At 66.6% G+C, this 57,280-nt stretch carries 54 protein-coding genes (2 of these 54 only partly in view); 22 read left to right on the plus strand and 32 right to left on the minus strand.

The features are described from left to right. The 5 genes in view from mutM to gdhA are tightly spaced (at most 26 nt apart) and all read right to left on the minus strand, a layout consistent with a single transcriptional unit that may run on beyond the window. Positions 1-363, minus strand: partial view of a bifunctional DNA-formamidopyrimidine glycosylase/DNA-(apurinic or apyrimidinic site) lyase gene (mutM, locus tag H0193_RS04100; RefSeq protein ID WP_181888677.1) — the start only. It extends 459 nt beyond the left edge of the window; the window shows 363 of its 822 coding nt (coding positions 1-363); its start codon is at positions 361-363; its stop codon lies beyond the left edge, outside the window. After that, positions 356-1,123: a ribonuclease III gene (gene rnc / locus H0193_RS04105; RefSeq protein ID WP_181888678.1), complete on the minus strand. Its 768-nt coding sequence runs from the start codon at positions 1,121-1,123 to the stop codon at positions 356-358. The genes mutM and rnc overlap by 8 nt, the downstream gene beginning before the upstream one ends. Further along, on the minus strand, positions 1,120-1,656 hold the full coding sequence (locus H0193_RS04110; protein WP_181888679.1) for a YceD family protein: 537 nt from the start codon (positions 1,654-1,656) through the stop codon (positions 1,120-1,122). Before H0193_RS04110 ends, rnc begins: the two co-directional genes overlap by 4 nt. Before the next feature lie 19 nt (positions 1,657-1,675). Further along, on the minus strand, positions 1,676-2,398 hold the full coding sequence (locus H0193_RS04115; RefSeq protein WP_181888680.1) for a DivIVA domain-containing protein: 723 nt from the start codon (positions 2,396-2,398) through the stop codon (positions 1,676-1,678). A 26-nt stretch (positions 2,399-2,424) separates the two neighbouring features. Beyond that, a complete protein-coding gene (gene gdhA / locus H0193_RS04120; RefSeq protein WP_181888681.1) occupies positions 2,425-3,771 on the minus strand; it encodes an NADP-specific glutamate dehydrogenase in 1,347 nt (448 codons plus the stop codon). Positions 3,772-3,871: 100 nt separating this feature from the next. Here gdhA and H0193_RS04125 point away from each other — a divergent pair, with 100 nt between their 5' ends. Next, the gene (locus tag H0193_RS04125) at positions 3,872-4,999 is read left to right on the plus strand and encodes a glycerate kinase family protein (RefSeq protein WP_181888682.1); all 1,128 of its coding nucleotides are present in this window, start codon (positions 3,872-3,874) and stop codon (positions 4,997-4,999) included. On the opposite strand, the gene H0193_RS04130 is transcribed toward H0193_RS04125, so the two are convergent. After that, a complete protein-coding gene (locus tag H0193_RS04130) occupies positions 4,969-5,358 on the minus strand; it encodes a hypothetical protein (protein WP_181888683.1) in 390 nt (129 codons plus the stop codon). The two genes, H0193_RS04125 and H0193_RS04130, sit on opposite strands and share 31 nt — an antisense overlap. Positions 5,359-5,389: 31 nt before the next feature. On the opposite strand from H0193_RS04130, the gene H0193_RS04135 reads away from it, so the two are divergent. The 3 genes from H0193_RS04135 to H0193_RS04145 all read left to right on the plus strand — a co-directional run bounded on the left by H0193_RS04135 (position 5,390) and on the right by H0193_RS04145 (position 10,589). Beyond that, on the plus strand, positions 5,390-6,730 hold the full coding sequence (locus tag H0193_RS04135; protein WP_236883408.1) for a DUF4921 family protein: 1,341 nt from the start codon (positions 5,390-5,392) through the stop codon (positions 6,728-6,730). A gap of 4 nt (positions 6,731-6,734) precedes the next feature. Beyond that, positions 6,735-7,988 (plus strand): amidohydrolase, encoded by a 1,254-nt coding sequence (locus tag H0193_RS04140; protein ID WP_181888684.1) that lies wholly within the window; start codon positions 6,735-6,737, stop codon positions 7,986-7,988. A gap of 216 nt (positions 7,989-8,204) precedes the next feature. Beyond that, positions 8,205-10,589, plus strand: coding sequence for a glycogen/starch/alpha-glucan phosphorylase (locus H0193_RS04145; protein ID WP_181888685.1), 2,385 nt, complete (start codon positions 8,205-8,207; stop codon positions 10,587-10,589). Here H0193_RS04145 and H0193_RS04150 read toward each other — a convergent pair whose 3' ends face one another. Further along, the gene (locus H0193_RS04150) at positions 10,590-11,048 is read right to left on the minus strand and encodes a GNAT family N-acetyltransferase (RefSeq protein WP_181888686.1); all 459 of its coding nucleotides are present in this window, start codon (positions 11,046-11,048) and stop codon (positions 10,590-10,592) included. A gap of 29 nt (positions 11,049-11,077) precedes the next feature. Between H0193_RS04150 and H0193_RS04155 the strand changes: the two genes are divergently transcribed. From H0193_RS04155 to H0193_RS04180, 6 genes are read left to right on the plus strand one after another with little or no spacing between them, the layout of a single operon-like run. Further along, on the plus strand, positions 11,078-12,919 hold the full coding sequence (locus H0193_RS04155; RefSeq protein ID WP_181888687.1) for a chorismate-binding protein: 1,842 nt from the start codon (positions 11,078-11,080) through the stop codon (positions 12,917-12,919). Further along, positions 12,907-13,659 (plus strand): aminotransferase class IV, encoded by a 753-nt coding sequence (locus H0193_RS12510; RefSeq protein WP_338026588.1) that lies wholly within the window; start codon positions 12,907-12,909, stop codon positions 13,657-13,659. The genes H0193_RS04155 and H0193_RS12510 overlap by 13 nt, the downstream gene beginning before the upstream one ends. A 47-nt stretch (positions 13,660-13,706) precedes the next feature. Beyond that, positions 13,707-14,345: a suppressor of fused domain protein gene (locus tag H0193_RS04165; protein WP_181888688.1), complete on the plus strand. Its 639-nt coding sequence runs from the start codon at positions 13,707-13,709 to the stop codon at positions 14,343-14,345. Positions 14,346-14,379: 34 nt separating this feature from the next. Beyond that, complete coding sequence (locus H0193_RS04170; RefSeq protein ID WP_181888689.1) at positions 14,380-14,886, plus strand: hypothetical protein; 507 nt, start codon at positions 14,380-14,382, stop codon at positions 14,884-14,886. Between the two features lie 11 nt (positions 14,887-14,897). Then, positions 14,898-15,542: a hypothetical protein gene (locus tag H0193_RS04175; RefSeq protein WP_181888690.1), complete on the plus strand. Its 645-nt coding sequence runs from the start codon at positions 14,898-14,900 to the stop codon at positions 15,540-15,542. 17 nt (positions 15,543-15,559) lie between these two features. Further along, entirely contained in the window at positions 15,560-16,390 is an 831-nt protein-coding gene (locus tag H0193_RS04180) for a hypothetical protein (protein WP_181888691.1), read from the plus strand. A gap of 853 nt (positions 16,391-17,243) precedes the next feature. On the opposite strand, the gene H0193_RS04185 is transcribed toward H0193_RS04180, so the two are convergent. The 9 genes from H0193_RS04185 to H0193_RS04225 are packed head-to-tail and all read right to left on the minus strand — an operon-like array spanning position 17,244 to position 26,586. Continuing rightward, a complete protein-coding gene (locus H0193_RS04185) occupies positions 17,244-19,670 on the minus strand; it encodes an excinuclease ABC subunit UvrA (RefSeq protein ID WP_181888692.1) in 2,427 nt (808 codons plus the stop codon). Positions 19,671-19,688: 18 nt separating this feature from the next. After that, the gene (gene pyk, locus H0193_RS04190) at positions 19,689-21,113 is read right to left on the minus strand and encodes a pyruvate kinase (protein WP_181888693.1); all 1,425 of its coding nucleotides are present in this window, start codon (positions 21,111-21,113) and stop codon (positions 19,689-19,691) included. Further along, a complete protein-coding gene (gene lgt, locus H0193_RS04195) occupies positions 21,106-22,065 on the minus strand; it encodes a prolipoprotein diacylglyceryl transferase (protein WP_181888694.1) in 960 nt (319 codons plus the stop codon). Before lgt ends, pyk begins: the two co-directional genes overlap by 8 nt. Positions 22,066-22,082: 17 nt before the next feature. After that, positions 22,083-22,901: an indole-3-glycerol phosphate synthase TrpC gene (locus tag H0193_RS04200; RefSeq protein ID WP_181888695.1), complete on the minus strand. Its 819-nt coding sequence runs from the start codon at positions 22,899-22,901 to the stop codon at positions 22,083-22,085. 44 nt (positions 22,902-22,945) lie between these two features. Then, positions 22,946-23,638, minus strand: coding sequence for a TIGR02234 family membrane protein (locus H0193_RS04205; RefSeq protein WP_181888696.1), 693 nt, complete (start codon positions 23,636-23,638; stop codon positions 22,946-22,948). 3 nt (positions 23,639-23,641) lie between these two features. Next, positions 23,642-24,445 carry an inositol monophosphatase family protein gene (locus tag H0193_RS04210; RefSeq protein ID WP_181888697.1) on the minus strand — a complete coding sequence of 268 codons (804 nt, stop codon included), beginning with the start codon at positions 24,443-24,445 and terminating at the stop codon, positions 23,642-23,644. Positions 24,446-24,449: 4 nt separating this feature from the next. After that, a complete protein-coding gene (locus H0193_RS04215) occupies positions 24,450-25,079 on the minus strand; it encodes a type 1 glutamine amidotransferase family protein (protein WP_181888698.1) in 630 nt (209 codons plus the stop codon). A 27-nt stretch (positions 25,080-25,106) separates the two neighbouring features. Then, positions 25,107-26,405: an MFS transporter gene (locus H0193_RS04220; protein ID WP_181888699.1), complete on the minus strand. Its 1,299-nt coding sequence runs from the start codon at positions 26,403-26,405 to the stop codon at positions 25,107-25,109. A gap of 1 nt (position 26,406) precedes the next feature. Then, positions 26,407-26,586, minus strand: coding sequence for a hypothetical protein (locus H0193_RS04225; protein WP_051106355.1), 180 nt, complete (start codon positions 26,584-26,586; stop codon positions 26,407-26,409). 101 nt (positions 26,587-26,687) lie between these two features. Between H0193_RS04225 and H0193_RS04230 the strand changes: the two genes are divergently transcribed. Continuing rightward, entirely contained in the window at positions 26,688-27,734 is a 1,047-nt protein-coding gene (locus H0193_RS04230; RefSeq protein ID WP_181888700.1) for a YbjN domain-containing protein, read from the plus strand. Here the strand turns inward: H0193_RS04230 and H0193_RS04235 are convergent, their stop codons facing one another. Then, positions 27,735-28,253 (minus strand): hypothetical protein, encoded by a 519-nt coding sequence (locus H0193_RS04235; protein ID WP_181888701.1) that lies wholly within the window; start codon positions 28,251-28,253, stop codon positions 27,735-27,737. Further along, complete coding sequence (locus H0193_RS04240; protein WP_181888702.1) at positions 28,244-28,951, minus strand: nuclear transport factor 2 family protein; 708 nt, start codon at positions 28,949-28,951, stop codon at positions 28,244-28,246. The genes H0193_RS04235 and H0193_RS04240 overlap by 10 nt, the downstream gene beginning before the upstream one ends. 268 nt (positions 28,952-29,219) lie before the next feature. On the opposite strand from H0193_RS04240, the gene H0193_RS04245 reads away from it, so the two are divergent. The 6 genes from H0193_RS04245 to H0193_RS04270 are packed head-to-tail and all read left to right on the plus strand — an operon-like array spanning position 29,220 to position 37,405. Continuing rightward, the gene (locus tag H0193_RS04245) at positions 29,220-29,798 is read left to right on the plus strand and encodes a TetR family transcriptional regulator (protein ID WP_181888703.1); all 579 of its coding nucleotides are present in this window, start codon (positions 29,220-29,222) and stop codon (positions 29,796-29,798) included. After that, entirely contained in the window at positions 29,791-31,959 is a 2,169-nt protein-coding gene (gene glgX, locus H0193_RS04250; protein WP_181888704.1) for a glycogen debranching protein GlgX, read from the plus strand. Before H0193_RS04245 ends, glgX begins: the two co-directional genes overlap by 8 nt. Then, positions 31,959-33,347: an exonuclease domain-containing protein gene (locus H0193_RS04255; protein WP_181888705.1), complete on the plus strand. Its 1,389-nt coding sequence runs from the start codon at positions 31,959-31,961 to the stop codon at positions 33,345-33,347. Before glgX ends, H0193_RS04255 begins: the two co-directional genes overlap by 1 nt. A gap of 53 nt (positions 33,348-33,400) precedes the next feature. Next, on the plus strand, positions 33,401-33,982 hold the full coding sequence (locus tag H0193_RS04260) for a hypothetical protein (RefSeq protein WP_181888706.1): 582 nt from the start codon (positions 33,401-33,403) through the stop codon (positions 33,980-33,982). A 10-nt stretch (positions 33,983-33,992) separates the two neighbouring features. Continuing rightward, positions 33,993-36,350: a malto-oligosyltrehalose synthase gene (gene treY, locus H0193_RS04265; RefSeq protein WP_181888707.1), complete on the plus strand. Its 2,358-nt coding sequence runs from the start codon at positions 33,993-33,995 to the stop codon at positions 36,348-36,350. Positions 36,351-36,364: 14 nt separating this feature from the next. Then, positions 36,365-37,405 (plus strand): GTP pyrophosphokinase, encoded by a 1,041-nt coding sequence (locus tag H0193_RS04270; RefSeq protein ID WP_236883409.1) that lies wholly within the window; start codon positions 36,365-36,367, stop codon positions 37,403-37,405. 1 nt (position 37,406) lies between these two features. On the opposite strand, the gene H0193_RS04275 is transcribed toward H0193_RS04270, so the two are convergent. Genes H0193_RS04275 through ilvA form a run of 4 tightly spaced genes read right to left on the minus strand, consistent with a single transcriptional unit; the run spans position 37,407 to position 39,988 of the window. Further along, on the minus strand, positions 37,407-37,775 hold the full coding sequence (locus H0193_RS04275) for an RNA-binding S4 domain-containing protein (RefSeq protein ID WP_181889609.1): 369 nt from the start codon (positions 37,773-37,775) through the stop codon (positions 37,407-37,409). A gap of 16 nt (positions 37,776-37,791) precedes the next feature. Continuing rightward, entirely contained in the window at positions 37,792-38,025 is a 234-nt protein-coding gene (locus H0193_RS04280) for a hypothetical protein (RefSeq protein ID WP_181888708.1), read from the minus strand. 19 nt (positions 38,026-38,044) lie between these two features. Beyond that, entirely contained in the window at positions 38,045-38,686 is a 642-nt protein-coding gene (locus tag H0193_RS04285) for a YigZ family protein (RefSeq protein WP_181888709.1), read from the minus strand. Then, positions 38,687-39,988 (minus strand): threonine ammonia-lyase IlvA, encoded by a 1,302-nt coding sequence (gene ilvA, locus H0193_RS04290; protein ID WP_181888710.1) that lies wholly within the window; start codon positions 39,986-39,988, stop codon positions 38,687-38,689. Positions 39,989-40,124: 136 nt separating this feature from the next. Between ilvA and H0193_RS04295 the strand changes: the two genes are divergently transcribed. From H0193_RS04295 to H0193_RS04305, 3 genes are all read left to right on the plus strand, one after another. After that, positions 40,125-41,984, plus strand: a complete 1,860-nt coding sequence (locus H0193_RS04295) for a choice-of-anchor I family protein (protein WP_181888711.1) — start codon at positions 40,125-40,127, stop codon at positions 41,982-41,984. Between the two features lie 153 nt (positions 41,985-42,137). Next, on the plus strand, positions 42,138-42,683 hold the full coding sequence (locus H0193_RS04300; protein ID WP_181888712.1) for a hypothetical protein: 546 nt from the start codon (positions 42,138-42,140) through the stop codon (positions 42,681-42,683). A 36-nt stretch (positions 42,684-42,719) separates the two neighbouring features. Continuing rightward, positions 42,720-43,226, plus strand: a complete 507-nt coding sequence (locus H0193_RS04305; protein ID WP_181888713.1) for a hypothetical protein — start codon at positions 42,720-42,722, stop codon at positions 43,224-43,226. 73 nt (positions 43,227-43,299) lie between these two features. Here H0193_RS04305 and dnaE read toward each other — a convergent pair whose 3' ends face one another. The 7 genes from dnaE to lspA are packed head-to-tail and all read right to left on the minus strand — an operon-like array spanning position 43,300 to position 52,604. Beyond that, on the minus strand, positions 43,300-46,860 hold the full coding sequence (dnaE, locus tag H0193_RS04310; protein WP_181888714.1) for a DNA polymerase III subunit alpha: 3,561 nt from the start codon (positions 46,858-46,860) through the stop codon (positions 43,300-43,302). A gap of 57 nt (positions 46,861-46,917) precedes the next feature. After that, positions 46,918-48,186, minus strand: coding sequence for an ABC transporter permease (locus H0193_RS04315; RefSeq protein WP_181888715.1), 1,269 nt, complete (start codon positions 48,184-48,186; stop codon positions 46,918-46,920). After that, positions 48,187-48,924: an ABC transporter ATP-binding protein gene (locus H0193_RS04320; protein WP_370645825.1), complete on the minus strand. Its 738-nt coding sequence runs from the start codon at positions 48,922-48,924 to the stop codon at positions 48,187-48,189. Continuing rightward, positions 48,925-50,628 (minus strand): efflux RND transporter periplasmic adaptor subunit, encoded by a 1,704-nt coding sequence (locus H0193_RS04325; protein ID WP_181888716.1) that lies wholly within the window; start codon positions 50,626-50,628, stop codon positions 48,925-48,927. It lies immediately after the preceding gene. Positions 50,629-50,641: 13 nt separating this feature from the next. After that, positions 50,642-51,175, minus strand: coding sequence for a hypothetical protein (locus H0193_RS04330; protein ID WP_181888717.1), 534 nt, complete (start codon positions 51,173-51,175; stop codon positions 50,642-50,644). Beyond that, positions 51,176-52,057: an RluA family pseudouridine synthase gene (locus H0193_RS04335; RefSeq protein ID WP_181889611.1), complete on the minus strand. Its 882-nt coding sequence runs from the start codon at positions 52,055-52,057 to the stop codon at positions 51,176-51,178. It lies immediately after the preceding gene. 37 nt (positions 52,058-52,094) lie between these two features. Further along, positions 52,095-52,604: a signal peptidase II gene (lspA, locus tag H0193_RS04340; protein WP_181888718.1), complete on the minus strand. Its 510-nt coding sequence runs from the start codon at positions 52,602-52,604 to the stop codon at positions 52,095-52,097. Between the two features lie 72 nt (positions 52,605-52,676). On the opposite strand from lspA, the gene H0193_RS04345 reads away from it, so the two are divergent. Continuing rightward, on the plus strand, positions 52,677-53,615 hold the full coding sequence (locus H0193_RS04345; RefSeq protein ID WP_181888719.1) for a DUF6263 family protein: 939 nt from the start codon (positions 52,677-52,679) through the stop codon (positions 53,613-53,615). Here the strand turns inward: H0193_RS04345 and H0193_RS04350 are convergent. Next, positions 53,612-54,217 (minus strand): WKL family lipoprotein, encoded by a 606-nt coding sequence (locus H0193_RS04350; protein ID WP_181888720.1) that lies wholly within the window; start codon positions 54,215-54,217, stop codon positions 53,612-53,614. The two genes, H0193_RS04345 and H0193_RS04350, sit on opposite strands and share 4 nt — an antisense overlap. 74 nt (positions 54,218-54,291) lie before the next feature. Between H0193_RS04350 and H0193_RS04355 the strand changes: the two genes are divergently transcribed. Continuing rightward, positions 54,292-55,182: an asparaginase gene (locus H0193_RS04355; RefSeq protein ID WP_181888721.1), complete on the plus strand. Its 891-nt coding sequence runs from the start codon at positions 54,292-54,294 to the stop codon at positions 55,180-55,182. Here the strand turns inward: H0193_RS04355 and H0193_RS04360 are convergent. Together H0193_RS04360 and H0193_RS04365 are read right to left on the minus strand one after the other, a co-directional pair. Next, a complete protein-coding gene (locus H0193_RS04360) occupies positions 55,171-56,553 on the minus strand; it encodes a DNA polymerase IV (RefSeq protein WP_181888722.1) in 1,383 nt (460 codons plus the stop codon). The genes H0193_RS04355 and H0193_RS04360 overlap by 12 nt on opposite strands. Positions 56,554-56,596: 43 nt before the next feature. Continuing rightward, a protein-coding gene (locus tag H0193_RS04365; protein WP_181888723.1) for an HNH endonuclease signature motif containing protein crosses the window boundary here: on the minus strand, positions 56,597-57,280 show its 3' portion. The gene runs 615 nt beyond the window's last position; 684 of the gene's 1,299 nt are visible here — the last part of the coding sequence; the start codon falls outside the window, past its right edge — the gene reads right to left on this strand; its stop codon occupies positions 56,597-56,599.

Here is a 57,280-nt window from a genome sequence, read left to right on the forward strand (position 1 = left end):
GATAAGCTGCGTGTACTGCCAGAATCCGAAGGTGCGCTGGTCCACGAAATCTAGCTCCACCTCCCCCATGTCCGCGCGAATACGCAGGTGCGGCGATGTTACGGTGCCATGCTTTGCGACGAGCATCTGCCCGCTCATGCGCAAATGCACGAGGAGTGCTGCGCCGTCGCTGAGCGTGAACCACATGTATTTGCCGCGGCGGCCGGTGCCGGTGATGGTCAGACCCGGCAGGGTTTGCTCCAAGTCCACGGTGTTGCCGCGGGCGGCGCGGGGGTGCAGCACCTCCACGCGCTGGAATGTGCGGCCGACCACGTGCTGGTCCAGCCCGCGGCGCACCACCTCAACCTCGGGCAGCTCAGGCATTGCCGCGCACGGCCTCCGCTGCGTGGTCGCGCAGATACAGCACCGCCTGGTGGGCCGCCTCCTGCTCCGCCAGCTTCTTGTTCGGGCCGGTGCCGGTGCCGCGGGAAACGCCGCCCACCAGCGCCTGCGCGGTGAACGTCTGGTTGTGCTCGGGGCCGGACGCTTCGGAGACGTACTCGGCCACCGGCAGCTTCAGCTCGGCAAGGCGCACCTGCAGGTCGGTCTTCCAGTCGTGGTGCTTCTTGTTCACGGTGGCGGTGCGGAGCTTCTCGTCGAAAAGCTTGAGTATCACATCGCGCGCCGGCTCAAAGCCATGCTGCAGGTAGATCGCACCGAAGATGGCCTCGGTGGTGTCCGCGAGGATCGACTCTTTCTCGCGGCCGCCGGTGAGTTCCTCGCCCTTGCCGATGAGCACGTGCTTGCCCAGGTCGATCTCCCGGGCGATGTCGGCCAGGCCGTAGCGCGAGACGATGGCCGCGCGCATCGGCGACAGGTCGGACTCCGGGCGCGACGGGTACAGCTCGAACAGCTTGGTGGCCACGGACAAACCCAGCACGGCGTCGCCGACGAACTCTAAGCGCTCGTTGTTGGGCAGGTGCCCGTGCTCGTTGGCGAACGAGCGGTGCGTCAGCGCAAGCTTCAGGCTGTCGCGCTCGATGTCCACGCCGAGGTGCGCAATAAGCGGGGCGTGGTCGACGGCGTCAAACGCCTGCTCCCACAGCTCGTCCGCGTTGCCCTTGTTCTTCTTCGAGCGGCTCACAGGAACTTCTCCAGGTCGGCCCAGCGCGGGTCGACCAGGTTGTTCTCCTCGCCCTCGACCGCGTCCGGGGCGGGCACGTCAGTGTCGCCCTCACACTCCGGCTGGCAGGTGGGGTTGAACGGCCAGTTCATGCCGGCCTCGTCCACGAACGCCTGCTCCAGATCCACGGCGCCGTCGACAACCTTGCGGATCTCGTCACCGGACCCCTGGTCCTCGTCTTCCTCACTGTCGCCGGTGATGAAGTCGTCGGAGGCGGAAAACACCTCGGAGATGCGCAGCGTCTCGGTCGGGGTGAGCTCCTTTAAGCAGCGCACGCACTGGCCTTCAAGCTGCGCGGTCGCGGTGGCATCCACCATCACGCCGGAGCCCAGCGGGATCAGCGTCGCCTCAACTTCAACCTCGCGCCCTGCCGGGATGGCAATCATCTCGGGGCCGATGCGCGACGGGGACGGGCCTGTCTGTGTCACCGTCTCTGGGGTGCCGTCGCCGCCGAGGACGTCGCTGACGTCGAATACGAAAGGACTGGTAGACATAACGGCAACAGACTACCCGTTAGTAGTCGTCGCGTCGGCCGCGAACCGCAGCACCAGCGGCGCCGGCACCGCGACGCAGCGCGGAGCGGTCGGAGGAGACGGTCTGCAGCACGTTTCGCAGCCCCTCCTCAAACTCGGCGAGCTTGGAATCGACGTAGTCGTCGCACTCCGAGCGCAGGCGGTTGGACTCTGTGGTCGCCTCATCCACCAGGCGGTGCGCCTCCTCGTCGGCGCGGCGCATGACCTCGGACTCGGAGATGAGGCGCTCCTGCTCCGCCAGGCCCTTGTCCACGGTGCGCTGGTACTCCGCGTTGCCGGACTCGACGATGTTGTCGGCCTCACGCTGCGCGTTGTTCACGGTCATCTCGGCCACGTTCTGCGCCTGGGTGACCATCATGTTGGACTCTTCCTCCGCGTCGGTGACCAGGTTGGTCGCGCGCGCCTGCGCGTCGGAGAGCATCGACTCGGACTCGGAGTGCGCGTCGGAGACGATGCGGCGGGCATCCTCCTCCGCGTCGCCGACGAGCATGTCGGCGCGGTCCTGCGCCCCGCGCAGGATCTCGTCCTGCTTGTCCAGCACGTCCTGCGCGTCGTCCAAGTCGACGGGCAGGGCGTTGCGGAGGTCGTCGAGAAGCCCAAGCATCTCGTTGCGGGGAACCATGCAATTGGAGGTCATGGGCACGCCGTAGGCCTGCTCCAGGGTCTGAACTAGCTCATCCAGGGCTTCAAAAACGCGGTACATGGTGCCTAAGCGTACCCGCTGAAACGTTAAATCACGCCCTGGGCGAGCATCGCGTCGGCAACCTTTTTAAAACCGGCGATATTTGCGCCGATGACGTAGTCGCCTGCGTGGTCGTATTCCTCTGCGGTGTCCTTGGCCACCGTGAAGATGTTGGACATGATCTGGTGCAGGCGGTCGTCCGTGTAGTCGAAGGACCAGGAGTCGCGCGAGGCGTTCTGCTGCATCTCCAGCGCGGAGGTGGCCACACCGCCGGCGTTGGCGGCCTTGCCCGGGCCGAAGCAGACGCCGCGCTCGCGGAATACCTCCACCGCTTCGGCGGTGGACGGCATGTTCGCGCCCTCCGCGACGTAACGCACACCGTTGTCAACGAGGGTGCGCGCATGGTCGCCGTTGAGCTCGTTCTGCGTCGCGCACGGCAGCGCCACGTCCGCCTTCAGGTCCCAGATGGAGCCGTCGCTGTGGAAGGTCGCGCCGGTGGCCTCCTCCACGTACTCGGACACGCGCCCGCGGCGCTTCTCCTTGATCTCCTGGACGAGCTCGATGTCCACGCCGTTCGGGGTTTCCACCCAGCCGGAGGAATCGGAGAAGCCAACCACAGTTGCGCCGAGCTCCTGCGCCTTCTTCATCGCGTAGATCGCCACATTGCCGGAGCCGGAGACGATCACCTTCGCGCCGTCGATGGAGTCACCGTTCGCCTTCATCATCTCGTTGGTGAAGTAGACGCTGCCGTAACCGGTGGCCTCCTTGCGCACCAGAGAGCCGCCCCAGGTCAGCCCCTTGCCGGTGAGCACGCCGGACTCGTGCTGGTCCACCAGGCGGCGGTACTGGCCGAACAGGTAGCCGATCTCGCGGGCGCCCACGCCGATGTCGCCGGCGGGCACGTCACGGTACTCGCCGATGTGGCGCCACAGTTCCGTCATGAAGGACTGGCAAAAGCGCATGATCTCCCCGTCGGAGCGGCCCTTCGGGTCGAAGTCGGAACCGCCCTTGCCGCCGCCGATGGGCAGGCCGGTCAGGGAGTTTTTGAAGATCTGCTCGAAGCCGAGGAATTTGATGATGCCCAGGTTCACGCTCGGGTGGAAGCGCAGCCCGCCCTTGTACGGGCCGAGCGCGGAGTTGAACTGGACACGGAAGCCGCGGTTGACGCGCACATTGTTGTCGTCGTCCAGCCAGGGCACGCGGAAGATGATCTGGCGCTCCGGCTCGCAGAGGCGCTCGATCAGGCCGTAGTCCGCGTAGTGCGGGTCCTTGCCCAGCACGATCTTCAGCGAATCCAGCACTTCGGCAACCGCCTGGTGGAACTCCGGCTCGCCCGCGTTGCGCTCCAGCAGTTTCTGGTAGTAGCCGGCAACTTCTTGGTCAATCGCGCTCATTGGGCGTGGCCTCCGATATCTATAGCTATGCAGAATTGTGTACCGGACAAACTTTACAACACCATTCGGCCCCGCGTGGCCGGTAGCTAAACTCTCCCCCATGGTTTCTCCCCTCGACGCAGTTTCGTCGCCCAAAATCGTTGTCGCGCCGGACTCCTTCAAATCCACCGCAACCGCCGCCGAGGCCGCCGAATGGCTCGCCGAAGGTGTGCGTTCCGTCATCCGCGACGCGCAGATCGTGCTCACCCCCATGGCCGATGGCGGCGAAGGCACCTCGTCGTTGTTCGAGGGCGAGCGCATTTGCTTGCCGACGACTACCGCGGCCGGCCGCCTCACCGAAGCGGAGTACACCTTCCACGCCCCGAGCAAGACCGCCTACATCGACGTCGCCGCGGCCTCCGGCCTGCCCGCGGTGGACGAGCCGGTGCCGCTGACCGGCGACACGTACGGCACCGGCGTGCTCATCGCGGACGCCGAGACCCGCGGCGCCGAGCGCATCGTGCTGGGGCTCGGCGGCACCGCAACGATCGACGGCGGCACCGGCATCCTCGTCGCCCTGGGCGTCAACCCCTTGGACCAGGCCGGCTACCAGCTCAAGCCCGGCGGCGGGGCGCTGGAGCAGCTGGCAAACTTCGACACCGCGAAGGTCAATGTGCCCGCCGGCGCGGTGGAGTGGGTTCTGTTGACCGACACCACCGCGCCCGCCACCGGCCCCCAGGGCGCGGCCCACGTGTTCGGCCCGCAGAAGGGCGCAACGGAAGAAGGCATCGAGGTGCTCGACCGGGGCCTGGCGCGTTTGTGCGAGGTTGCGGACGTGGACCCGGCAACTCCGAGCCTGGGCGCTGCGGGAGGCGTGGGCATCGGTATCACGTGGCTGTCCACAATGCTCCACGGGGACGCCTCCCACGTGCACATCCTGCCCGGCGCGCGCGTGGTGGCGGATTCCAACGGGCTGGCGGAGCAGGTCGAGGGCGCGGCCCTGGTGATCACCGGCGAGGGCCGCTTCGACGGACAGACCGGCACCGGCAAGGTCGCCTCCGTCGTCGGCGAGCTAGCCCGCGGGGCCGGTGCGGCGTTCGCGGTGGCCGCAGGAAGCTTTGACGAGGAGCCGGGCGAGGGCACCATCGCGGTGACGCTGGCGGAGACTGACGACGTGCGCGAGCAGCTCACCCAGGCCGGCGCGGAGATTGCCGTAGCCTACCTCAACACTTCCACGGTCCAGGGGTAGATCGAGGGCGACTCGAAGCGGTCCTGGTCCTCCAACATCACTGGGTCGTTCGGCAGGTCCACCTTCGGGGTGAGGATGCGCGACAGGCCCATGGCCAGGCGGTTGAGGCTGTCCGCCCCTTCGGGTGTGATGCTGTAGCGGAACACCTCGGCCTCCGCGGGATCTTCGCCCCGGTCCCGCTCGTAGGTTTCGGCCAGCTGGGCGCGCACGGAGTCGTCGATTAGCACCTGCTCCATCTCCACCGTGCCCGCGGTGAGCATCTCCCGGTTCACGAGGATGTCGAGCGCGCGTTGGAAGACCTCTTTGACCTCGTCGGCGACAGTCGGCGGGACGAGGACGTCGAATTGGATCACAGACATGCGTGTAAGGCTAACCGGTATGGTTGCGTGCATGTCCAACCCCGCCGTGAACCCAGCTCACTCGTACCACGTTGCACTGCGGACCATGGCGGACGGGACGCTCAAGCAGGTCAATCCCTTCTCCGGCACGGAGGTGTGGACGGTGCCGGGGCGCGGCAACCGGCCCCTGGCCGCAGCTGGCGCCCCGCCGGAGCCGCTTGCACCCGGCGCGCACACGGACACCTGCAATTTCTGCGAAGCGCGCAAGCTGCGCACCCCGCCCGAGAAGTCGCGGCTCATCGCCGACGGCGACGGGTTTGCCATCCTGCGCGACGCCATGCCCGACGAGTTGGACAACACGGTCGCGGAATTTCGGCGGGTGCCCAACCTGTTCGAGATTGTCTCTTACGACTACTGGCAGAAGAACTACGGCTACGAGATGCCCACGGCGCGCCGCGTCCACATGGAGCGCTACCTGGCGGATCCCGCCGGGCGCGAGCATGTGCTGGCAACCGTGCGCACGCGCCTGGCTGCGGCGGGCCAGGACCCGGACAGGCCCGACGAAGAGCTGCTCGAGCTTGCCCCGGCGTACTTCGGCGGCGGGCACGACGTGATCATCGGCCGGCGCCACTTCGTGGACGGGGCGGAGAACTCAGCGCAGCTCGCCGGCTCCGGGTCACTGACCCCGGAGGAGCACTACCGCTTCATCGCGTTCACCGTGGATTCCCTGCGCGACCTGGTGGAGCAGCACACCTACGCCCGCTACGTGGTGGTGTTTCAAAACTGGCTCTCGCCCGCCGGCGCGTCGTTCGAGCACCTGCACAAGCAGCTGGTGGCCATCGACGAACGCGGCGTCAATGCCGAGACCGAAACGGCGAAACTGCGCCAGAATTTGAACCTGTACAACGACTGGGGTGTCAACCACGCGTTCTACCAAAACCTGGTGATCGCGGAGAACGACCACGCCATCCTCACCGCCGGCGTGGGCCACCGCTACCCCACCATGACGGTGTACTCGAAGTCGCGCGCCAGCGAGCCGTGGGAGCACACGGAGGAAGAGGTCCGTGCGGTGTCCGACCTGCTGCACGCGGCGCACGCCGCCACCGGCGGACAGGTGGCCACCAACGAGGAATGGCACTACCGCCCCGTGGACCTGGACGTGCCCATGCCGTGGCGCATCAACCTGAAATGGCGCATCTCCACCCTCGCCGGCTTCGAGGGCGGCACGCAGATTTACGTAAATACGCTCTCGCCGTTCGACATGCGCGACCGCGCCACCGCGGCCCTTCGCACATTGCGTAACGACGGCCACGTGGCCGCGTCCTTGCGCATCGCCGAGGAATGCACCCCGGCGCCCAACCTATTGCGATATAACCCAAATTTGGAGAGATGAAGTTTTGAGTAATATTTCCGAGATTTTGCGCTCCTACTCCGTGGACGAGGTGTGGCAGCGCCGCCTCTACGAGCTGCTGCACGCCAACCCGGAGCTGTCCATGCAGGAGGAGGAGACCTACAGCCGCCTGATGATGGAGCTGTCGCGCTTCGACTGCGAAGTCATCGCCCCGATCGGCAAGTTCGGCATCTGCGCCATTTTCGAAAACGGCGAGGGCCCGACCGTGATGCACCGCGCGGACTTCGACGGCCTGCCGGTGACCGAGCAGACCGGCGCGCCGTACGCCTCCCACAAGGTGGCCAAGACCGCGGACGGGCAGACCGTGGGCACCATGCACGCCTGCGGCCACGACATCCACACCACCGCGCTTTTGAGCATGTGCGACTTTTTGGACAACACCCGCGAGCACTGGTCCGGCACCTTCATCGCCCTGTTCCAGCCGGGCGAGGAGATCGGCGCCGGCGCCCAGGACATGGCCGATAACGGCCTGACCGAGAAGGTGCCTGCCCCGGACGTGGTCTTCGGCCAGCACGTCATGCCGGGCCGCGCCGGCGAGGTGATGTCCAAGCCTGGCCCGCAGTTCGCCGCCTGCGACTCCATCCGCATCAAGATCCCCGGCCAGGCCGCCCACGGCTCCATGCCGCACAACGCGATTGACCCCACCTACACCGCGGCAATGATCATCGCCCGCCTGCAGGCCATTGTCGGCCGCGAGGTGGATCCGGCGGACTTCGCCGTGGTCACCGTGGCCAGCATGCACGCCGGCACCACCAACAACATCATCCCGGGCGAGGCCGAGCTGGTGCTCAACTGCCGCTTCTACTCCGACCGGGTCAAGGCAAAGGTGTACTCCGCCATCAAGCGCGTGGTCCACGCCGAGGTGCTGGCGTCTGGCTCGCTGGACCAGCCCATGATCTCCTTTTTCGCCCACGGCGAGCTGCTGGACAACGACGAGGAAGTGTTCACCCGCGTGCGCGAGCAGTTCGACGGCGTCTTCGGCGATGCCTCCGTCACTGCCGACCCGAAGACCGTCTCCGAGGACTTCCCCGTCATCGGCCAGGCCTACGGCGCGCCGTACTTCTTCTGGCTCGTCGGCTGCACACCCCACGACGTGTGGGATAAGGCCGTGGAGGAAGACCGCGTCGGCGAGGACGTGCCCGTCAACCACATGTCCACCTTCCTGCCGGAGTACGAGCCCACCATCGACGCCTCCACCCGCGCGGGCCTGACCGCCGCGCTGACGTACCTGGCCAAGTAGCGAGGCCGCGCGGATCGTCTAGCAGCCCAGCGAAGCCCGCTAGACGATCCGCAATATGCGCCCACATTTCCCCTGTTCGATTGTCTCGACATTCGGTAAAAATCTCTTAATCGTCTAGCAGCCGGCACGACGTGCTAGACGATCTGTGCGCCAGAGCCAAGACGCCGCGATCCGGTCACCTGCACGCACCCCGGCGCGCCGGTACGCTCGGGAGACATGACTGCATCTCAGCCAGCATTCGAGCAGACCGTCGAGGGCCACGTCCGCAGCTTCTCCGGCCGCGCGCCGCAGGACTCCACGGTGAAGAAGTTCTGGACGGGCCTTTCGGCCGCCACCGTCGAGCAGATCGCCGACAACTGGGCGAAAACCCGCAACACCTACAAGACCACCCGCCGTGCCTCGTACTTTTCTGCGGAATTCCTGGAAGGTCGGGCGTTGCTGAATAACCTGACCAACCTTGGGCTCGTCGATAAGGCGAAGGCTATCGCCGAGGAGAACGGCTTCGAGCTTTCGGACGTTTTGGAGGCCGAGCACGACGCCGCCCTCGGCAACGGCGGCCTGGGGCGCCTGGCCGCCTGCTTCCTCGATTCCGCCGCCGAGCAGGACTTCCCGCTGACCGGCTACGGCCTGCTCTACCGCTACGGGCTGTTCCGCCAGGAGTTCGAGGACGGCTTCCAGCGCGAGCACCCGGACGCGTGGAAGGAATCGTTCTACCCCTTCATCATCCGCCGCGGCTCCGAGCAGCGCATTGTGAAGTTCGACGACATGCACGTGCGCGCCATCCCCTACGACATGCCGATCACCGGCTACGGCACCGACAACGTGGGCACGCTGCGCCTGTGGGACGCCTCCCCGATCGCCGAGTTCGACTACGACGCGTTCAATTCCCAGCGCTTCGCCGACGCGATCCTGGAGCGCGAGGCCGTCCACGACATCACGCGCGTGCTCTACCCCAACGACTCCACCTACGCCGGCAAGCTGCTGCGCGTACGCCAGCAGTACTTCTTCTGCTCCGCATCGCTGCAGGAGCTTATCGACGACTACCGCGCCGCCCACGGCGACGACCTGAGCGACTTCCACAAGTACAACTCAATCCAGCTCAACGACACCCACCCGGTGCTGGGCATCCCGGAGCTGATGCGACTGCTCATGGACGAGCACGGCCTCGGCTGGGACGAAGCCTGGGAGGTGACCACCCACACGTTCGCCTACACCAACCACACGGTGCTGCAGGAGGCGCTGGAGACGTGGGAGGAGTCCATCTTCAAGCAGCTGTTCTGGCGCATCTGGGAGATCGTGGAGGAGATCGACCGCCGCTACCGCCTGGACATGGAGTCCCGCGGCATCGACGCGGAGACCGCCCACCACTACTCCCCGGTGCACGACGGGCGTGTGCACATGGCGTGGATCGCCTGCTACGCCTCCTACTCCGTCAACGGTGTGGCGGCGCTGCACACCGAGATCATCAAACGCGACACCCTCGGTTTCTGGCACGGCCTGTACCCGGAGCGCTTCAACAACAAGACCAACGGTGTCACCCCGCGCCGATGGCTGCGCATGTGCAACCCGCGCCTGTCTGAGCTGTTGGACCGCCTCTCCGGCTCCGACGCGTGGGTTACCGACTTGGACAAGCTCAAGGAACTGCGCCCGCTTGTCGACGAACCAAAGGTGCTGCACGAACTCCGCGACATCAAGTCCGCGAACAAGCGCGACTTCGCCGAGTGGATCGCCGCGCGCCAGGGCGTGGAGATCGACCCGGACTCCATCTACGACACCCAGATCAAGCGCCTGCACGAGTACAAGCGCCAGTTGATGAACGCCCTGTACATCCTGGACCTGTACTTCCGTATCACGGTCGACGGCGAGCGCGACGTGCCGAAGCGCACCTTCATCTTCGGTGCGAAGGCCGCCCCCGGCTACGTCACCGCCAAGGGCATCATCAAGCTCATCAACACCATCGCGGAGCTGGTGAACAACGACCCGGTCGCCTCGAAGTACATCCACGTTGTGTTTGTGGAAAACTACAACGTCTCGCCTGCCGAGCAGATCATCCCGGCCACCGACGTCTCCGAGCAGATCTCCACCGCCGGCAAGGAGGCCTCGGGCACATCCAACATGAAGTTCATGATGAACGGCGCGCTCACCCTGGGCACGATGGACGGCGCGAACGTGGAGATCGTCGACGCGGTCGGCGAGGACAACGCCTACATCTTCGGCGCCCGCGAGGAGGAGCTGCCGGAGCTGAAGGCGCACTACAACCCGCGCCAGGTGGCCGAGCAGACCCCGGGGCTCATGCGTGCGCTCGACGCGCTCGTCGACGGCACCCTCGACGACCGCGGCACCGGCGTCTTCCACGACATCCGCGCCTCGCTGCTGGAAGACAACGGCTACGGCGAGCAGGACGTCTACTACGTGCTCGGCGATTTCGCCTCATACCGCGAGGCCCGCGACCGCATGGCCGCCGACTACTACGCCGACCCGGACGAGTGGGCCCGCAAGTGCTGGATCAACATCTGCGAGTCCGGCCGCTTCTCCTCCGACCGCACGATCCGCGACTACGCCGAGGACGTGTGGAAGATCGAGCCCACCCCGATCAACTAGCTAATCGCGCACCATGCGCTTCAAGGTGATGCCGTCACCCGCGTGGTGCGTTTCCTCGCCGTCGAAGGCGAAGCCCTGCTTGGTGTAGAAGGCCTGGGCGCGCTCGTTGAAGTCCGCCACCCACAAGAACGCGGGCTCGCCTGGGCGCACGACCGCGTCCAGGAGTTGCTCGGATATGCCGTTTCCGGCCGCCTCCTCGAGCAGGTAGAGGTTGCACAGCTCAGTGCGCTCGCCGGGCACGCCGTAGGCCATGCCCACAGCCTCGCCGTCCACCTCCGCAAGGAAGACGCGGCCGTCGGGGGCGTCGAAGTACTCGGCCCACTTGAGCTCCAGGGGTTCGAAGTTGTCCAGCACCTCGTCGGCGATGCGTCCGCGGAACGCTTGTGCGCGGGAGCGGTTGTGCACGGCGGCGACAGTGGCGGCGTCTTCGGCGCGAGCTGGCCGGATTGTGGCGTCCATGCAGTTAAACGCTATACGATCTCGGCACAATGATTCTGCTCGTCGACAATTACGACTCATATACATTCAACCTCGCCCACCTCATTGCTGAGGCCACCGGCCGCGAGCCCCTCGTAGTCCCCGCGGGCGAGGCGGCCGACCTTCCGCAGCGGGTGCGCGCCGGCGAGTTCAGCCACGTGGTCATCTCCCCCGGCCCCGGCACCCCGGAGCGCGAGGAGGACTTCGGCCCTGCCCGGCGCGTCATCGAGGCAGCTGCGGACGCCGGCGTCCCGCTGCTCGGCGTGTGCCTCGGCCACCAGGGTTTGGGCATGCTCGCGGGATCCAGCGTCACCCGCGCGCCCGAGCCGCGCCACGGGTTCGTCTCCACCGTCACCCATTCCGGCGAGGGCATCTTCACCGGCATCCCGCAGGGTTTCGAGGTGGTGCGCTACCACTCCCTGCACGTCGAAGAGGTCCCGGGCATCACCGTGCATGCCCGCAGCGAGGACGGCGTGATCCAGGCGCTCAAGGTCGACGGGTTGAATCACTGGGGCGTGCAATTCCACCCCGAGTCGGTGCTCACCCAGCACGGCGCGGCGATCATGCGCAACTTCCTCGGCGGCTGGCGCGTCATTCACCGCGAGGTGCCCGGCGCGCTCGACTGCCAGCGCGTCTTCAACGCGATCTCGCGAGACGGCAACGACGCGTTCTTCCTCGACTCCGCCGATGCGCGCGGGCGCTTCTCCATCCTCGGCGACACCGCGGGTGCACTCTCGCGCTCCATTCGCTATTCGCTTGGCGACGGCAACGTGCTCGACACCCTCGACACCGAGCTATCCACCCCGGTTTTCGACCCGCCCGACCTGCCGTTTACCGGCGGGTGGATCGGGTACCTGGGCTACGAGTGCGCCGAGTTGACCCTTCCGATCTCGCTGCGCCACCGTTCGCCCTACCCGGACGCGTACTTTGTGCGCCCGCAGTCGTTCATCGTCTACGACCACGATGCCGAAACCGCGCACCTGTGCGCCCTGGCCGGCGACGGCGCCGACGGTTTGCTCGACCGGCTTGCACAGGCGCTTGAGGGGGCGGGCGCCACCGAAGGTGCGTCGATAGGCGAAGGCTCCTGGAGCAACCCGGACTACCTCGCCAGCATCGAAAAGGCGCAGCAACTGCTGCGCGCGGGCGAGAGTTACGAGGTGTGCCTGACCGACACCTACACCACGCGCGCGACCGGCGATATCTATGCTGCGCTGCGCGAACATAACCCGGCGCCGTACGCCGCGCACCTGCTTTTCGACGGCGTCGAGGTCGCCAGCGCCTCACCCGAGCGCTTCCTCACCGTGCGCGGCCGTAACGTGGAGGCGAAGCCGATCAAGGGCACCATCGCCGCCGATGAGGACCCCGCGCTGCTGAGCGATGCGAAAACCCGCGCCGAGAACCTCATGATCGTGGACCTGCTGCGCAACGACCTCTCCCGCGTCTGCGAGCCCGGCACCGTGCGCGTGCCCGGGTTGATGCAGGTGGAAAGCTACGCCACCGTCCACCAGCTGGTCTCCACCATCACTGGCCGCCTGCGCGAGGGCCGCACCGCCGTCGACGCCGTGCGCGCGGCGTTCCCGCCCGGCTCCATGACCGGCGCGCCGAAGCTGCGCACCTGCGAAATCATCGACCGGCTGGAGACTTCCCCGCGCGGCGTCTATTCCGGCGCGCTGGGCTACTTCGGCTTCGACGGCCAGGCCGATCTCTCCGTGGTGATCCGCACCGCCGTGCGCGCAGGTGACACCGTGACCGTGGGCGCGGGCGGCGCGATCGTGCTGGACTCCGACCCCGAGTCCGAGCTCGCCGAGCGCAACCTCAAGGCCCAGTCCGTGCTGGGGGCGTGGGATGCGTAAGTACGCCTGGCACGGCTCGTTCGTCCCGCGCGATTTCCCCGACGGGCCCCTCGACGTCGCCGACTCCTGGCGCCACTCATCCGGCCGCACCAACGGCCTCAACCTGCACCTCGAGCGGTTTTCGCGCGCTGCTGGCCCGCTGCCTGCCGGGTTCGTCGAGAAGCTCATGCCACTGCTGTCCGAGGGCGAACTGTTCCCCCGCATCGCCCTCTCTCAAGGGCTTTTGCTTCTCGACGTCCGCTCCGCCCCCCCCGCGCCCCACCACTGCACTGACATTTGCGCAGGCCCCCGACCCGCGCACCCAGCCCGAGGTGAAGGGCCCCGACTTCGCCGCGTTCCGCGCGCACCGCTCGCGGTACCAGCTGGCAGGGACCGACGACACAGTGATCGCGGATAAGCACGGCGCAATGTTGGAGACCACCACCGGCGCGCTGGTGATGTGGGACGGCGACACCCTGTGCGTCCCCGAAGGCGTGTGGCTGCCGAGCGTGACTTTGCACCAGGTGGCTGCGCGGGCGGCTCAGCTCGGCGTGTCTGTTAAGCGGCGTCGGCTCAAACCCGAACTCGCCGCTGAGCACCCGCTGTGGTTCCTCAACTCCCTGCACGGCATCAGCCCGGTCAGCGAGTTGCACGTCGGCGACACCGTGATCACTCCGCCGGTGCACCCCTCTTTCGACGAGTGGCGCGACTGGTGGTGGGGCGGGTTCTGCCGGGAGCTTAAACACACCACAGGAAACTGACAACTCGTTATCAGTCACGCACGCGTGATTTATGTACTTTAGGTCACATGACCAACCCGCAGACTCCACAAGACATTGTGCACTACCGCCTAGCCCCGCTGTTGGGCGAGGACTATTCAGTGTTTCACGAGCTCATCTCGGACGAGCTGCACATCGACGTCTATTGCTGGGCCCCCACCGAGCAGCGTCAATTCTGGACGCTGTGCACCTCGGGCATGAACGACTACCGGATGCAGATGCCACCCGGGAAGGAAGAATTCAACCGCACGGAGCTTGTGATGACGCTTCCGGACGATTGGCCACTTGCGGAGATAGGCTCGCAAAACGGCCCCGAAGGCGACGCGATCAGCTGGCCAATAACCCTGCTCAAGTCCACCGCACGCCTGCCCAAAGACATGGATACGTGGCTGTCCTACGGAACCTCGGGCCAGGCAGGGCTCGACCCGAGCGAGACCTATCCGGGCAGCGACTTCTCCGGCTTCATCATCGGCAGCGCATTCACGGTTGACGCCGACGGAGATTTTCTGCGCACGCCTGTAGGCGACGAAGCCGTCCACTTCTTCGGCGTCTACCCCATCTACGCCGACGAACTGCAAGCATGCCTCGCCGGTGACGACATTTTAGGCAGGCTCTACGAACTTGGCGTTGCCGAAGGCGCCTACCCCGGCCGCCCATCCGCGGTTTAGCCCAGGCAGGCAAGCAAAAACCTAGGAGAGAACGGTGCTTTGCCACAAAATCGAGCACAAGATCGGCACGGCGGTCTTTGTATTCGACCCATCGATCTCAATTTTGAGCATGGAAAAAGCCCAGCATTTCGACACAATCGACGGCCAGCATTTCGATGTGCTGGAAGGCTGTTTCAACTCGGACGGCTCCCCTTACCCGCGTTTCGGCCTCACCGAATCCATCGGCATGCTTATCGCTCCGACCGATGCAGCCATCGCGATCCGACGTACCCTCAACCAGCAGGGTGCTCGAGTTGCCGAATGCACGTTCACTAGCCAGTACGGCGACTACATCGGCTTCCGCGCGTTCAACCTCCACGAAGACACACCGCAGGCACCAGTGTTCAGAATCCGGACCTCACCCGACAACCCCGACCTGTGGATGGACCAGTACTACACCTCCGAGCTTGTTAGCTGGCTCAAAGCCAACTTCGACACCCGCGGAATCCAAACCCGCACAGTCGACCAAGACCCCCACTACTACCAACCCAAGAAGAAATAGGAGCTCGACCCATGACGCCACAGATTCCGGACCCCATCACCCTGGACCAGTACCTCGCCGACACCGAGCCTGCCCCGATTCCCGACCTGACATGGGAGGAAGCCAAGGCGATCCTGTCCGAGTCTAACGACGCAGAAACGCACGTTGCCGTCATCGCGCCACTCACTCGCAATCACAGCACCTCCCGCAGCATCCCCGGCAAGGAAACCCTAGACGCGCTCGCCGACTCTCCCGTCGCTCTCTGGGCAGTGATGATGCTCAAGGCCTACGACGCAGCGCAGTATCCTCCGCTGGATCTGTACCGGTTCGTTGAGGGGGCGGAAGCGCCGTCGGAAAGCGACAATCTCCTCGCCATGCACCACTGGGCCACCGCAGTGCTGCACCACGAAGCACCACTCGAAGATCCAGATAAGGCGCTCGCAGCTTGTCGCGCTTTTCTCGAGCTCAGCGACGGGCACAATTGGGTGCGACCCGACATCGAGATTGCCGGCATCGTGCTCGACGCCGCCGTGGAGAACCCGGATGGCCCGATCGGTCCTCTTGGCACGGAGATCATGCAGCAGTGGGAGGAACGCCTCACACGCGCGATCGAGGCGGTCGACCCCGACTACGCGTACACCGAAAACCAACTGCTCAGCATCTGGCAAGAGCGGTAACGGCTGAAGATGATCCGATGACGTACTTCATGCAATTCGCCCCGTCGATGAAGGCGATCCGCCAGTCCGACAACACGCGCCTGCATATGCCGACGCGCAACGGCGACATTGAAGTTCACGTCTACGAAGCGAAACACCGAATCGGCGGGGCCTCACTGGTCGGCGTACCCCGCACCCCTGAAAATCTGGCTGTGCTCGGACTTTCTAGTGGGACCGGCGAGCACTCACCGTGGATCATTCCACCGTTTCCACTGCTCACCGACGCCTTCCGTAAAGGCGGCCCTTTCATCCGCGACGGGAAGGTTGAAACCATCCCTGGGGGATTCGACGCGTCGAAAGTCGCCGTAGGTGCGAGCTTGTACCGGCCGGGCCCTCCCGGATTCGTCCCCAAGGACCTCAACGACGAGATACCTCTTGACGTTAACTCTGTCGACCCTTCCGGTTGGAAACTCTTCGTGTGGGTGAGCGGTTCAGCCATCCGCCCCGCCACCGAAGAGGAACGCGACTATCAGCTTATTCCTTGGACGTTCTATCCACTCGGTTTCTTGGACCTCTGGCTTGAGCAGTACCGCTGCTACCACCTGGGTTTTGACATCCCGACGGATGTAAGCCCGCCAGACGAGGACATCGACCATGGCGCCGAAGAGTCGGAATCGTCGACCGGCCTGAAGATGCGCCGGGTAGAACTCGATGAGTCTGCTGGGGAGCTTGAAGGCCAACACTCGGTCTACCTCCAAGTGGCCGCCGGTTCAGAACTCGATAAAGCAATCGCCGCTAGCGGGCACGAAGCCAACGGCTACTTCCTCGAGGGCGTCGCTCGCTACCTCCAATCGAAGGGCCGGGGTTGATCCCAGCCTCCAGCTCGACCCGGAAGGCGAAGGCATCGGCATCTACGGTGATCCAGCACACATCGACAAGGCCCAGTCTTCTTTCACAGGCATCGCTGAACGACCTGCTGAAATCGCGGAGCTGGTGGAGCGGGCCAAAGCAGCTGGCATCGAAATCGATGACTAGATTCGCAGGGCCTCCGGGGCGGTTGGGGCTCAACGACTATGCAGCTGCATAGTCAACGAAGCCGAACCAACCTCCCCCGAGGCGAACCAGGCATCGCGAAAAACTATGCAGCTGCATAGCGAATCCACCCCACCAGGCTATGCCGCTGCATAGTGGACGGCAGTGTCGGGACTATGCCGTCGCATAGTGGCATCGGTGCACAAGACTATGCCGCTGCATAGTCAACGAAGCCGAACCAATCTTCCCTGAGACGGTCCGGCCATCAAGAAAAACTATGCCGCTGCATAGCGAATCCATCCCACCAGACTATGCAGCTGCATAGTCTGGTGGCAGTGTCGGGACTATGCCGCTGCATAGCGGGACCGGTCAGCAAGACTATGCCGTCGCATAGTGAACCCGACCCAAGAGACTATGCAGCTGCATAGTCAACGGAGCCGAGGCAACCGCCCCTGTGGCTGATCAGCCATCGCAAGACTATGCCGCTGCATAGCGATTCGAGCCCTTGCCCGCTCGGTTTGTACGAATTTACATGCGGCAACACTTATAAGCTTCTGACCTGCGCCGATAAATCTGGACGCCCGTCCCAATTGTCGACTTTTGCAGGTTTCGTTTAGGTGACTACCCCTACGAATCACGCGAACGGCAACCCCGAGACTATGCAGCTGCATAGTCGCCACCGACGACGACCTACGCCGAACGCTCGGCCAGCACCTTCCCGGTTGCAGTTTCAGACTTCGCCAGCTCGGCGGGGGTGCCGGTAGCCACAACCTGACCACCCTCGGCGCCGGCACCGGGGCCCATTTCGATCACGCGATCGGCTTGCGCGATGACGGACAGGTCGTGCTCGACCACGATCACGGTTTGGCCAGCGTCGACAAGACTGTTGAGCTCCTTGACCAACAGCGCCACGTCGGCGGGGTGAAGGCCGGTGGTGGGCTCGTCCAGCAGGTACACGGTGTGGCCCCGGCGCGAGTTGCGGGAGCGCTGCAGCTCGGTGGCCAGCTTGATGCGCTGCGCCTCGCCGCCGGAAAGCTCCGGCGCGCCTTGGCCCAGGCGCAGGTAGCCCAGCCCCACGGCCTGCAGGGTTTCCACGGCGCGCAGGATCTTCGGTTCGTCGGCGAATACGTCCGCGGCTTCGTCGACAGTCAGCTCCAGCACCTGCGCGATGGTGAGCCCATCCCAGGTCACCTCGAGGGTCTCGTCGTTGTAGCGCGCGCCGCCGCAGTCCGGGCAGGTGGTGTACGAGCCGGGCAGGAACACCAGCTCCACCTCGATCTTGCCGGCGCCGCCGCAGGTTGGGCACTGCCCCTGCTTCACGTTGTAGGAGAAGCGCGACACGGTCCACTTGCGCCGCTTCGCCTCGTCGGTGCTGGCGAACAGTTTGCGCACGCCGTCGAACAGCCCGGTGTAGGTCGCCAGCGTCGAGCGCGGGGTGCGCCCGATGGGCTTCTGGGTGATCTGCACAACTCGGCTCACCGCGTCGAAGCCTTCTTGCCTATCGACGGTCCATCCGGCCTCCCCCGCCCCTGCATCACCCGCAGAGTCGTCCTCTTCCTCGACAACGGTGGACGCGGCGTCGCGGAGCACACCTGCGAGCACGGTGCTGACCAAGGTGGACTTGCCGGATCCGGACACGCCGGCCACCGCGGTGAATTGTCCCAGACCAAACGACACGTCCAGCCCCTCAATCGAGCGGGCCGACACGCCGGAAAGGCGCAGTTCGCCGGTGGCGGACCGTGGGGCGTCGTTAGGCGAAAGTGTCCGGTTCGCCAGCGCCTTCGCTGTGGGCGCGTCGCCGGTGTAGTCGCTGGTGGGGCCGGAGTAGACAACCTCACCGCCGCGCTCGCCGGCGAGCGGGCCGACGTCCACGAGCCAGTCGGTTTGGGCGACGAGTTCCATGTCGTGTTCGACCAGCAGGACCGAGTTGCCGGCGTCGATGAAGCGGCGGCAGATGTCCAGCACCGCGCCGCGCTCGGCGGGGTGCAGGCCGGCGGACGGCTCGTCCAGCACATACGCCACGCCGAACAGGCCCGAGCGCAGCTGGGCGGACAGGCGGATGCGCTGCAGCTCACCGGCGGACAGCGTCGGCGCGGGGCGGTCGAGGCTTAGGTGCGCAAGGCCCAGGTCGAGCGCGGACTGCAGGGCGGGCAGGATCTGCTTCAGCAACAGGTCCTCGGCCGAACCCTCGGACGGTTCCTGCGCTGCCAGCACCTCATGGACCTGGTCCAGCGGCAGGGCGCCGAGCTCGTCGATAGGCATCCCCGCGTAGGTGACCTTGAGCGCCTCCGGGTTGAGGCGGCGGCCGTGGCAGGTCTCGCACACGCGCGACTCCATGTAGGACAGCACGCGTTTGCGCAGGGTGTCGGACTGGGTCTCGGCGAGCGTGTTGGTCAGATACGACGCCACGGAGCGCCACGTGCCCTTGTAGTTGCGCTGGATTTGGTCCTCGCCGCGAAGTGGCTTGACGGTGACCACGGGGCGCTCCTCGGTGAACAGGATCCACTCGCGGTCTTCCTTGGGCAGGTCCTGCCAGGGAGAATCCAGGTCGTAGCCCAGCGTGGCCAGGATGTCGTGGAAGTTCTTGCCGGCCCACGCGCCCGGCCAGGCTTGAATCGCGCCGTCCTCGATGGACAGCGTCGGGTCCGGCACCATCGACGCTTCGGTGGGCTCGTGCACCACGCCGGTGCCCTGGCACGTCGGGCACATGCCCTCGGGCGTGTTCGGGGAGAACGAGTCGGAGTACAGCCCCTTCGGGTTGTCGCCCGCGCGCGAGTACAACAGCCGGATGCTGTTGGACAGCGCGGAGACGGTGCCCACGGTCGAGCGCGCGCCTCCGCCGGAGGTGGACTGCTCCAGCGCCACCGTCGGCGGCAGGCCCTCCACGGAACCGACCTGCGGGTCCACCGCCGAGCCAATCAGGCGGCGGGCGAACGGCGCCACCGATTCGAGGTAGCGCCGCTGGCCCTCGCCGTGGATGGTGCCGAAGGCGAGCGAGGACTTGCCGGAGCCGGACACCCCGGTCACCGCGACGAGCGTGCCGCGCGGGATGTCCACATCCACGTTGCGGAGGTTGTGCAGGTGGGCGTCGCGAACTTCAATTCCGGTTTCAGGCATGCCCACCAGCGTAACCACTTACGGGTTGCGCGTGTCCTCGCCGAGCTGGTGCACGTGGATGGTGTTCGTCGTGCCCGCAACACCCGGCGGGGTGCCAGCGACGACGACCATGGTGTCGCCCTCGTTGTACTGCTCCATCGCCAGCAGCTGGCGGTCCACCACCTTGATCATGTCGTCGGTGCTGTGGACCTGCTCGCACAGGAACGTCTCCGCGCCCCACGTCATGGCCAGCTGCGACCGCACCTGCTGCACCGGCGTGAACACCAGCAGCGGCAGGTCCGGGTGCAGGCGCGCCACGCGGCGGGCGGTGTCGCCGGAGGTGGTGAAGGTGACAATCGCGCGCGCGTTGAGGCGGTCGGCGATGTCGTGGGCCGAGGAGGACACCACGCCGCGCTTCGTGCGCGGGATGTGGGTCAGCGGCGGCACGTTGCCCATCTGCTCCGCGGAGCGCACGATGCGGCTCATGGTGCGCACCACGTTGTGCGGGTCCACGCCCACGGACGTCTCGCCGGAGAGCATGACGCCGTCCGCGCCGTCGAGCACCGCGTTGGCCACGTCGGAGGCCTCGGCGCGGGTCGGGCGCGAGTTCTCGATCATGGAGTCGAGCATTTGCGTGGCGACGATCACTGGCTTGGCATTCTCACGCGCAATCTGGATCACACGCTTCTGCACCGCCGGGACCTGCTCGAGCGGGATCTCCACGCCCAGGTCGCCGCGCGCCACCATGACTGCGTCGAACGCGAGGATGATGGACTCCAGCGCGTCCACAGCCTCGGGCTTTTCAAGCTTTGCGACGACAGGCACACGCCGGCCGACCTCATCCATGATTTCGTGCACCAGCTCCACGTCGGCCGGGGAACGCACGAACGACAGCGCGATGATGTCCACGCCGAGCTCGAGTGCGAAGCGCAGGTCCGCCTTGTCCTTCTCGCTCAGCGCCGGCACGGAGATGTCCATGCCCGGAAGCGACACGCCCTTGTTGTTGGACACCGGGCCGCCCTCGGTGACGCGGCAGACCACGTCGTTGCCGTCGACCTCGGTGCAGACCAGGCCGACCTTGCCGTCGTCCACGAGCAGGCGGTCGCCCGGCTTCGCGTCCTGGGCGAGCTGCTTGTAGGTGGTGGACACGCGGTCGTGCGTGCCCTCGACGTCGTCCACGGTGATGCGGACGGTCTCGCCGGTCTCCCAGTAGGTCTTGCCGTCGCCCTCGAAGCGGCCGAGGCGGATCTTCGGGCCCTGCAGGTCGGCCAGGATGCCCACTGCGTGGCCGGTCTCGTCGGTGGCCTCGCGGACCCAGCGGTAGTTCTGCTCGTGGTCCGGGTAATCGCCGTGCGAGAAGTTCAGGCGCGCCACGTCCATGCCGTCGCGCACCAGCCCCAAAATCGCATCCTTGCTGGCCACAGCCGGGCCGAGGGTGCAGACGATCTTTGTCCTTCTATCCACGTGTACCAACCTCACCTTCGTAGGTGCCATTCGTGTTCTTCAGCGCCCCACGGTACTCCCGATCCTGGGAGTCTGCCGTGGACGAACGGTTGTACTCCGGGTCCACTTCCTCCGGGGTCTCCCTCCCCTTTTGCAGCATGAAGAAGATCACCACGGCGACGATGAACAAAATCGCGGAGACCCACGTGTTCACGCGCAAGCCGAGGATGAGGTTCGCCTCGTCGCGGCGCATGAACTCGATAAAGAACCGGCCCAGCGTGTAGCCGGCCACGTACAGCCAGAACACACGGCCGTGGCCGAGACGGAAGCGGCGGTCCGCCCAGATCAGCACGAAGAACACCGCCACGTTCCAGATCAGCTCGTAGAGGAACGTCGGGTGCACGCTCGCGATCACCTCGCCGGTGGAACGTCCCGTCAGCGGGGCGTACTGGCCGGCTTCGTTGACGCGGTAATAAATGTCCAGCGCCCAAGGCACGTCGGTCTCCGCGCCGTAGAGCTCCTGGTTGAAGTAGTTGCCCAGCCGGCCGATGCCCTGGGCGAGGATCACCGACGGCGCGATCGCGTCTGCAAGCGGCGCAATCGGCAGCCCCTTGCGCCGCATCATCACCCACACCGCCAACGCGCCGAGCGCCACCGCGCCGATGATGCCAAGGCCGCCGGCGGTGATGTTGAAGGCCTGCCAGGGGTTTTTGCCCTCGCCGAAATACTTCTGGTGGTCCGTGATCACGTGGTACAGGCGCCCGCCGATGATGCCGGCGGGGATGATCACAATCGCCGCGTCCCACACCGTCTCCGGGTTGCCGCCGCGCGCCTTGTAGCGGCGCAGCGAGATCGCCATCGCGACGATAATGCCGGTGATGATGCACAGCGCGTAGGCGCGGATGGGGATGGGACCCAGGTACCACACGCCCTGCGGCGGCGACGGAATGTTAGCCAAATTCAGCGTTTGCACGCCAAACAGTGTGCCATTTAGCGTCGCGACGGGCACGCGGGGTGCTGGCCCGCGGTGGCCAGCGAGCGCGTCGCGGAGAGCACATCGCCCGCCGCCATGACAGCCTCCGCCGCCAGCACAGCGTCCGCGCCGCAGGAGGCGGCGTTGATCAGATCGCGCGGGGTGGCCACGCCGCCGAGGCTGATCTTGATCACCTCGCTGGGAAGACCCGGCGCGATCTCAGCGAATGCGTTGCGGTTCAAGTTGTTGGTGTCGAAGGTCCAAGAGTTGACCGCCACCACGGACACGCCCGCGCGCAGTGCGCGGTCCGCCTCCTCCGGGGTGCGCACCTCCGCCACGGCGGCCATGCCGAGGGATTCGGCGCGGTCCAGCAGCGCCTCGAAGCGGGCCTGGTCCAGGATGCCCACCTGCAGCGGGATGGCGTCGGCGCCGTAACAGCGGGCTTCGTGGATCTGGTACGGGTCCACGATCACGTCGCGGCACACCATCGGCAGCTCTACCGCTTCCCTAGCCTGGGCCATGTCGGCCAGGGAACCGTCGAAACGCAACCGCTCCGTCTGGCACGCGATGAGGTGGGCGCCGCCCGCTTCGATATTCTGGGCGAGCGTCTCGACGCTCGAAAGCCCGGCGCCGGTGGGGCCGAAGACCGGCGAGTTGCGCTTGATCTCCACGATCACGCTGCAGCCATGACGCAAAAGCGCCGCCCGGGCATCCCGGGTCGGCGCCATATCGCGCGAACGCGCTTTGATCTCTTTGAAGGAAACGGCGGCCTCACGCTTGGCAACGTCGCGAAGCACACCAGCGACAACGTCGTCGAGTGTGCTCGGTGCCGGCATGGCTACCTCCCAGTTGCAAGGGGCCTGGCCTGTCACGGATAAGGCTAGCGGGTGGGCTTGGAGGATCGGAAATCCGGTCCATTCTGCGGATCGGTCGGGTCGATGTCCGCGCTGATCGCGTCCCACAGCACGCGGCCGGACTGGGGGTCTTCCTCCAAGTCCTCGCGCACCTTCTCCCGGCGCACGGTTTCCTTTTCGTACTTGTTCTGCCGCGGCGAGTCCTCGCCCGGCCGGGCGATCAGCAGCACCCCGCCGGCCAAACCGAGCAACGCGGCAGCGAGCGCCAACCCGGGGCCTGCCACCAGCGTCGTGGCGGAGGTGATTTCGGCCCACTGCGCGATCGCCGGGGCGGAATTGCCCTGCTGCGCTTCGTCCGCGCCTGCGGTGAGCAGGGCGTGCACGCGCTCCGGGTCCGCGCCGCCAGTGAGCAGACGCACGGCCGGCACTGCCAGGCCAACGGACGCCGCGGCGCAGATGGCGCCGATGACGCGGCGGCCGAGGCGTCGTAAAGCAAATGCCGCGACCATGCCGGCGAGTAGCAGCACCGCAATCGCGCCGGTTTCCGTGGACCAGTCCGCGCCGTTGACGGTTGCCTCGCCGCCGCCGGAGATGTCGTCGACGAACTCGGCGCGCACCCAGTCCATCCGCGAGCTGATCCAGGTCAGCGCGCCCGCGACGCCGAGTGCGATAGCCCCCTCGCGGGCGGCCTTCTTGTCCGGTTGTGCTGCTGTGGTCATGCGTTAGTCCTCCTCGCCCGCGTCAACGTGTACTTCCCGAATCGCCTCCATCACCGCGGCGTGGGCCTTGGCGGTGCCGACCACTGCCCCGACCTTGCTGGGCTCCCACGGCGTGCCGTCGCCGGCGGTGGCCACGGCCCCTGCGCTGCGGGCCAGCAGGATGCCCGCGGAGTTGTCCCACACGTGCGGCGAAAAACTCACCGCGGCCTGGTAAATGCCTTGGGCAGCGAACGCCAGGTCGATGCCCACCGAGCCGGAAATCCGCGGACGCAGGTGCGCCCGGGTCAGTTCCCCTGCCAGGTCCAGGCGCCGGTTGGACGGCATGCGCCTGCGGTCGCGGGAGAACAGGGAGCCGACGCCGACGTGCGGCGCGGACGCGGCCTCGTTCACCGGCGGCAGCGCGGCGCCGTTGAGGTGGACCGGCTGGCCGTCGATGGCCGTCATGCGCATGTCCAGCAGCGGCGCGTCCACCACCGCCACCACAGGCTGCCGCTCCACCAAAAGCGAGACCAGGATCGCGCAGTTGGGGTTGCCGGTGGAATAGTTCGACGTCCCGTCGATGGGGTCCACCACCCAGCAGGCGTGCTCGTCCAGCTCGCCGCCCTGCTCCTCGCCGAACACGCCGATGCCGGTGGCGCCGGTGAGCTTGTCGCGCAGCAGCTCCTCTACCGCCAGGTCCGCGGCGGTGGCGAAGTCGCCGGAGCCTTTGTGCAGCGCGGGCGCGGCGCCGAGCTCGTCGACGAAGATCTCGCGGGCAGCGTCGACCGCCGCCTCCGCGGCCTCGAGGTGCTCCGTCACATCCGTCATCGTGCTACCCCAGCTGCGCGATCCAGTTGCGCAGCACGCCGGCGCCAGCCTCGCCCGAGGTTTCGGGGTGGAAACGCGTCGCCCACAGCGGGCCGTTTTCCACCGCGGCCAGCACCTCGCCCGCCCAGCTCAGCTTCGGGTAGGCGATGAACTCGTCTTCTTTCAGCTCGAAATCGCGGGCGCCGGTCGCGGCGTTGAACTCAAACTCCTGCGCCCGATCCAACATCAGCGAGTCTGCCGCGGCCGCAACCTCCGCGCGCTCCACGGGGGCATCAAGCTTCTCGACGCCTCCCGGCCACTCCCCGAACCCAGCCGCGCCGTCCGCACCGCGCTCAAACAGCGCGTCCATGGCCGCGCCGACGACAAGCACCGGCCGCGAACCGGCGAGACGCTGCCCCACAACGCGGTCAACCTGGGCCTTGCGCAGCGCGCGCAGCGCCTCGGCGGCGTCGCCAGAGGCGGCAATGACCAGCCCGTCCACGGCGACGGCGTGCGCCGGGTCCGAGGTGATCTCAGCGTTCACACCTGCAGCCCGCAGCGCATCGCTCAACGCCGCCACCGCGGGGTCCGCGCCCGCGAACGGGTCGAACACCGCCACAGCGGGAGTTGTCGGGCCGGGGGTTGTCTCGCTCATAGGTGCGTAGTCTAGCTCCCGCGCCGCCTACTGGCGCTTGCGCGGGTAGGGCCGCGGCACCTGCACGGACTTCAGGCGCGCGGACAGGTTGTTCACTTCCACCACGCGGTGGCGGCCCAGCTGGCGGTCCAGCAGCGTGATAGCCAGGCCGATGGTGATCACCGCAGAGGCGATGCCGAACACCGGGGCAAACGCCATCTGCGCCACCAGCATGCCGTAGAACGTGGAGCCCAACCCGGTGCCGCCGTCGAAGCCGATGTTCCAGATTGCGGAGGCCTCCGAGGTCTTGTGCCGTGGCAGGCGGTAGAACAGCATCGTCAGCGCCTCGTTTTGCACCCCGCCGAAGCCAGCGCCGTAGAACAACGCCGCGATGAGCATGGTCCACGCGGGCAGCTCCATGGACAGGATCATCGCCATCAGCGCCACACCGATGGCGGCGATGATCTGGCACGGAATGATGACGCTGCCCGGGTAGCCGCGGCGGTCCATGATCCGGCCGGCCACGTAACGCGCCACCATGGCTGCGAAGTTGAGCACGGATAGCATCACGCCCGCCAGCGCCGCGCCGGAGACCGGGTCGAGCTCGCGCATGGACACCGGCAGGAAGTTCGTGATTGCGCCGTAGGCGGTGGTGACAAACATCAGGGCGAGCGCCGGCACGAGCGCGAGGTGCCACATGGGCACGCGCACGCTCTGCTGCGTTTCCGTGTCCGGGTCCGCCGGCGGGATGGGCGGGATGGCCATACAGGCCACCAGCGAGATCGCGCCGATGCAGGCGGCGATGATGTACACCGCGTCGTAGCCAATCTTGTCCACCAGCGCCAGGCCTGACGGCAGCGCCACCATCTGCGCCAGGCCGACGACCATGCCAAAAATGCCGGTTGCGCTGCCCAACAGGCGCAGCGGCACCAGCTCGGCGATAATCGCCGCTTCCGCTACGGACAGCGCACCGAAGCCGATGCCGCGGATCGCACTGACGGTCAGCAGCGGCACCGCGTCCATGCCGAGCATGTAGCCGAACGCCGGAATGCCCAACAGCAGCGAGGAGATGCCCAACACCCAGCCGAAGCCGAACGTTTTTAACGCTTTGGGGGTGAAGATTTGGGTGATCACGGTGGCGAGCATGAACACGCCCGTGGAAAGCCCGGCCAGGGAGGCGGGTTGGCCCGCGTCGATCACGGCGGTGGGCACCACCGGCAGCAGCAGCGCCCACGCCGCAAACGCCGCGGCCACCGCAACGAGCACGGGGATCAGGCCGCGGGCGCGCCACACGTTGGTCAGCGATTCAACCTCGCTGCGGCTTAGCGGCTTTTTAGACCATGCCATCTCACATCACCTCCATAAGCGCGAGGGCTGCGAAGAGCAGGGCCATGACAGCTAAAAGCGCAAGCACCGCGGTAAATGCACGCGGCGCTCCGCGTTGGTAGCTGGACCACACTCCGCCGACGAGAAGCCCCGCCACAAGGCTGAGCACCACCACCAAAATCGGATTCCCGACAGCGGACACCGCAAAGACCTCCTTTTCAACCGAGTCGATTCCGCCGACATTGTAGACGCTGCGGCGGAATCCACGGGCGCTGGCTTCGCACCGGGCGTTATGCTCGCTGTATGGGAAAGCACGCTGCACCTGTGGGCCGCCAGCGCCCCGGCGAGGTCACTCTCGAGCGCGTCGCTGCCGTCTTGGAGGGCCTCGGTTTCGAACCGATGGTGCGCCCGGACCGTCTGGTCATCGGCGCGCACGCCTTCACCGTGGCGCTGTGGGTGGACTACTCCCGCCCGATGTCGCTGGTCATCGACACCGCGGAGCGCATCCCCACCGACTTCGAGCACGCGGGCGCACTCGCCCGCTTCATCAACACGTGGAACCACGACCGGGTCGGACCATGGGCGAGCTACCGCCTGATGGAGTCCGGGGATGTGTGCGCGCGAATGCGCCGCGGGGTGCACGTCAAGCATGGGCTTAGCGACGATCAACTGGCCGCCGAATTGGTCGACACCCTCGAGCACGCTAACGCTTTCTACCGGCGGCTGCGTGAACGCTTCCTCGATGCCGGATTGGACCAGCCGCTGCCGCCGCAGCTCATGCGCGCCCAGGACACCGCCGTCCTGTTGGGCCGGCATCCCCGGCTGCGCCACTTGCCGCGCGGCGGCCGGCAGGAGGTAACCACCGCGCCGGAGCTCTACAAGGTAGTGGAGGGCCCGGCAGGCGAGATCGCGCCGGTGGACATCAGCGACCTGACCGACGCGTTGGAGCAGCTGGATTTCCGCTACGGCGTGGACGAGGACGGCGTGATCGCCACCGGCGTCAACGGCGTGGCGTTCGCGCTGACTATCGACGGCGAACCGGGGCCGCGCTACGCCCGCGTGACTGGCATGTGGGACACCGGCCGCGACGCGCTCGAGGCGTTCTTGCCGCTGTGGCTGGTGTGCAACGACGTCAACGAGCGCACCTGCGCCACCGCCGCCTACCTGCACGAGTTCGACGGCGCCGCCCACATGCACGCCGAGTCCACCATGCTCGTGGCTGAGGGCGCCGCACCGGAGCAGGTCGGCGAGTTTGTCATTTCGGCGATGGCGGCGTGCCTGGCGGCCATCGACCACGTCAGCCAGCAGACGGCAGGCCACTCCGTGGTGGATTGGCCCGGCAGGCGCTAGCTAGCGCTCGTCTTTGGTGTAGGCCAGAAGGTTCGCGGTCCAGTACACCAGCACCGCGGCGAACGGGCCCGCCGCCCAGGCTGCGCCAGGGCGCACGGGCGGCACGATGGTCAGCGTGTCGCCGCCCGAAAGCGCATCGGGCGACGGGAGGGGGTGGACAAGCCCCACAAACCAGCCGCCGAAGATGTAGAGCGCAACCGCGGCTATGGCGCTGACGACGCCGGCCCAGAGCAGCCAGGCCACCGACCCGCGGACTTTCCCGCGCTTGGCGGCTATCAGCGCTACCGCCGCCACCACAACACCGGCCAGGGTGGTGAGCAGAGCGAACGAGCCGAAGCCGGCGAACTCGGCGTTGACGGGGCTTTGCGCCTGGTCCACCCGCAGGCCGCCGCCTTCGACCACGCCGACGTAGGCGGGCCGCACCAGCGCCCACACCCCGCCGCCGAGGATGCCCAAAACGCAACCGAGCGCCAGGAGCCCAGCTCCGGCGCTCAGTGCGGACTTGCGGGTTAGTTGCACAGCTTCCAGCGGCCGTCTTCCTTCTGGAAGATCATGGTCGAGGTTTCCTCGCCGTGCTCGCTCCTCGCGGTCAAGCTTGCGGACGCGCGGTCGCCGTCGATGCGCACATCGTCCAGGCTGACCTCGGTCTCGGGCAGTTCGATGCCCTGGCCCTGCTCCTCAGCGAGGCGGCTGGCTTCCTGGACCTGCTCCAGGCTCATGCCCTGGCGCTCCAGCTCCTCGAGCATCGGCTCGGTCACGGCCTTGCAGGAGTTTTCCAAGATGGTCGGGGTCCAGTCCGCGAACGAGCCCGGGTTCAGCACGGCACGGGCGGTGTCCTCCATCTCCCGGCGGTCGTCCTCGCTGCCCTCCTTACCGTTGGCCAGCGGCTCGTTGGTGTTTTCCGGCATGCCGCTTTCAAACGGGTTGGCCAGTGTCGGCGGCTGCTCCTCGCCGCCCTGCGCCTGGTCGGACTTCTTCTTGTCGTCCTTGTTTTCCTTCTTCTTTTCCGTCTCGGAGCTCTTCGAGGTCTTTTCCGTCTTCTCTTCGGACTTTTCAGACTTCTCGGATTTTTCCGCAGAGGTTTCCGTGGAAGAGTTCGCGGCGGACGCCTCAGGTGCCTCGGCGGCGGTGGAAAGGCCGCCGGAGGTGCCTTCGTCGTCGGACCCGCACGCGGCGAGCGGGAGCACGAGGGCGAGCGCCGCCGTCGTTACTGCCATGCTCTTCTTCGTTTGCAACTTCACGGTATACCTGTACCTCTCGTTGTCGGACCCGCCCGGTAATTCGGCACGGGTTGGCACCAGCGACTGTTTCCTTCTTCGTTTTTCGGTATCAACAATGCAGTCGCGGTGAAGACCTGTCAGAAATAGTACCAACTACTCACTGTCGCTCCCGTTGGACATCTATACAAGCATTCTGGAGGGTTTCTGTGAGTCCGCGTAAAGCCATTTTGGTCACTCGAAGACGCCGCGCGTCTATGTTGGAGGAATGCAGTTAACCCGTGAGCGCATCACCGGCGCGGCGTTGGCCATCCTCGCCGAGTACGGGCTCGCGGACGTGTCCATGCGCCGGGTGGCCACCTCGCTTTCCGTCGCGCCCGGCGCGCTGTACTGGCACATTGCCAACAAGCAGGAACTTATCGCCTCCATGGCGGAAGAGATTGTGCAGGAGCTTTTCGACGGCCCCCTGCCGGACCCCGCACGCTTAAGCGGCGAGCTGCGCGAAGCGCTCCTTTCCACCCGCGACGGCGCGGAGGTCGTGGTCGCGGCGGTCAGCCAGCCCGGCTCGCAAGTGCAAAAAGAGTTGGAAACCAGGTTCGCGGCGTCGGTGAGGGCGTGGCTGGGCGAAGCTGCGTCGACAAGCAATGTGCGCGTCGCGGCCCGCGGGTTGCTGCGACTGACCTTAGGCGACGCGGCGGTGCAGCAAGCCGCCGCGCAGCTGGCGCAGGCGACCGGGGCGGACGAGGAGTCGGACGGCGCGGACGAGCACGCCGCGGCGGTGGCCTTCCTGCTCGACGGCCTAAAGCGAAGTGCCTCAGCGGGCACTAAGCTGTGGCCCCATGAGTGAGACCATCGTCTGGCCCGGTTCCTCCTACCCCCTGGGCTCCACGTTCGACGGCGCAGGCACGAACTTTGCGCTGTTCTCCGGTGTCGCGGAGAAGGTGGAGCTGTGCCTCATCGACGACGACGGGGCGGAGACCCGCATCCCGCTGGAGGAAGTGGACAACCACGTCTGGCACGCCTACCTGCCCGGCGTGAGCCCGGGCCAGCGTTACGGCTACCGCGTACACGGGCCGTGGGACCCGCATAACGGTAAGCGCTGCGACCCGAACAAGCTGCTGGTGGACCCGTATGCGCGCGCCTTCGACGGCGAGTTCGACCAGCACTCCTCGCTGTTTTCCTACGACGTGCACGCGGACGAGCCGGGCACGGGTCGCAACGAGGAGGACTCGCTGGGCCACACGATGCTGTCCGTGGTGATCAACCCGTTCTTCGACTGGGGCGACGACCGCGCGCCGAAGATCCCCGAGGGCGAATCCGTCATTTACGAGTGCCACGTCAAGGGCATGACGCAGACTCACCCCGGCATCCCGGAGGACCTGCGCGGAACCTATGCCGGCATGGCGCACCCGGTGATGGTGGACTACCTCAAAGACCTGGGCGTCACCGCGATTGAGCTGTTGCCGGTGCACCAGTTCCTGCAGGACGACCGCCTCAGGGACCTAGGCCTGCGCAACTACTGGGGCTACAACACGTTCGGGTTTTTCGCCCCGGAGAACAACTACGCCTCCTCCACCGCCCCGGGCGACGCGGTCGCCGAGTTCAAGCAGATGGTGCGTACGTACCACGAGGCGGGCATCGAGGTCATCCTGGACGTGGTGTACAACCACACCGCCGAGGGCAACCACATGGGGCCCACCATCGCGTTCCGCGGCATCGACAACGAGGCGTACTACCGGCTGGTGGACGAGGACAAGTTCCACTACATGGACTACACCGGCACCGGAAACTCCTTCAACGTGCGCTACCCGCACTCGCTGCAGCTGATCATGGATTCGCTGCGCTACTGGGTCACGGACATGCACGTGGACGGCTTCCGCTTCGACCTCGCCTCCACCCTGGCCCGCGAGTTTTCGGACGTGGACCGCCTGGCCACCTTCTTCGACCTGGTGCAGCAGGACCCGGTGGTCAGCCAGGTCAAGCTCATCGCCGAGCCGTGGGACGTGGGCGAAGGCGGATACCAGGTGGGCAACTTTCCCGCCCTTTGGAGCGAGTGGAACGGCAAGTACCGCGACACCATGCGCGACTTCTGGCGCGGCGAGGACTCCACACTCGGCGAGTTCGCCTCGCGCCTGACCGGTTCGTCGGACCTGTACCAGCACAACGGCCGCCGCCCCACCGCGTCGATCAACTTCATCACCGCCCACGACGGGTTCACCCTCAACGACCTGGTCAGCTACAACGACAAGCACAATGAGGCCAACGGCGAGGACAACCGCGACGGCGAAAGCCACAACCGCTCCTGGAACTGCGGCGCGGAAGGTGACACGGACGACCCGGAGGTGTTGGACCTGCGTGCTCGCCAGCGCCGCAACTTCTTGACCACCCTGCTGTTGTCCCAGGGCACCCCGATGCTCGCCCACGGCGACGAGATCGCCCGTACCCAGGGCGGCAACAATAACGTCTACTGCCAGGACAACGAGATCGCCTGGATGGACTGGTCCACGCTGGAGGAGGCGTCCGACCTGCACGACTTCACCCGGCGGCTGATCGAGCTGCGCCGCGACCATCCGGTGTTCCGCCGCCGCCGCTTCCTCGCCGGCGGCGCGCTGGGCGACGATGAGCACGACCGCGAGATCGCGTGGCTCACGCCTGAGTGCACACTGATGACGCAGGACGATTGGAATACCCCGTTCGGTCGTGCTCTGATGGTGTTCTTGGACGGCGACGCCATCGCCGAGCCGGATGCGCGCGGACAGCGCGTGGTGGACGATTCCTTCCTGCTGATGTTCAACGCCCACTACGAAGACATCGACTTCACGGTGCCGGGCGCCGAGTTCGGCGACGAGTGGGAGGTTGTCGTGGACACCACCGAACCGCTCGGAGTGCGCGAGAACGCGGAGCCGGTCCAGCCCGGCGCGGCTGTGACCGTGGGCCAGCGTTCCACCGTGGTGCTGCGCCGCACCCAACCACCCGCAGGCGAAGGAAATTCGGAGGCCAGCCACTAATGATCACCGCGCACGGCGCAACGTTGACCGTGACCAACGAGGCACTGACCCTCACCCCCACCCCGCTCGCGGCGTCGCTGCAAGGCAGTGGTAGCTCCCGCGAGGTGGCCATCGCCGACATCGCCGGCGCCACCTCCGTTAAGGGTGACGCGTGGACCCGCTCGCGCGTGGACATCGACACCGGCGGAGACGCCTTAGCCGTCTGGTTCGCCCCCGGCGACGAGGAGGGCCCGAATGAGCTTTGCAAGCTTCTCGACGACGCACGGCACGGCCACGCCCCCGCCACCGGCACCGTGACCGGCGGCGCCGGCATCCCGGGCTTTTCCTTCGTCGGCTTCGACGTGGAGACCGCGAACCGCCGCTGGGGCTCGATCTGCCAGATCGGCCTGGTGAAGATCGTCGACGGCGAGGAGGTGGACCGTGCCTCCTGGCTGTGCAAGCCGCCTGCCTCTTTGGCGCAGTTCGAAGAGGGCAACGTGGCCATCCACGGCATCACCGAGCAGGATGTCGCCGACGCGCCGGACGTGTGCGACTGCATCCCGAAGATGACCGAGTTCGTCGGCGGCCTGCCGCTAGTGGCGCACAACGCCCAGTTCGACGCGTCCGCGCTGCGCGACGCCTGCCAGGCCTCAGACGTAGAGGTGCCCCAGATGCTGTTCGCCTGCACGCTCGCCCAGGCGCGCGCCACCAAGCTGGACGTGGCCAACCATCGCCTGCCCACCCTGGCGGAGCACTTCGGCATCACGCTGGATAACCACCACGACGCGTGCGAGGACGCCGCGGCCTGCGCCGGCGTGATGGTGGGCCTAGCGCGCCAGGCCGGCCACACCGGCAGCCTGATGAGTTTTGTGCACGACTCCGGCTTCACACTCGGCTCCATCGACGCCGCGCGCGTGACCCCGGTGCTTCGCGACCGCTCCGGCGCGGGCCGCGCGATGCAGGCGGAGAAGGCGGCCCAGGGCGGCGTGTCCGCGGCCGTGGCCGCATCGGCGGCGCCGCAGGGGTCGAATCAGGCGGGACCGGCGAAGCCGTCGCCAAGCAAAAGCCCCCAGCGGCCCTGGCAGTCCGTGGCCACCCCGGACACCGTGCCGGAGCCGAACACCGACGCGGACCCGAACTCCCCGCTCTACGGCGAAAACGTCACGCTCACCGGCGAGTTCGAGCCGCACGACAAGGGCGAGTTGTGGCAGAAGATTGCCGAGCAGGGCGCGCAGGTGGGCAAGAACGTGACCAAGAAGACCACCGTGCTGGTGGTCGGCGAATGGGCGACGGTGACCTCGAAGGAAAAGCGCGCCCGCGAGCTGATGGACAAGGGCCAGGACATCCAGATCTGGCAGGCCAGCCAGCTGCTTGAGGCGCTGGGGCTAGACGAACAACCGCCGTTTTAAAACAGTTTCGGCCTCGAGGGAACCGGGGCGGGTGCGGCTGCGTCTAAGTAGCCATGCAGCTTCTTCAACCAGCACCCGTTTCCGCCACGGCGGTCACCTTGCGGCTTGCACGTTTGGACACCGCGGAAACTCGCGCGTGCATCGCCGCCGGCTTCGGCGCCTCCACCGCATTCATCAGCCTGTCACCCGGCCTGGTGTGCGTGTTCGACTCACCCACCGCCACCGGGCTGACGCACCAGGAGGTCGGCGCCGCGGGTGTGAGCGCCCACCAGCTGTGGAACGCCGCGGCCGAGCAGCTAGTCTCGCGCGCGCAGCGCGAGCACGGCGTGGAGTTTCTGGTGCGCTGCCCCAGCGCCGCGCTGGACTTTGAGACGCTCCCGCGCGGCTTCGAGGTGGACGGCCACGGCTCCCCCGCCGCCTGGTGGCTTGCCCACCCGCAGCCCTTTACCCTGCTGCACCGCCACTTCGAGGCCGTGCTGCGTCCGGAGACTGGGCTTGTCTACGCCACCCGCGACGGGCGCGAGCTGTTCGTCTTCGACGCTCACGCCGAGGATGTGGCGCGGTGCCTGCCCGGCGCGGACGTGCTGAGCTACTCCGTAGGCTTTCCCCTGCTGTACGGCGGCCAATCCCGCTAGGGTGTGGGGCGTGAAGCGCCCGATCACCTCCACGTACCGCCTGCAGCTGCGCGGCCCGCACGCCGATCCACACGGCCGCGAATTCGGCTTTGCCCAGGCCGCCGAGCTCGTGCCCTACCTGGCCGAGCTCGGGGTGTCGCACCTGTACCTCTCCCCGATCTTCGCCTCCGCGCCGGAGTCGAACCACAACTACGACGTGATCGACCCGACCGTGGTCAGCCCCGAGCTCGGCGGCATTGACGGGCTGCGCCTGCTCGCCCGCGCCGCCCACGACGCCGGGCTGGGTCTGGTGGTGGACATCGTGCCCAACCACCTCGGCGTGGAGGTGCCGCGGCGCAACCGGTGGTGGTGGGATGTGCTGAAACACGGCCGGGCCTCAGACTTCGCGCACTTCTTCGACATCGACTGGGCCACCGACAACGGCGCCGGCGGCAAGATCGCGCTGCCGGTACTCGGCACACCAGGCGACACCGACGCGCTGAAGCTGGAACACATCGACGGCGAGGACGTGCTCACCTACTACGACCACGTCTTCCCGCTCGCCCCCGGCAGCTACACCGATCTCAACGACGACCCGGCCGCCGTGCACGCGAGGCAGCACTACCGGTTGATGTTCTGGCGCGACGGCATCATCACCTACCGCCGCTTCTTCTCCATCAACGGCCTGGCAGGCGTGCGACAGGAGGACGAGGACGTCTTCAACGCCACTCACGCCTGCCTTAAGGAACTTGTGGGCGAGGGGCTTATCGACGGCGTCCGCGTCGACCACCCCGACGGCCTGACCGACCCGTTCGGCTACCTCACTCGTCTTCGCGAGCTCATCGGCCAGGACACCTGGCTGATCGTGGAGAAAATCCTCGCCGCGGACGAGCCCCTGGACCCGCGGCTGAACATCCACGGCACCACCGGCTACGACGCGCTACGCGAGTTCGACGGCGTCTTCGTCGATGCCGGCGCCACGGACAGGCTTGGCGAGCTGGCGCGTGAGTACTCGGGCTCCGCCTGGGACGCCGACGCGGTGGAGGCAGCCGAGTGGGAGCTCAAGGCCCGCATCGCCGAGGAGGAACTCGCCGCGGAGGTGCGCAGGCTCGCCCGCGCCGTACGCCGCGACAGCCGCGCAGATACCGATCTCGCCGAACTCACCGAGGTGCTAGTGGCGCTGGTGTCGCGCATGCCGGTCTACCGCGCCGACTACCGCTCCCTGTCGCGGGTCACCGCAACACTCATCGCGCAACTGGCAGAACTCGGGCACAACCCGGCCGCGCTGGACACGGTCGCCGCAGCGCTCGCCGCCCGCGGCGAGGCCGCCCACCGCTTCGCCCAGGTCTGCGGCGCGGTGATGGCCAAGGGCGTGGAGGACACCCTGTTCTACCGCGCGTGCCGCCTGGTGGCGCTGCAGGAAGTCGGCGGCGCGCCGGGCCGCGCCGGGGTGAGCCAGGCCGAGTTCCACCTGCTCCAGGAAGAGCGTGCCTCGCTGTGGCCGCGCACCATGACCGCGCTGACCACCCACGACACCAAGCGCAGCGAGGACACCCGCGCCCGCATGCTCGAGATCGCGGAGCTGCCCGACGAGTTCGCCCGACTGGTCCGCGACGTGTTCGCGCTGACCCCGCCGCTTGACACCGCCACTGGCCTGTTTCTGTTGCACAACGTGCTGGGCGCGTGGCCGCGTGACGGCCGCGCGGACGAAGCATTCACCCAGCGCCTGCAGTCGTACGCGGTCAAAGCTGTGCGTGAGGCGGACACGCTGACGAGCTGGTACGACAACGACCATGACTACGAGGCACAAGTGACCGAGTGGATTGCGCACCTCACGCATGGCCCCGCTACGCGCCTCGTCGCGGACTTCGCCCGCGACCTCGACCGCGGCGGCGTGGCGGTCTCCCTCGGCAGGAAACTGCTGCAACTAATCGGACCGGGCATCCCGGACACCTATCAGGGCACCGAGTTTTTGGACTTCTCGCTGGTGGACCCGGACAACCGCCGCTTCGTCGATTACCGGGCGCTTCGTGCTGGTGAGGGGGCACCGGAGGACGTCGATAAGCAACGCATTGTGCGCGCCGCCTTGCACCTGCGCCGCGAGCGCCCGCAGCTCTTCCTCGAAGGCGGCTACCGCGCGATCTTCGCCGCCGGCCCCGCGCGCGGGCATGTGGTGGCCATGGTGCGCACGCTTGACGACGCACCACAGGTCATCGCCGTAGCCACCCGCGCCCCGCTCGCCTTAGAGCGCGCCGGCGGCTGGCGCGGCACCACCCTCACCCTGCCCGAAGGCACCTGGACCGACCGGCTCACCGGGCGGGAATACTCCGGCACGGTGGAAATGTCGCAGCTGTGCGCCGAACTGCCCGCGGTGCTTTTGACCATGTAAGCTAACCCGCCGTTATGAGCACAGCAAAGCATCCCGCAAAGCCCCGAAACAAGGCGATGGACGACACCATCGCCCGTCTCGGGTCGACCTACTTTGCCTGGATGCGCGAACACGAGGACGCCGCGACGACGTTTCGGCACGCGCTGCACGAACTCATGCGCGACGCCGGCATCAACTTCGACCGCGTGGACGCGCGCGTGAAGTCCTGGACCTCGCTGAAGGAAAAGGCGCGCAAGACGCGCGACGACGGCGAGATGGTCTACCCCGACCCATGGCACGACATCAAAGACATCATCGGCGCGCGCATCACGGTGCTGCACTCCACCGAAATCCCGGCGGTGCAGCGACTGCTCGCGGACCAGTTCGAGGTGCTGCGAAGCGTGGACAAGGCCGAAGAAACGCGCGTGGCCGGCGGCTTCGGCTACGGCTCGCACCACATGATCGTGCGCGTCCAGGAGCAGTCCGAGGGGCTGGAAGACTACGTCGGCCAGGTCTTCGAGGTGCAGATCCGCACCGTGCTGCAGCACGCCTGGGCCGAGTTCGAGCACGACATCCGCTACAAGCGCGCCACTGAGAACTTGGACCCGCAGGTGGACCGCGCCTTCACCCTGGCGGCGGGCCTGATAGAGCTTGCGGACCAGCAGTTCGACCAGATCGCCGCGCTTGCAAACCCAGAGGATCCGGCCGACAAGGTCAACACGGAGGTCGACGCGGAGATCTCGCCGGAGACCCTGCCGGGCATCCTCACGGTGCTGTTGGGCAACCAGTTCCCGCTGTCGCGCGCCGGCGACTACCGCTTCTGCACCGAGCTTCTGCGCGCCCACGGCATGGAGCACGTCTCCGACGTCGCGGAGCTGACCAACCCCGCGGACATCGAGGCGATCTCGAACTCGCTGTCCTACCCCTTCGTGCCGGGCCAGGTACGCATTGTCGACGACCTGCTGCTCAACCGCTACGGCACCGAGCACATCGAGCGCACCTGGGACGCCGGCAACCGTCCGCAGGTGCGGCGCAAGCGCCTGACCAACCGTTTGGGGCTGCTGCGCGGCGAGTAGGTCAGCTGCGCCGGCCCATCAGCCGGTCGATCTCGCGGCGCTCCTTCTTCGTCGGCCTGCCGGTGCCGCGGTCGCGCACCGGCGGGGCGGCGAACAGTTCGCGCGGCGGGGGCGGCGGCGAGTGGTCGATGTAGCAGGAGCGGGCAACGGGCGCACCGACGCGCTTGCTCACCGTCGCGGCCACCTCGAGGATGTACTCGCGGTGGTCCTTCCACACGCGCACAGTCTCCCCCGGCACGACCTGCTGGGCGGGCTTGACGGCCTTGCCGTCGATTTTCACGTGCCCGGCGCGCACCGCGTCCGCGGCTTGGCTGCGGGTTTTGAAGATGCGCACGGCCCACAGCCAGGCGTCGATGCGCACCGCCGCCATGGTTGGCTGGGTCAAGCTAGTACTGGTCCTTGTGGTTGACGATTCGCTGCACCTTGTTCCAGTTGGTGAACCCGCCGGCGACAGCCACGACGAGGCCGAGGAACAGGAAGGTCCAGGAGCTGAAGATAAGGCCGAACGCGATGCCTCCGGCCACGCCGCCGCCGGCCCACAGGACGGCGTTGCGGGAGTACTGGCGCACGGCGGCCTTGCGCTGTGCGATCGGGTCATTGGGGCGCGGCTGCATCGTCATGAGGCCTAAGTGTAGCGCCTTACGCGCCGCGTTCGACCCAGCGGTAGCCGGCCTCTTTCATCTCGGCGCCGCCGTGGGTGACGGCGGCGAGCAGCGCGTCCACACGCTCGCGCTCCCCCGGTGCGAACGCCAGGGTGTAGGCGGCGGCGCGTCCGTATTCCACGTCCACGACGTCGATGCCCGCGGTGCGCAGCTCGGATTCGATGCGGCCGGCTTCGGCGTGCGGGAAGTCCACGGTGCCCAGCTCGCGGACCTCGCGCGTGACGCGGGTGACCTGCTCGAGCGTGTCGGCCACGGATTCTGTGTAGGCGCTGACCAGCCCGCCGGTGCCGAGCTTGATGCCGCCGAAGTACCGGATCGCAACCGCCACCACGTCTTGCATGCCGGAGCCTTTAAGCACCTCCAACATGGGTTTGCCGGCGGTGCCGGAGGGCTCGCCGTCGTCGGAGGAGCGCTCGATGGGCTGCGCGCCGTCTTGGTGCACGATGAACGCGGAGCAGTGGTGGCGCGCGTCCGGGTACTCCTCGCGCGCGGCGGCGATCACCGCACGCGCTTCTTCTTCAGTGGTCGCGCGGGCGACCCAGCCGATGAAGCGGGAGCGCTTGACCTCGAACTCGTGGGTGACCAGCTCCGCCGCGGGGCGTACGTATGCCTGCTCCATCTAGCCCGCCACGATGTAGTCGTACTCCGGCGTGCCCGGCTCCAGGCGGCGGCAACCGATCGGCGAATCCTCCATGCGCTCCAGCAGCGGGCCTAAGTCCTCGGCGTGGGCGAGCTCGATGCCCACGAGCGCGGCGCCGGTTTCTCGGTTGTTCTTTTTCAGGTACTCGAACAACACAATGTCGTCTTCCTCGCCCAGGATGTCGTTGAGGAAGTGGCGCAGCTGGCCTGCCTCCTGCGGGAAGTTGACCAAGAAGTAGTGGCGCAGCCCCCGGTGCACCATGGAGCGCTCCATCACCTCGGCGTAGCGCAGCACGTCGTTGTTGCCGCCGGAGATGATGCACACCACGGTCGAGCCGGGCGCCAGCTCCCCCAGCCCCAGGCCGGCCACGGACAGCGCGCCGGCGGGCTCGGCGATGATGCCTTCGTTTTGGTACAGCCCGAGCATCTCCGTGCACACGGCACCCTCGTCCGCGGTATAGAGCTCGGTGGCGTCGCGGTGCGGGTTGAAGACCTGCCACGGGATCTCGCCGATGCGCTTGACCGCGGCGCCGTCCACGAACGGGTCGATGGTCCCCAGGGTGACGGGCTCGCCGGCCTCGCGCGCTGCGCCTAACGACGCCGCGCCTATCGGCTCCACCCCAACCACCTTCGTCGCAGGCGACATGTCGGCGAGGTAGGACAGCACGCCGGAGAGAAGCCCGCCGCCGCCCACCGGCACCAGCACCGTGTCCAGCTCTTTGCCCAGGCTGGCCAGCTGCGCCACGATCTCGGCGGCGACGGTGCCCTGGCCGACCACGGTGTCGCGGGAGTCGAACGGCTCAATCACCGTCGCACCGCGCGCCGCGGCGTCCTCGCGGGCGGCCTGCGCTGCCTCGTCGAACGTGTTGCCCGTGACCACAAGTTCGATGGCGTCGCCGCCGTGGACGCGGATGCGGTCGCGCTTCTGCTTCGGGGTGGGTCTGGGCACGAAGATCTTTCCTCGGATGCCCATCGCGCGGCAGGCGTAGGCCACGCCTTGGGCGTGGTTGCCGGCGGACGCCGCCACGACACCGGCGGCGCGGGCCTCGTCACCCAGCCGGGAGATGCCGTAGTAGGCGCCGCGGATCTTGTAGGAGCGCACGTCCTGCAGGTCCTCGCGTTTGAGGTAGACATCCACGCTGTACTGCTCCGACAGCCGCGGGCAGTACTGCAGTGGAGTCGGCGAAATCACCGATGAGATCCGGCCTTGCGCGAACCGGATGTCGGCTGCGCGGACTTCCTCGAAGGCGGAGTCGGACGTGGTCGGTGTGGCTGTGCGCATGGTTAGCGAGTCTACAACTGCCCGTCTCGTTTACTCCCCCTTCACCTCACCGTAACTTCACGCCCACCTTCAGGCTGTACACAAGAGCACGTACTCATTTTCAGCCCGTTTTTACAGCCCCCTGAAAGGTCCACCTATGTCCGGAAACCGCATCTCCCGCACCGGCCTCGCCGCCGCGTGCGCTACCGCCCTCACCCTCGGCCTTGTCTCCCCGGCAACCGCCGCCGTCGTTGCTGAGCCGGTGAAGGATCTTGCCGACGGTGCTACCGCCGACATCTCGGTGCTGGGTTCCTACGGCGCGGGCGCGTTTGATGAGTCCGCCGCCGAGATCGTCGCCTTCCACGCCGATTCCAAGCGCATCCTCACCGTCAACGCGCTGTCCGGCAAGATCGACGTTCTCGACGCGGCAGACCCCGCCAAGCCCACCAAGGTCGGCGAGGTTTCCGGCGGCGAGAACACCACCATCAACTCCGTCGCAGTGCGTAACGACGGCCTCGCGGTCGCCACCGTCGAGCCGGAGAACAAAACCGACGCCGGCGAGCTGATCTTCTTCGACGCCGGCGCCGACACGCCCGGCACCGTGCTCGGCCGCGTGGGCGTCGGTGCCCTGCCGGACATGGTGACCATCACTCCGGAGGGCGACTACGCGCTGGTGGCGAACGAGGGCGAGCCTGCTGAGGATTACTCGGTTGATCCGGAGGGCAGCGTAGCCGTCGTCAAGCTGCCTGCTTCTGTTGAGGCCGCAACCCAGGCCGACGTGCGTACCGCGGACTTCCGCGCCTTCGAGGGCACCTTGGCGGACAAGGGCGTGCACATCTACGGCCAGGTGGGCGCCTCCACCACCGAGGCACAGAACCTCGAGCCGGAGTACATCGCAGTTTCAGGCGGCAAGGCGTACGTGACGCTGCAGGAAAACAACGCCGTCGCAGTGGTGGACATCGCCACCGCCACCGTCGAGGACGTGTGGCCTTTGGGCTACACCGACCGCCGCGAGGTGCCAATGGACATCTCCGATAAGGACGGCAAGATCGACCTCCGCACCGCCCCGGTCAAGGGCATTCTGCAGCCGGATTCCATCGCCGCCTATGAGATCGACGGCAAGACCTACCTGGTCACGGCCAACGAGGGCGACGCGCGCGACTGGGATGCCTACTCCGAGGAAGAGCGCATTAAGAAGCTGGGCGGCAAGAAGGCGGCCCCGATCTGCGAGGGCTACGCGGGCATGACCGCCGGCGAAATCGAGGATTTCCAGGCCGACGAAAACGCGGGCCGGTTGAAGATCACCACCGCGTTCGGTTTGAACGAAGATAAAGACTGCTACGAGGACCTCTACACCTACGGCGGCCGCAGCTTCTCTATCTTCACCGCCGACGGCAAGCGCGTGTTCGACTCCGGCGCCGAGTTCGAGGAACTCACCGCGAAGCTTCTGCCGGAGTACTTCAACACCAACCACACGGAAAACGAGTTCGAGTCCCGCTCCGACGACAAGGGTCCGGAGCCCGAGGGTGTCACCGTCGGCGAGATCAACGGCCGCACCTACGCATTCATCGGCTTCGAGCGACTCGGCGGCGTGATGGTCTACGACATCACCGATCCGGCGAAGCCGGCCTACACCGCCTACATCAACAACCGCGACTTCTCCATCAATATGGAAGAACTTGCCGACGAGAGCGACGACGCCGTAAAGGCCGGACTAGAGAAGGTTGGCGACCTGGGCGCCGAGGGCCTCACGTTCGTGTCTGAGAAGGACTCCCCGAACGGCGAGAACCTACTGATCGTGGGCAACGAGGTCTCCGGCACCACCACCGTGTTTAAGGTGGACTCGCTCATTGAGACACCGTCCAAGCTGGCCGAGCCCGCTCAGCCGGACCAGGACGCTGCCGGCAGCACTCTTTCCCACGGCGGTGTGATTGCGATCGCACTCGCTGCTGTGGCGCTGGTCATCGGCGCTCTGGGTGCGGTCGGCAACGTTGTGAGCTCGGTGTTTGCCAAATAAACCTGAAGCGGTGGTCAACTGTTGCCCATGAAATAAACACCACCGCTTCACTACATTTTTAACCATAAACCTGCTAGGTTCATCGGGGTGTCATGTAGGGCACAGCGCCCACATCGACAGATCTGGATCTTCTACGAGGAGAATAAGAGAACAATGAAGCGTATTTCCACCGCAGCCGTGGCTGCCGCAACCGCTCTGTCCCTGGCCACCGTCCCGGCGATGGCTCAGGAGAACACCGCAGCTGCAACCACCACCCCGGCTGCAGCCACCACCACTCCGGCTGCAACCACCACTCCGTCCCAGCCGTCTGAGACCACCACTCCGGCAACCACCCAGCCGTCTCAGCCGACGACCACCACCCCGGCTACCGAGACCACCACGCCGGCTACCACCCAGCCGTCCCAGCCGTCTGAGACCACCACCCCGGCAACCACCCAGCCGTCTCAGCCGACGACTACCACCACGAAGCCGCAGCAGAACCAGCAGAAGAGCTCCGGCTCCTCCCAGGGCACCCTGGTCGGCATCTTCTCCGGCACCCTCGGTGCCGTGCTGACCACCTCGTTGATCGTGTTCTCCGACCCGCGTGGCGCGAACAAGATCATCGACATGGTCAACGCTCAGTTCGGTCTGGGTCTGCCGCACCTGCACACCCCGAAGGTTGAGCTGCCCAACTTCCAGCTCCCGAACCTCCCCTTCTAGCCAATCCGCTCTCTTTCGCCTGAGGAAGGTCAATCAATGAAGTCCCGTTTCGTAGCCGCGTCTTTCGCGGCAACCGCAATCGCAGCCGGCTCCCTCGCGGGTGCCGCAGCCGCCGCCGAAGCTGATACTTCGACGACGACCACGTCCACCACTGCCGAGCCGTCCACCACGGCTACGCAGGATTCCAAGATGACTACCACGGCGCCCACTACGACCAACGAGCCGGCCCCCACCAAGAAGACTCCGGCAGTGGTTGAGCCGTCCGGCACTGCCACTACCCCGGCTACTACCACTACGCCGGCCACCACGACGGCTACCACCGAGCCGACCGGAACCAACGTCCTGACCAATACCACGACGCCGACCTACACCCCGCCGGCATGGCTGCAGCCGTCCTCCTACGAGGAGCAGGCGCTCGAAGTGATCGGTAAGATCTCTCTCTGGGTCACTGCACTCGCAGCGGCGATCAGCTCCCTGATGGTGGTTGTGGGCGCAGTCCCAGGCTTGAAGGAGAACCTCAAGCAGCTGACGGGCAAGAAGTAAGAGCCTGTAGCACAAACGCGAAGCCCGCCCGGTTTTACACCGGACGGGCTTTCCGTTTGCCTAGCACCAGGTGCTAGCCCAAGATCCCGGCTCCCAGTGTCGCCTTCAAATCGCCCATCAAGCTGGCAGAGCGGTTCACGCGCAGGTGGTCGCCCAGAATCATCAGTTGGCTGTGCTCGCCGTTGACCAGATTCAGGTAGACGTCGGAGTCGCCGGCGTTGTTCACCAGCACGCCCTTGAGCTTCGCGATGTTTTCCGCCGTGCACTGGTCCGTGCGCATGGTCAGGCGCAGCGGCAGGCCCGCACCGTTGCCGGGGCCGAGCTCGGGCACCTTCACGTCGTCGCCGAACAGGCTCATGCGGTCGTCGCGGATGGACACGTGCGCCTTGACCAGGATGATGTTGTCCTCCACAATCTGCGGCGCAACCAGTGCGTACACCTTGTTAAATAGCAGGACATCTACCTGGGCGCCGTGGTGGTCCTCAATGGTCACGATGGCCCACGGCGAGCCGTCCTTTTTAGAGAAGCGGCGGTCCACGGAGGAGATCAGCCCGCCGATGGTCACCTCCGCCCCGTTGCGCATTTCGCCGGAGAGGATGGTGGTCAGCTGGGTATCCGTCTGCGCGTCGATGGCCTCCTCGAAGCCGTCGAGCGGGTGGCCAGAGACGTACAGGCCGAGCATCTCGCGCTCCAGTGCGAGCTTGTGCTTTCGGTCCCATTCGTCGTCAGGCACCTCGATGGTGAACGCGGAATTGTCGGCGCCGTCTTCCCCGCCAAAACCGGCGAAGAGGTCGAACTGCCCCTTGTCCGCCGCTTTCTTCGTGGCAAGGACGGAATCGACGGCGTCTTCCTGGATCAGCATGAGCCCCTTGCGCGGGTGCTCCAACGAGTCGAACGCGCCGGCCTTGATCAGCGATTCTGTGATTCGCTTGTTGCAGGCCGCCAGCTCGATCTTGTCCAGGTAGTCGGAGAAGCTGGTGAACGCTCCTTTTTCCTTTCTGGTCTTCTTGATGGACTCCACCACTTCCACGCCGACGTTGCGCACGGCGGCAAGCCCGTAGCGGATGTCGTCGCCGACAGCCATGAAGTTCTCTTCGGACTCATTGATGTCCGGCTGCAGCACGCTAATGCCCAGGTGACGGCAATCCGACAGGTAGATCGCGGACTTGTCCTTCTTGTCGCCCACGGAGGTCAAAAGCGCAGCCATGTACTCAGCGGCGTAGTTCGCCTTCATGTAGGCCGTCCAGTAGGACACCAGCGCATAACCTGCGGCGTGGGACTTGTTGAACGCGTACGACGCGAACGGCTCGATGGTGCCCCACAGCGCGTCCACGGCCTCCTTGGAGTAGCCGTTGGAGAACATGCCGGCGGAAAACGTCTCGTACTGCTTCGCAAGCACCTCCGGCTTCTTCTTACCCATGGCCTTGCGGAAGCCGTCTGCTTGGCCGGCCGTGTAGTTCGCCACCTTCTGCGAGATGTTCATGATCTGCTCTTGGTAGACGATCAGGCCGTAGGTTTCGTCCAGGATCTCCTTGAGCGGCTCTTCCAGCTCCGGGTGGATCGGCGTGATCGGCTTGCGCCCGTTTTTGCGGTCCGCGTAATCCCAGTGGGCGTTCACACCCATCGGGCCCGGGCGGTACAACGCCAGCGACGCGACAATATCGTTGAAGCCGGTCGGCTTCATGCGCTTGAGCAGCTCCTGCATGCCGCCGGAATCCAGCTGGAACACGCCCAGGGTCTCGCCGCGTGAAAGCAGCTCGTAGACTGCCTGGTCGTCGGTGTCCAACGCCTCGAGGTCGATGGTTTCGCCGCGGTTTTTCTTCACGTTCTCCAGCGCGTCGCCGAGCACCGTGAGGTTGCGCAGCCCCAGGAAGTCCATCTTCAGCAGGCCGATGGCCTCGCACGCCGGGTAGTCCCAGCCGGTGATGATCGCCCCGTCGGCCGGGCGCTTCCACATCGGGATGTGCTCCATCAGCGGCACCGACGCCATAATCACCGCGCACGCGTGCACGCCGGCCTGGCGCACCACGCCCTCGAGACCGCGCGCAGTCTCATAAATCTTGGCCACGTCCGGATCCGTCTCAATCAGCGAGCGGACCTCCGCGGCTTCGGTGTAGCGCTCGTGCTCCGGGTCGGTGATGCCGGACAGCGGAATGTCCTTCGCCATGATCGCCGGCGGCAGCGCGCCGTTGATGCGGTCCGCCATCTGGAAGCCGGGCTGGCCGAAGTTCACCTTCGCCGAGTCCTTGATCGCCTGCTTCGTCTTCACCGTGCCGAAGGTGATCACCTGGGCGATCTTGTCCTCACCCCAGCGCTCGGCGGCGTATGTGATCATCTCGCCGCGGCGGCGGTCGTCGAAGTCGATATCGATATCCGGCGCGGACGGGCGCTCCGGGTTCAAGAATCGCTCGAAGAGCAGGCCGTGCTCCATCGGGTCAATGTTGGTGATCGTCAGCGCGTACGCAACCAGGGAACCTGCCGCGGAACCACGGCCCGGTCCGACGCGGATGCCGATCTCGCGGGCGTGTTTGATCAGCTCCGCCACGATGAGGAAGTAGGACGGGTAGCCCTTCATGTCGATGACGTCGATCTCGTAGCTCGCGCGCGTGAGGTACTCCTCCGGCACCTCTCCCCCGTCGAAGCGATCCTCCAGCCCGCGCTGGACTTCCTCGCGCAGCCACGTGGTCGGGGTGTGCCCCTCCGGCACATCGGCAATCGGCATACGGTCGTGCGGGTGCTCCTCCCACAGCTCGCCGTAGTCGCCGACGCGCTCCGCGATCCACAAGGTGTTGTCGCAGCCGTCCGGCACCGTGGAATCCCACAGCTCGCGCATCTGCTCCGCGGACTTGATGTAGTAGCCGGTGCCGTCGAACTTGAAGCGGTCCGGGTCAAGCAAGGTCTTACCGGTCTGCACACACAGCATCGCCTCGTGCGCCGGCGCCTGGGATTCGAGCACGTAGTGGCAGTCGTTGGTCACCAGCGGCGGCAGATCCAGAGCCTGGCCGATGCGCAGCAGGTCCTCGCGCACGCGCCGCTCAATGTGCAGGCCGTGGTCCATCAGCTCCAAGAAGTAGTTGTCCTTGCCGTAGATGTCCTGCCACATCGCCGCAGCCTCCAACGCGGCGTCGTATTGGCCCAGGCGCAGGCGCGTCTGCACGTCGCCCGACGGGCAGCCCGTGGTGGCGATGATGCCGTCGGCGTGCTCGGCAATCAGCTCCGCGTCCATGCGCGGCCACTTGCCCAGCTGTCCCTCGTAAGACGCCAACGACGACAGCTTGAACAGGTTGCGCAGGCCCGTCGCATTTTCCGCCAGCATGGTCTGGTGCAGGTACGCGCCGGACGCGGAAACGTCGTCACGCTTCTGGTCCGGGGTGCCCCACAGCACGCGCTTCTTGTTGAAGCGGGACTCAGGTGCCATGTACGCCTCGATGCCGATGATCGGCTTGACCCCGGCATCCACCATGCGGCGGTAAAACGCGTTCGAGCCGAACATGTTGCCGTGGTCGGTCATGCCCACCGCGGGCATGCCCTGGCGCACCACTTCGTCGGCGAGCATGTCCACCTTCGCCATGCCGTCCAGCATGGAAAATTCGGTGTGGTTATGCAGGTGCACGAAGGAGGATTTTTTGGCCATGCGGCTCATCTTAGACGGCGCGCCGACACGCGCGAATCCCCTCGAAAACCAGTGCGGTTACTCGTACCGGAGGGCGTCGATAGGCTGCATCTTCGCCGCCTTCGAGGCGGGGTACGCGCCGAAAAACACACCTGTCGCGAGCGAGAACAGCAGCGCGAAAATCACGGCGCTCAGCGGCGGCCACGTCAGGTCCAACACCGCGGAACTTGCGATCATGCCGATCGCGCCGCCGAGGATCACACCGATGATGCCGCCGATGAGGCAGACCAGCATCGCCTCGACGATGAACTGCACACGGATGTCGTTCTGCGTCGCACCCAGGGCCTTGCGCACACCGATCTCGCGGGTGCGCTCGGTGACCGTGATGAGCATGATGTTCATCACGCCGATGCCGCCGACGAGCAGCGAGATGCCGCCGATGGCGGACAGCACCGTGGACAGCGTGCGGAAGATCGTGGTCAGGCCCTCCAGGCTCGCGGAGATGTCGAAAACCTCAGCCTCGTAATCCTCGTTGCCCGCGTACTTGCGGTCCAAGTAGGACTGCAGGTCCGCGCGGAAGACCTCCGGGTCTTCCTCGGGTGAGGAGCGGACGCTAAACGACGGGGTCCAGCTGGCGTCCAGCCCAACCCGGTCCGCGGCCGTGGCCGGAATGAAGATCTCCGCGGCTGCAGACTGCCCGAACGCGGGGTCCTTCTCCGCCCGCTCCAGCACACCGACGATGGTGAACACGCTGGTGGTGCCGTCCACGTCCACGTCGAAGCGGGAGCCGAGGGCGGCGGCAGAATCGCCGTCGAAAAGCGCCTCAACAAGCTCGGGCGAGACCACCGCGACGGGGCGGCGGCCGTCGAGCATGTCCTGCGTGATGCCGCGCCCGTACTGCACCTTCAGGCTGCGCAGGTCTAGCGAGCCGGTCAGCGCGGGGTTGATGCCGACGGAGACGGAATCGTCGCCGGTGCTGGCCTCGCCCTGGCCGGAGACGTCGATGTCCACGCCGCGGATCCGGTCGCCGAATGTGGAGGACAGGTCGTTGAGGTCGTCCAAGCTCATGCCGTCGCGCTCCTCCGACGGTGGGGCCATGCCGAAGCCCGCGAACGGGTCGTCGCTGCCCTCGCCCTCCTCGGGGCGCTCGTGGATCATGACCGGGTAGGTGGTGGTTCCGGCGTCTTCGAGGCCGCCCATGACGTCGTTTTCCAGGGCGCGGCCGAGCGTCATAATGATGATCACGGCCATGATGCCGATGATGATTCCCAGGAGTGTCAGCAGCGAGCGCAGCTTGTTCGTGTTCAGGCTGGACATGGCCAGCCGCATCGATTCGCGGATGTTCATCTAGCTCGCCCCTCCCGGTTGACGCACGCCGGCGATGCGGCCGTCCATCATTTCCACCACGCGTCCGGTCTCTTCGGCGAGCTCCGGGTTGTGGGTAATGAACACGATGGCCTTGCCCAAGTCCTGGTTCAGCTCGTGGAACAGGTCCATCACCATGCGGCCGGTCTTCGAGTCCAGCGCGCCTGTGGGCTCGTCCGCGAGAAGCAGATCCGGGTCGTTGGCCAGGCTGCGCGCGATGGCCACGCGCTGCTTCTGGCCGCCGGAAAGCTCGTTCGGATTGTGGTGCAGGCGGTCGCCCATGCCCATCCGGTCCAGCAGCTCGGCGGCGCGCTCGTCGCGCTCCTTGCGCTCCACACCGGCGTACATCATGGGCATGGCCACGTTCTGCAGCGCGTCCATGCGCCCGATCAGGTTGAAGTTCTGGAAGATGAAGCCGATGTTCTTGCTGCGGTAGGACGCGAGCTCTTTGTCTTCCTTGGCGTAGACCGGCTCGCCGTTGAAGGCGTAGGCACCCTCCGTGGGCCTATCCAGCATGCCGATCAGGTTCATCAACGTGGACTTGCCGCAGCCGGACGGGCCGACGATGGAGACGAACTCGCCCTGGTCGGCGTAGAAGTCCACCCCGTGCAGCACCGTCAGTTCGCTGGGTTCGCCCTCGTTGTAGGTTTTGACCACATTGCGCATGTCGATGAGCAGGCCGGAATCGGCCATGCCGCCGTGCTTGGAAGCCTCCGTCATCTACTGCTGCCCCTCGGCGGCACGACGGGTGCTGGTGACCGTCACCGTGGCCGTGGTGCGCTCCTTCTTCTCCCGCGCCTGACGCACCTGGTCCGGGTTGAAGTTCGGGTCCGTGATCTCCACGCTCTCGCCAAGGCGGCCCTGGTACTCATCCGGCCAGTTGATCACGATGTCGCCCGGCTTGAGCTCGCCGCCGGTGACTGCGACGTCCACGTCGTTGGAGGCGCCGGTCTTCACCTTGCGCTCCTCGACGGTGCCGGATGTGGCGTCGTCGCCGTCCGTGGCCAGCACGAGCACCTTCTGGTCGTTGTCCTCGCCGTAGACGGCGTCCAGCGGCACGTTCAGCGCGTCCTTCGCCTCGGCGGTGATGATCTCCGCTCGGGCGGAACCGCCGAGCAGCAGGCCTTCCTTGTCGCCGGTGACCTCGATCTCCACGGGGAAGGTCACCTCGCTGGACTTGTTGTTGCCCTGCTGCGGCATACCTTGCATCGGGTTCTGGTTGCCGCTGGCAACGGAATCGGACGCCGGCGCGATACGGGTGACGCGGCCCTTAAACGTCTTCTTGCCGGTGGCGGTGGTGGTGAACTCCACCCGGTCGCCCTCCTTGACGTTGGGGACGTCCGACTCGCGCACGTCGGTGCGGATGACCAAGCGGGAGTCATCCGCGATGGTGAGCAGCTTGCCCTGCGGGATGTCGCCCTCGCGCACGTCCACGCTGGTAACCAGGCCCGCCATCGGGGCGTAGATGGTGGATTCGCGCACCTGGTACTCCAGGGTGCCGTCACCGTCGCCGAGCTGTGCAGTCTCTGCCTGTCGCGTGGCAGAATCCAGCTGCGCCTGCAGCTGGTTGCCTTCCTGCGCTGCCGCGGACTGCGCCGCCGCCAGGCCCGCCTTCGCGTCCTGCAACGCCGCGCTAGCCTCTTCGACGCTCATGCCCGCGCCCACGGCAGCACCGCTACCGGCGCCGCCGCCAGCGTTCTCCCCCGTCAGCTGCGCCAGCTGCTCCGGGCTCAGCTGGCCCGGCACCTGCTCCGGAGCTGGCACAGCCGGCGCCTCCGGTGCAGCAGGCGCCGCCGGCGCGGCCGGGGGCGCTGTCCTAATGCCCAGGTTCGAGGAAATGTCGCCGGCGGCGCGCTCAACAGCCGCGATGCCGCGGTTGATCATGCGGGGTCCGCCGTTGGCGGCCACGGCTGCGTCGTACGCCGCCTGCGCCTGATTGACCTGCGCCTGGGCGGCGCGGATGGCCTCGTTGGTGCCGTTGTTCACGCTTTCCTGGTGGGCGTTGAGCGCCGCGCGCGCCTGATCCACCTGCGCCTGGGCGTCGGCCTGCGCGTTGGCCTGCTGCTTCTGCTGCACCTCCAGCTGGCGCTCCAGCTGCTCGGAGTTCATGGAGGCCAAGAACTGCTGCGGCTGCACGCGGTCGCCAGCCTTGACTGCCACCTTTTCCACCTCGGACTGCACCGGGGTGGAGATGTTCACGGAGCGGATCGGCTCGATCGTGCCGTTGACCACCACACTGTCGGACACGCCCTCGTTGGTGGCCACGGTGTAGTCGCCGGGGTTCAGGCCCGCGCCCTCAGCACTGTCGTCGCCGCCTCCGCCGAAACCGCAGGCGCCGAGGAAGAGCGCGGAGGTTGTCACCAACGCAAGCCCCGCGCGGGTAAGACGCTTGTGTCCGGTCGAGTTTTCGGTAGAGGAAGTCAAGAGCTCTCCTTGCCTAACGGTGCAAAACGGGCTTGCGTACAACTCCGCAAACTATACACCCCCCACGTGTCGCAGAAGGAGTGATGGAAAACGCTCCCCACACCGCGTCCGCTGGCAGCATTTCCACAGCAAGGACCGTGTCCGTGGCGTTAATCCGCTCCAGTTGCGTGCGCGGGGCAAACACTACTGCTCCGGCGATTGGGGAGGCGGTGGCGGACCGGAGGACGTCGATACGCATTTTGCCTATCGACGCCTCCGGGACCACCACCGGAGCCACCCCCGGAACCACCAGCGCGCTCACGCGCGGGGCGGGCTCGAGTGCCGCGGCAGCATCGTCGGGGTCAAGCGGCCGGTCGAAGGTGACCAACGCGAAGGAGGCCTCATCGTGGTCGAGAGTTGCGGCGGCGCGCTGGACGTACTGCTGCGCGGTCTCCCCCTCCTCCGGGCCGAGCTGGTCTCCTTGCAGCACTGGCGGGGCGGGCGGGTTGGCCTCGCCGACGAGCCAGAACCCGGCCACGAGCGCGAGCACCAGGGCGAGTGCGCGCATCTAGCCGTTCCGCACTTTATCCAGCGCTGTGCGCAGATCCTTCGGGTACTCGGAGGAGACCTCCATGTACTCGCCGGTGCGCGGGTGGGTAAAGCCCAGCTTGGTGGCGTGCAGCCACTGGCGCTTCAGGCCCAGCTCCTTGGCCAGGTTCGGGTCGGAGCCGTACATGGGGTCGCCCACGCAGGGATGCCCCACCGAGGACATGTGCACGCGGATCTGGTGTGTGCGCCCGGTTTCGAGGTGGATGTCCAAAAGACTCGCGCGGCGGAATGCCTCGATGACGCTGTAGTGGGTCACGCTCGGGCGGCCGTCCTGGGTGACGGCGAACTTCCAGCCTGCAGACGGGTGGCGCGCAATCGGCGCGTCAATGGTGCCCTCGATCGGATCCGGCAGCCCCTGGACCAGCGCGTGGTAGGTCTTGTCCACCGTGCGCTCCTTGAAGGCGCGCTTGAGCACGGAGTAGGCGGGCACGCTCGCCGCCACGATCATCACGCCGGAGGTGCCCACGTCCAAGCGTTGCACAATGCCCTGGCGCTCCGGGGGCCCGGCGTCCGGCAGGGTAAAGCCCATCGCCTGCAAACCTCCCACCACGTCCGGGCCTTCCCAGCCCAGCGTGGGGTGCGCGGCCACGCCCACCGGTTTGTCCACGGCGATCACGTCCGCGTCCTGGTAGAGGATCTCCAGTCCCTCCACCAGCTCGGTCACCGGCTGCGGGGCGCGCTTCGGCTCAGGCAGGGTGACTTCCAGCATCGCGCCTGTGGCGACGCGGTCGGACTTTTGGGCGGCAGCTCCGTCGACAAGCACATCGCCCTCCGCCGCCATCTCGGAGGCGACGGAGCGGGAGACTCCGAAGAGCTTGGCGATCGCCGCGTCCACCCGCATGCCCTCAAGCCCCTCAGGCACGGGCAGGGCCCTGAACTCACCGCCCACGTTCGCCTCCCTTCATCTCCGCCGCGAGCGTGCCCAGGATGAACACGACAACGCCGACGGTGATCGACGCATCGGCCAAGTTGAACACCGCGAAGTTTCCTACGGAGATGTAGTCCACCACGTGGCCGAACCAGAATCCGGGGTCCCGAAACAAGCGGTCCGTGAGGTTGCCCAACGCGCCGCCCGCAACAAGTGCGAGCCCCAGCGCCTCCCACTTCGAGGTCATGCGCGGCCCGAACCACAGCGCACCCAGCACGAACGCCAGCTGGATCGCGGTGAACAACCAGGTGAGGTTCTCCCCCATGGAAAACGCCGCGCCGGAGTTGAACAGCAGGTAGAAGCGGAACCAGTCCCCGATCACCGGCTGCGGCACACCGGGCTCCAGCCAGTTCAGCATCAGCTGCTTGACCAGCTGGTCCACCGCGGCAACCGCGAGCGTGACCGCAGCCACCAAGACGAGGTAGCGCGGGGTGCGTTGTGCTGTCGTGTCCTGCTTCATCGCCGAACCACTTTAGCCGGTCGCATGCGGGCTGCCTGTATTCCGCTGCGCGGGCCAGGTAGCTTTTGAAGAATGTTCCGCACCCTCCGCAGTATCACCGCCGCCGCCACGCTCACCCTCGCGCTCACCGCCTGTTCCTCAGCAGATGACGATCCGGTGGCCGGGGTGCCGGCATTTCCTATCGACGCTCCTTCGGTCACCCTGGTCAACCCCGGCGAGAACCCGGATGAGGTGCGCTACTCGCCCGCCGCTGAGTGGGATACCTCAGTTGCGGTCTCCTCCGGCGTGGACCAGCACGTGGCAGCTCCCGGCGAAGCCGAGGATGCCAACGCACCCGCCGGTGGCGACGTGAACAAGACCACCCTGCCGCTGACGGTGACCGCCGGCGAAGCCCCGGCCCCTTCCGACGGCGAAGAGGACGCCGATTCCCGCATCGACTTCGTGGTCGGCTCCGGCAAGCATTCCGATCTCGACATCGGCCAGGATGTCGCCGCTTCCGAGGGGTTCCGTATGAGCTGGCGCGCCGAGGACACCGGCCGCGTGTCCACCTTGAAACTGCTCGCTCCAACTGATGCGCCGCAGCGCGGCCTGCAGCACGTCGAACCCACCCTGCTCGCCCTCATCAACAGCACCGTCGTCTTCCCCGACGAGCCGATCGGCCCCGGCGCGACGTGGACCGTGGAAAACCGCGTCGCAGGCGACGCCTCCATGACGCGCACCACCACCTACACGCTGGTCTCGCGCGACGGGGACACTCTGACGCTAGACACGAAGGTTGAGGAACGCCCCCAGAACAACACCGTCACCGTAGACGGCCCCGGCGAACTCGAGGGCGAAAGCGTGCAGGTGGATTCCTCCCGCACCACCTCCGAGGGCCAGATCGTGGTGGACCTGTCGCGTCCGCTGCCGGTGTCCGGCCAGACCGCCTGGACCACCCGCCTAATCTACGGCGGAGACGAGAAAGCGCGGGTGGTCCAAGACATCACCCGCGCTGTGCAGTACGGCGCTTAGAGCGCCGGCGCTTCGGCCGGTGCTTCGGCCGGCGCCTGCTCGGCCGGGGCTTCGGCCGGCGCCTGCTCGGCCGGCGCCTCAGGGGCGGCGGGGGCGCCGCTGTTGCACATGTCCGGCACCTGCTCCGGCGGCAGCGTGTTGCTGACCAGGAAGCATGCCCAGCTCTTGGAGATCTTCCAGTTTCCTTCCTCGTTGATGAACTCCACGTCCTCCGCCAGCTGGGATTCGGCGTTCGGGCGGGTGAAGTTCACGGTGGCGAGCACCGAGTTGGCGGTGTAGCCCGGCAACACCGGGTTGACCACCTGGAAGTTCGCGCCGGATTCCTGCTGCGACTGCGTCATCAGGTCGAACAGCTCCGGCGTGGTCTCGCCGCCCTGCACGGTGTTCGCTCGCTCGGCGATCGGCAGGTTCGGGTCGGCAGCGCGCTGCAGCACGGCGTTGAGCTCTTCCGCCGTCGGCATTTCCGCCACCGGCGCTGCCTCGGAGGAGGCCGACTGGGACGCGGCGGTAGTTTCAGTCGTGTCCGAATCCTCGGAGCAGGCAGTCAGGCTCAGCGCAAGCCCCGCGACAGCTGCGGCTGCGACAAGTTTCGGTGTTTTCACGTGTTCTCCTTGCGTAGCGTAAATCTCTCGCTTCACGTTACTGCACACCCGCAACTTTCTGGCACTCTGTGTGCATGAACGTGTTAGTCATCTCAACCGGCGGCACGATCGCCTCCACTGCAAACGCCCGCGGCGCGCTCGTGCCCACCCTCACTGGCGAGGAACTCGTCGACCGCTGCGGCACCACTCGCCAGGTGCGCGCGATCGACGTGGCCAGCCTGGACTCTTCGTCCATGGGCTTGGCCGAGATCGACATGTTGCGCGAAACCGTGCGCACTTCGCTTCTCGACGACTCCGCCTCCCTCGTCATCACCCACGGCACCGACTCCATGGCCGAGACCGCCCTCGCGCTTGACCTCGTCCACGCCGACCCCCGCCCTGTAGTGCTCACCGGCGCGATGCGCTCCGCCGACCACGCGCGCCCCGACGGGCCTGCCAACCTGCGCGGGGCGATCGAGGTGGCCGCCAGCCGGCGCGACACCGGCGTGCTCGTCCACTCTGCCGGCGAGACCCTCCCGGCGCGCGGGTTGATGAAGACGCAAACCACCGCCGAGCACGCCTTCACTCTCACCAGCGGCTCGCCCCTGCCCCGCCCCATGGCGGTGCCTCCCGCGCCACTGGCCGGGTTGAACATCCCCATCATCCGCGCGTGGGCCGGCGCCGACGACGCCCTCATCCGCGCGCTCGGGCCTATCGACGGGCTCGTCTTAGAAGCCCTCGGTTCCGGCAATGTGTCGGCGTGCATGGGCGGAGCCGTCGCAAAGCTGCTGCGTCGCGGGGTCCCTGTGGTTGTCGCCACGTCGGTGCCCTACGGCGAGGTGTCGTTCGCGTACGGCGGGGCCGGCGGCGGCTCCACCCTCGGCGATCTTGGCGCGCTGCCCGCCGGCTACCTCAGCGCCAGCCAGGCCCGCATCGCGCTGGCCACCGCGCTGGCCAGCGGCGTGAACCCGAGCTCACTGTTGTGAGAACCAGTCCTCCCACGCCAGCGAATCCAACGGGTCGGCCTGCTGGAGCTGCGGGTCGTCCGCGCGCAGACTCTTGATCCTGCCCGGGCCCGTCGCCCGCGTTTCAAACCGCACCGTCACCCACCCCTTGCCGGCGCCCTGGACCCAGCCGTGGCCGTAGTCCGGGTGGTAGACGTCCTGAGTCGCGCGCCACACGCCTCGCTCCGGTGCTGACTCCTGAAGCACCTCCGTATCCAACTGGGTTTCGTGGTCGCTCACCCCGGTTTCGTAGTCCACCGACACCGGCGCCGGCTTCACAATCGCCTGGTCCAGCTCCGGAAAGAGCACATCCTGCAACGTGTCCTCCAGCCCCGAGTACGACACTCCCACCAACCGGATCGGGCCCACCTCGTCCGGATAGCGCACGATCCGGAAGGCAGTGGCCAGCAGCGTCTCCGCGTCATCGGTGGCGTACGGCAGCGTCGCCGAACGCGACTCGATGCGGAAGTCCGCCATCCGCAGCTTCACCGTCACCGTTCGCGCCCCGCGGCCGTCCTTGCGCAGCCTGCGGTGCGACTCCGCAGCCGCCCGCTCCAACGCCGCGTCCACCTCCGGCGGGGTGGTCAGATCCTGCGGGTACGTGTGCTCCGAGGAGATCTGTTTCGACTCCGCCCTCGGCGCCACCGGCCGCTCGTCCACGCCCCGCGCCAACCACCACAGCTGCTTGCCCACCGCGCCGCCGATGGCGATGTCCAGCTCTTTCTCGCTGAGGTTGGCGAGGTCACCGATCGTTTCAATTCCGGCAGCGAGCAGCTTCGATTCCGTCACCGGGCCCACACCCCACAGCTCGTTGACCGGCATCGGGTGCAAAATCTCTAGCTGCCGATCGTGCGGGATGACAAACACCCCGTCCGGCTTTGCCCGGCCCGAACCGATCTTTGCGTATTGCTTTCCCGGACCGGCCCCGATCGAGCTGGGCAAGCCCGTCTCCTCCTTGATGGCTGCGCGCAGCTCGTTCGACCACTGTTCCACATCCTCCGGGCTCGCCCCGACCAAGTCCTCCGGCTCCATGAACGCCTCGTCGATGGACAGCTGCTCCACCACGTCCACGTGCCTGCCGATTACCTCGAACACCCGCCGCGACGCCGCCACGTAGACCGGCCTGCGCGGCGCCACTAGCACCGCCTTCGACCCCACCAGGCGCGCCGCCCGGTGCGTCGGCATCGCTGAGCGCGCCCCGTACTTGCGTGCCTCGTAGCTGGCGCCTGCGACCACGCCGCGGCCCGTTACTCCCGCCACCAGCACTGGGCGTCCTTTGAGCGTCGGCCGGGTCAGCTGCTCGCAGGAGGCGTAGAACGCATCCATGTCGATGTGCAGCACCCAGCGGTTCATGTCCACCACTGTGCACCACCGGGACCGCCTAGTTCCAATCTCCTCACCCGGCGAACGAATCTCCGGTGACGTACTCCATCCGCCTCGGCTGCTTTCGATTACGCGAGACGAACCGGGCACCGTTTTTGAACGTGAAGAACAAGTCGCTCCCCTGGCGCTCGATGGTGATCACTCCGTGGCTCACCTGGGAGTGGCAGCTCGAGCACAGCGGGATCAGGTTGTCCAAGTCGGTCATGCCTCCGTGCTCCCACTCCTTTATGTGGTGCATCTCTATGAAGCGCCTATGCGAACATCCAGGCATGGCGCACTGATACCCCCAGATCGCGAGCAGTGCCTGCACCTGGCCGTCTGTAGCGAACCTCCGCGAACGTCCGACGCGGATAGTCAGTCCCGTGTCATCCAGCAAGTGCAAACGCACCATCGCATTAGCGAGGTAGCTGCGCACGTCCTCAGAACAGGCCGAGCGGTTTTCCGGCATCCAGCACTGACCTTGCTGATTCACCATGAGGTTAACCTGCACGCCAGGGCTACGAAGCGGACTCCTTGGGTTTGCACGGACCATATCGATCATTGACAACAACGCCCCGTACACATCCTGTTTTTCTGGAGGCCCGTAGCGCGACACCGAACGCGCGATGTCGTCCATGGTGATCTTCGTGCGCTTGCGTGGAGCGCGGTCCTGCTCCGACGGGACGGCGTCTTCGGCGGCAGCTGCGTCGTCGATAAG

The sequence above is a fragment of the Corynebacterium haematomassiliense genome (assembly GCF_013978595.1).
Classification (GTDB): Bacteria; Actinomycetota; Actinomycetes; order Mycobacteriales; family Mycobacteriaceae; genus Corynebacterium; species Corynebacterium lehmanniae.

Excerpts from the sequence above, each read along its gene's own strand:
- H0193_RS04180 (WP_181888691.1), top strand. The coding sequence starts at position 15,560 with ATGACGTACTTCATGCAATTCGCCCCGTCGATGAAGGCGATCCGCCAG.
- H0193_RS04300 (WP_181888712.1), top strand. The coding sequence starts at position 42,138 with ATGAAGCGTATTTCCACCGCAGCCGTGGCTGCCGCAACCGCTCTGTCC.
- H0193_RS04220 (WP_181888699.1), bottom strand. The coding sequence starts at position 26,405 with ATGGCATGGTCTAAAAAGCCGCTAAGCCGCAGCGAGGTTGAATCGCTG.
- H0193_RS04355 (WP_181888721.1), top strand. The coding sequence starts at position 54,292 with ATGAACGTGTTAGTCATCTCAACCGGCGGCACGATCGCCTCCACTGCA.
- H0193_RS04215 (WP_181888698.1), bottom strand. The coding sequence starts at position 25,079 with ATGAGCGAGACAACCCCCGGCCCGACAACTCCCGCTGTGGCGGTGTTC.
- H0193_RS04175 (WP_181888690.1), top strand. The coding sequence starts at position 14,898 with ATGACGCCACAGATTCCGGACCCCATCACCCTGGACCAGTACCTCGCC.
- H0193_RS04165 (WP_181888688.1), top strand. The coding sequence starts at position 13,707 with ATGACCAACCCGCAGACTCCACAAGACATTGTGCACTACCGCCTAGCC.
- H0193_RS04275 (WP_181889609.1), bottom strand. The coding sequence starts at position 37,775 with ATGGCGGCGGTGCGCATCGACGCCTGGCTGTGGGCCGTGCGCATCTTC.
- H0193_RS04360 (WP_181888722.1), bottom strand. The coding sequence starts at position 56,553 with ATGAACCGCTGGGTGCTGCACATCGACATGGATGCGTTCTACGCCTCC.
- H0193_RS04230 (WP_181888700.1), top strand. The coding sequence starts at position 26,688 with ATGGGAAAGCACGCTGCACCTGTGGGCCGCCAGCGCCCCGGCGAGGTC.
- H0193_RS04315 (WP_181888715.1), bottom strand. The coding sequence starts at position 48,186 with ATGAACATCCGCGAATCGATGCGGCTGGCCATGTCCAGCCTGAACACG.
- H0193_RS04330 (WP_181888717.1), bottom strand. The coding sequence starts at position 51,175 with ATGCGCGCACTCGCCCTGGTGCTCGCGCTCGTGGCCGGGTTCTGGCTC.
- H0193_RS04280 (WP_181888708.1), bottom strand. The coding sequence starts at position 38,025 with ATGACGATGCAGCCGCGCCCCAATGACCCGATCGCACAGCGCAAGGCC.
- H0193_RS04305 (WP_181888713.1), top strand. The coding sequence starts at position 42,720 with ATGAAGTCCCGTTTCGTAGCCGCGTCTTTCGCGGCAACCGCAATCGCA.
- H0193_RS04110 (WP_181888679.1), bottom strand. The coding sequence starts at position 1,656 with ATGTCTACCAGTCCTTTCGTATTCGACGTCAGCGACGTCCTCGGCGGC.
- H0193_RS04155 (WP_181888687.1), top strand. The coding sequence starts at position 11,078 with ATGATTCTGCTCGTCGACAATTACGACTCATATACATTCAACCTCGCC.
- H0193_RS04260 (WP_181888706.1), top strand. The coding sequence starts at position 33,401 with ATGCAGCTTCTTCAACCAGCACCCGTTTCCGCCACGGCGGTCACCTTG.
- H0193_RS04115 (WP_181888680.1), bottom strand. The coding sequence starts at position 2,398 with ATGTACCGCGTTTTTGAAGCCCTGGATGAGCTAGTTCAGACCCTGGAG.
- H0193_RS04345 (WP_181888719.1), top strand. The coding sequence starts at position 52,677 with ATGTTCCGCACCCTCCGCAGTATCACCGCCGCCGCCACGCTCACCCTC.
- H0193_RS04335 (WP_181889611.1), bottom strand. The coding sequence starts at position 52,057 with ATGCGGGTGGACGCGGCGATCGCCAAGCTCTTCGGAGTCTCCCGCTCC.
- H0193_RS04205 (WP_181888696.1), bottom strand. The coding sequence starts at position 23,638 with ATGACCACAGCAGCACAACCGGACAAGAAGGCCGCCCGCGAGGGGGCT.
- H0193_RS04150 (WP_181888686.1), bottom strand. The coding sequence starts at position 11,048 with ATGGACGCCACAATCCGGCCAGCTCGCGCCGAAGACGCCGCCACTGTC.
- H0193_RS04210 (WP_181888697.1), bottom strand. The coding sequence starts at position 24,445 with ATGACGGATGTGACGGAGCACCTCGAGGCCGCGGAGGCGGCGGTCGAC.
- H0193_RS04200 (WP_181888695.1), bottom strand. The coding sequence starts at position 22,901 with ATGCCGGCACCGAGCACACTCGACGACGTTGTCGCTGGTGTGCTTCGC.
- H0193_RS04130 (WP_181888683.1), bottom strand. The coding sequence starts at position 5,358 with ATGTCTGTGATCCAATTCGACGTCCTCGTCCCGCCGACTGTCGCCGAC.
- H0193_RS04270 (WP_236883409.1), top strand. The coding sequence starts at position 36,365 with ATGAGCACAGCAAAGCATCCCGCAAAGCCCCGAAACAAGGCGATGGAC.
- H0193_RS04285 (WP_181888709.1), bottom strand. The coding sequence starts at position 38,686 with ATGGAGCAGGCATACGTACGCCCCGCGGCGGAGCTGGTCACCCACGAG.
- H0193_RS04240 (WP_181888702.1), bottom strand. The coding sequence starts at position 28,951 with ATGGCAGTAACGACGGCGGCGCTCGCCCTCGTGCTCCCGCTCGCCGCG.
- glgX (WP_181888704.1), top strand. The coding sequence starts at position 29,791 with ATGAGTGAGACCATCGTCTGGCCCGGTTCCTCCTACCCCCTGGGCTCC.
- H0193_RS04320 (WP_370645825.1), bottom strand. The coding sequence starts at position 48,924 with ATGACGGAGGCTTCCAAGCACGGCGGCATGGCCGATTCCGGCCTGCTC.
- H0193_RS04245 (WP_181888703.1), top strand. The coding sequence starts at position 29,220 with ATGCAGTTAACCCGTGAGCGCATCACCGGCGCGGCGTTGGCCATCCTC.
- ilvA (WP_181888710.1), bottom strand. The coding sequence starts at position 39,988 with ATGCGCACAGCCACACCGACCACGTCCGACTCCGCCTTCGAGGAAGTC.
- H0193_RS04185 (WP_181888692.1), bottom strand. The coding sequence starts at position 19,670 with ATGCCTGAAACCGGAATTGAAGTTCGCGACGCCCACCTGCACAACCTC.
- H0193_RS04145 (WP_181888685.1), top strand. The coding sequence starts at position 8,205 with ATGACTGCATCTCAGCCAGCATTCGAGCAGACCGTCGAGGGCCACGTC.
- gdhA (WP_181888681.1), bottom strand. The coding sequence starts at position 3,771 with ATGAGCGCGATTGACCAAGAAGTTGCCGGCTACTACCAGAAACTGCTG.
- H0193_RS04135 (WP_236883408.1), top strand. The coding sequence starts at position 5,390 with ATGTCCAACCCCGCCGTGAACCCAGCTCACTCGTACCACGTTGCACTG.
- lspA (WP_181888718.1), bottom strand. The coding sequence starts at position 52,604 with ATGAAGCAGGACACGACAGCACAACGCACCCCGCGCTACCTCGTCTTG.
- H0193_RS04295 (WP_181888711.1), top strand. The coding sequence starts at position 40,125 with ATGTCCGGAAACCGCATCTCCCGCACCGGCCTCGCCGCCGCGTGCGCT.
- H0193_RS04125 (WP_181888682.1), top strand. The coding sequence starts at position 3,872 with ATGGTTTCTCCCCTCGACGCAGTTTCGTCGCCCAAAATCGTTGTCGCG.
- H0193_RS04255 (WP_181888705.1), top strand. The coding sequence starts at position 31,959 with ATGATCACCGCGCACGGCGCAACGTTGACCGTGACCAACGAGGCACTG.
- dnaE (WP_181888714.1), bottom strand. The coding sequence starts at position 46,860 with ATGGCCAAAAAATCCTCCTTCGTGCACCTGCATAACCACACCGAATTT.